This is a genomic window from Ktedonobacter sp. SOSP1-52 (assembly GCF_016587395.1).
On the sequence record NZ_BNJH01000003.1, the window covers coordinates 807402 to 865072 of the forward strand.

Consider the following 57671-nt stretch of genomic DNA (forward strand, 5'->3'; position numbering starts at 1 on the left):
TAGCATGTGAGACGGCAACGACGACTGGCCTGGTGTTGGTGGCGGGTGAGATCTCGACCTCCGCCTGGGTGGATATGCCTGCACTTGTAAGAAAAACAATCGAGCAAATTGGCTACATTAATGCAGACTATGGTTTCGATTATCGCACCTGTGGCGTCGTAACATCAATTGGCAAGCAGTCTCCCGACATTGATATGGGCGTGAGCGCATCGCTAGAGGCGCGCGATGTCCAGTTGCATCTCAGCGATGATGAACTGGAGCGCGTTGGCGCAGGCGACCAGGGCATGATGATTGGTTTCGCCTGTAACGAGACGCCTGAATATATGCCCATGCCAATCAGCCTGGCACATAAGTTGACGCGCCAGCTTTCACAGGTCCGTCGCAAGTCCTGGGGCGGCAATGGCCCGATGACCTATTTACGCCCGGACGGCAAGGCACAGGTCACCATCCAGTATGAGCATGGCAAGCCTGTGCGTGTAGATACCATCGTCGTTTCAACGCAGCATGCCGAGTATGTGGATCGCGAACAGATTCAACAGGATGTGATCGATCATATTATCAAGCCGGTTATTCCTGAGCACCTGCTTGACTCAGAGACCAAGATCTTTGTGAACCCCACGGGGCGTTTTGTGCTGGGTGGACCGATGGGCGACGCTGGTCTGACGGGGCGTAAGATTATCGTGGACACCTATGGTGGCATGGCACGTCATGGTGGCGGTGCCTTCAGTGGTAAAGATCCCACGAAGGTCGACCGTTCGGCAGCCTATGCCACGCGCCACATCGCGAAGAATATTGTGGCCGCTGGCCTGGCTGATCGCCTCGAACTCCAGGTCTCGTACGCCATCGGCGTCGCGCGTCCGCTCTCCCTCTTTGTCGAGACCTTTGGCACTGGCAAGGTATCGGACGAAGAGATCATTCGCCTGATCAATGAGCACTTCGACCTGCGCCCGGCGGGCATCATCCAGGACTTGCGCCTGCGCCGGCCCATCTATCAGCCTACCGCGGCCTTTGGCCACTTTGGGCGAACCGACATCGATGCGCCATGGGAAGAGCTAAACAAAGTTCCCATGCTGCGCAAGGGCGTGGGCGCCAACATCGAGAGCGACAAAGCTTTCTCCTAAGCTTTCTTGCACTTAAAAAGAAGGCGAGAGTGCCTACAGGTAATGGTCCTGTAGGCACTCTCGCCTTCTTTTCTTTTTGGTAAGAGAGAGTGGCCTGGCAAGTGGGCAGACGCCCACTTGCCAGGCCACTCTCTCTTACCTCCGAGCGCTACAGGCGCGAAGTAGGTGGGGTGAAAGCAACAACGCTTTGCTGAAATCGGATATAATATGATCTTGGTAGAGATTGCTACGCTCTACTGAAGGCAGCTATGTTGCAAGAAAGGAAAAACGGTATGGACTTTACACTCAACGACGAGCAGATAGCCATACGTGATACTTGTCGCGAATTCGCAGAGCAGGAGATTAAGCCGCGCGCGGAGGAGATGGACGCCACTGGCCAGTTCCCTTATGAGCTGGTTGGCAAGATGGGGCAATTGGGCCTGCTGGGACTGCCATTTCCTGAGGAATATGGTGGTGCGGGCGCGGATTTTCTCTCGTACTGTCTAGCTATAGAAGAGATCTCGCGTGGTGATGTCTCGGTGGGCATTACCATGGAGGCGCATACCTCGCTGGGCGCGACCCCGTTTTATCTCTTTGGCAGTGAGGAACAGAAGCAGCGCTATCTGCTCCCTCTCGCTACTGGTGAACGGCTCTGGGCCTTTGGCCTCACGGAAGCAGAGGCTGGCTCTGACTCGGGCGGGACGCGTACGCGTGCTGTGCTCAAGGAGGATGGCCAGTGGCATATCAATGGCTCCAAGGTCTTTATTACCAATGCCGGAACCAATATAACGGGTGGTGTGACGATTACGGCAGTGACGGGTCAACGTCCAGATGGGCGCAAAGAAATCACCAACTTGATTGTACCAAAGGGTACGCCTGGCTATGTCATCGGGAATCCATATAAGAAGATGGGATGGAAGGCCTCGGATACCCGCCCGCTTTCTTTTGAGGAGTGCATGGTTCCCGAAGGGAATATTCTGGGGAAGCGTGGTGATGGCTTCAAACAATTTATGCAAATTCTGGACGCGGGGCGCGTCGCGATTGCGGCCCTCTCAGTTGGCCTGGCCCAGGCCTGCCTGGATGAGGCGCTGAGTTACGCCAGAGAGCGCAAGCAGTTTGGCAAGTCAATTAGTTCGTATCAGGCCATTCAGTTTAAGCTCGCCGACATGGATATGGAGATTGAACTGGCACGCTTGATGTACTATAAAGCCGCGTGGCTGCATATGCAAGGGAAGCCCTATCGGCGCGAGGCCTCAATGGCCAAGCTCTTTGCGTCCGAGACGGCCAAGCGTGCGGCAGACCAGGCGGTACAGATCCATGGCGGCTACGGCTTTATGGATGAATATCCTGTGTCGCGCTACTGGCGCAGCGTCAAGATCAACGAGATTGGCGAGGGGACAAGCGAGGTGCAGCGTATGCTGATCGCCAAGGAGCTTGGCTGCTAGCCAGGAGGTGTTATCTACCTGGAAGAGAAAACGCAAGATGGCCTCCCCAGCAATTGCTGGAGAGGCCATCTTGCTACCCCAATTTCATGTCTCTTTAAAGTTTATGAAGTAGGTTATGAAGGGGGAAGATGAAGGGTGGACAAAAAAATGAAAAAGGAGTTTCCTGATGAGCATCACACCCGCTTTAAATGAAAAAGAGGCTCACCACAAGAGCCTGGGACAGTTGAAGTTCCCGCGTTTCGACCATAAGCAGCATGGGCCTGTTGTCAATGTGAATGAGGCAGCCGATCAAAATTTGACTGTTGGACAAAAAGTGGCTGACACTGTTGCGTCCAACATGGGTAGCTGGCGTTTTATTATTATTCAGAGTCTTCTTCTTCTGGCCTGGATCCTCTTCAATAGTGTGCAAGCATATTTCGGCCGCTTTGACCCTTATCCATTCATTCTATTGAACCTGGCGCTCTCATTTCAGGCAGCATTCGCCGCGCCATTTATCATGATCTCGCAAAATCGGCAGGCTGAAAAGGATAGGCTTACTGCCCAGAATGACTACATTACTGATAGCAAAGGCGAGGAGGAGATCAGGAATATTATGGAGCACCTGGATCACCAGGACAGCTTAATCCTCCAGGTTGTGCAGGGCTTGCAGGACCAGAACAAGCGTTTAGAAGCCCAGCATCAGCAAATGCTGAGCTATCTGAGCAAAGTTGATCCCCAGTTGGCGCAGGAAGCCATGAATAATATCACGCCGGACGCGAAAAGTTAAGAGGGCGTAAGGAGCTTAAAGAAGAAAGGCGAGAGGAAATTTCCTCTCGCCTTTCTCGGTGCATTAAGCTGTCTAGTTGTTGGGGGAGACGATCTTCGTGGGCCAGTTAAAGGTCTTAAAGGTGACCGTATTGGCTGGCTGAGTCGCGTTCGCATTGGTATCAGGAGGAATCAGCCACACAGCGGTATCTCCATGGATGGAGAGGAAGAGCGTGTTGGCTGGAATCTGGGTTCCCACTCCCACCTGGTTGTTAGTCAGAACATCGAACATATTAATGCTCTTGTTCTTGTTCTGCCAGAGCAAGAAGCGGTTGCCGCCCTGGAGAGCCATGGACTGGCCTTCATCGCCAAATTGTTGCGGTGCCAGGGTGGTATCACTGAGCTGATAGCCGAAGAGGGTTCCCTGGATCATGGCATCAGCCTGCAATGGATAGGCGTTGGGATCGCTCTTTGCGATCAAGGGCGCCTGGGTTGGTTGCGTGATAGGTGTTTCGCCCTGGCCTGTTGTCACGGAAGGCGTGAGCACAGGGGTGCTTTTCGCCGCGGAAGGCGTAAGCGAGGCCACTGGCGTCTGTGAGTCTGTCGTAATAATGGGTGACGGCTTGTTTGTCTGATTTGAGGCATCCAGGGGGAGCGTGCTCAGCATAAAGAGCGTGTCGCCCACCACATGTGGATGGAAGGAGGCTTCATCGTTTTTAAACAGCGAACGTACTGTCTCGATATGCGGCGCCCAGCGGCCATGCTCTGGCGCGGCCTCCTCTTCCTGGCTTTGCCAGATATTGCCATGCAAGACATTATCGTTCGTGGCCCACTCTTCTCCCCAGTAGATGCTTTTGCCATCGTTGCTTGCGGTAGGAGAAGTCAGAACATGGCCCGCATTGACATGGGCTAGCTCCTCGGACGTTGGCGCCTGCTGCTGACCATCGAGCTGGTAGCGTGTCAGATGGGAGGTACCCTGATTATCAAGCCAGGAAACCAGCAGATCATTCTGATAGGTGCTGGTTCCCTGGAGGGGCGAGTTTACCCATGCCGGAACCGTATTCTGGTCATACAGGCCCTTGAGGAGGGTAATGGGCTGGTTGGCGCTAGCCTCGTTCTTTTCACCTGGGAGGCTCTTGTTGTCAGTTTTAGTATCTCCTGAACCCACGTAGAGGGCGTCGAGGCTCCAGGTGCGTGTGAGCGAGCTATTCTGCGTATCTAGAGGCTTGCCCGTGGTGGTTTTAGGTTTATCCAGTTGGAGCCAGATGAGCCAGTTCTGGACGTTCTCAAGCAGGTACACGTTGCTGGTTGTTGGTTTGTCCAGTAGCGGTACTGGTGTGATAGATGGGTCGTTGTTTGTGTTGAGGTGGACCTGTTCGAGCATCCATTCAGGATCGCTGCCATCTTGATAGGCGCTAAAGTACATGGTATTGCGGTCCGCGAGCGCGCTGACGACATGCGGGTAGGACGTCTGTACCGCAACACTGGCAACGGAGATATTTGTAACTTTGTTTACAATGGCTGGTCCCGAGATAGTCTCACCAGGCTTACCGCTGTTCATTTGCGCCATGAGCACCAGGGACGAAATACCACCCGCCATAATTAGCATCAATACAGCGGCGGCGATCCCCACAATTGTGGTAGGCCCTAACCGTGCTACGCGTGGACTCTTGCGTGTAATTGGAATAACAGGAAGGGGACCGGTTTCTGCTGACGAAAAGGTGGTAAGAGGCTCCAGGTGTTTTTCCTCGGCAACGATATCTTTGAGATAGGGCTTGAGGAAAGCAGGTGTCGGTGTTGAGAGTTCTGAAGACGTTGCACGCTGAATATAGCGCGTATGCTCAGCGGCGAGCGCGCGCATGAGTTTAGCATGTGCCTCCGGCGCTGAGGACAATGTAGGTAGCGAGCGAACACTTGCACCGATAAAGTCGCTCTGTTGCTGAATCTGGCGACAGGCAGAGCAAGCCTCCAGGTGAGCATCTAGCTCTGGGAGGATTGCCGCCCGCTCCTTTTGTATATCTCGATAATTAGCGAGGAGTTCTCGCGCTCTATTGCAGTTCAATCTTCACCGACCTCTTTTTTGTACAATGCGATAAACCGTTCCCGTGCTCGCATCAGGCGCATCTTAACCGCAGATGCACTGATATTGAGCACTTCAGCAATCTCTGCACAAGATAGGCCGTCGTTCTCGTATAGCCAGAGGCAAGAAGAGTATTTAGGAGGCAGTTGATTGAATACTCGCTCCACAAGCTCGCGATCAGCAACGCGATTTTCGAACTTACCGCCATCGTAGCCATTGCGCTCATAGGCAGTACTGACCGCTGTTGCCCGCGCCTCATGTACCTGCTCATCGCCCGCGTAGTTCTCTCCACCCGAGTTCCCGTTGTCTGAGACAACGCCAGCGCCAATGCCGCGATCTTCATTAAAGAGCGACAGTGGAAGCCAGGAAATCAGGCGGCGCCTGCGCAGGGTATCAGTGGTCGTATTTGACGCGATACGGTATAGCCATGCAGAAAGTGCCCCTGGCTGTACTTGTGTGCCTCCTAATAGTGCCCTGTATGCCTTGACGAAAACGTCTTGTGCCAGGTCGTAGGCTTGCTCCCGGTTGCCAATGAGGTGGTAGATATAGTTCGTAATAGGCCCTTGATATCGTTGAAAGATATCCTCGAAGTCCTCTACGCTCACATGCTCGCTTGCTTGTACCTGTGGCTGCTGTTCTTCGTCAGCAGGTTCAGGTTCTGGCGCCTGTGGGCGAACTTCTTGTGTTTCTAGGGCCTGTTGCTCTACCTCATCCTGACTGGCTGATGTGGATCCTCCAGGAGAGCCTCGGCGTTCCTCTTCCATAGAAGAACGCAGACTGCTATTTGTATTGTACAAACGGATAGGGAGATCCATTGGTTACATCGACCTTATCAGTTTTGCAGAAGTTTTAAATCTGATTGTGTTGTGTGTCTGTGAAGTTTTTGCATATATAAAGTAGCATAGCATATGCTGTCTAGAAAACGCTGTGATCTGGTACACAGGAAACCGCGAAGCTGACAAACCGCTACCCTATACACTTATACGCCAGGCCTGGCGGATTGGTTGTAAACGAGGAGTTGGAATCTGTTTGTATCGCCCTGGTCCTTGTTTTGCGTTACCCATGAGATTTAGTATAGCATACAAACTTTCAAAGCCCTCTCCTGTGGTACCCAGGTCACAACTTGAGCAGGTTTAGTATCTGCTTTCGTGCCTGCGGCACTCACGGGTAAGGGGTGTCTGGTGGTGGGCTGGCAAAGCCAGCCCACCACCAGACACCCCTTACCCAGAGGCAAGCGTAGCGAGCGAGCCGAGGCAGGCGCCAGAGACGAATTGGAAGCCCCTACTAGGCGTCAAAATTGCCTTGCGTAGTGGCGTGCTTTTTGGTACCATGGGAGCATGATAACTGAGCAAGGACAGTCGCAACAAGGCTGGAATATTATCGGCCACGAACACAGTATCGATATCTTGCGCCGCATGCTGGCGTCGCAGCAGGTTCGTCATGCCTACCTCTTCTCCGGTCCCCCACGTATTGGTAAGTCGCTCCTGGCGCATCGCTTTGCGCAGACCTTGCTCTGTACGGGTGGTCCAGACCCTCGTGTGTCTCCGCTCAACCCCTGTAATACCTGCCTGGCGTGCCGCAAGGTGCTGCATGGCAATCATCCAGACGTGCACGTTGTGACCAGGGCCCCCGATAAGCAATTTATCGTCATTGAGCAGATTCGTGCTTTGCAGAACGACTCGTCGCGGCGCACACTGGAGGGGCGACGAAACGTCTTCCTCATACCAGATGCCCACCAGATGAATATCCAGGCGGCGAATTGTTTGCTCAAGACGCTGGAGGAGCCAGAGCCTGACGTGATACTTCTCCTGACCGTGCCGGAACCGGGTCTACTATTGCCCACGATTATCTCACGTGTGCAACAGTTGCCCATGCAGCTTCTGACCACAACGAAGATCCGCCAGGCACTTGTGGATGACTGGGAAGCCGATCCTAAGGAGGCCGACCTGGTAGCCGCCCTGGCCGCCGGACGTATGGGTTGGGCCGTGCAGGCCATTGAGGATGAAGAGATGATGGAGGAGCGCAAGGCCCAATTAGAGGGGCTGGCCAAACTTCCTACACTGAACAGGGTGCAGCGCTTTGACTTCGTGCAACGCCTGGCCAGTGATAGCGAACGCGCTCGTGAGGTGCTCGAACTCTTCCTGCTCTGGTGGCGTGACCTGGTGTTGGCAAGCAATAATTGCCTCGATCTGACCGTCAATGTCGATATGCGCGACCTGCTCAAGACGCAGGCCAGCAAAATTCTTCCCAACCAGGCGCAGCAGATGGTGCGCTCGATCCTGAAGACCCTGGAAGCGCTTGAGCAGAATGTGAATACGCGCATGGCCCTTGAAGTTTTAATGCTGGATATGCCTACAATTAAGGGATAGCCAGATTTTACACACCATCAACGATGAGGAGTGGACACATGCGAAGTGATTTCCAGCACCTGGTAACACAAACCTCAGAGTATATTTCAACCATTACGATGAATCGTCCCGCAGTATTGAATGCCTTCAATGAGCGCATGCTCGCTGAGCTAAACGAGGCTGTCGCCGAGGCCGCGCAAGATGAGGATGTTCGCTGTGTGATCCTGAAGGGGGCCGGACGTGGTTTTGGCTCGGGTCAGGACCTGAGCGAGTTCTCTTCGGCCGATAACAGCGAGGAGCCGTTGGAGGTTAGCAAGCATCTGGGCAAGTATCACCAGTTGATTCGCACCTTGCAGGAGATGGCGAAGCCGACCATTGCCTCGGTACATGGGGTTGCCGCCGGTATCTCGTGCAATATTGCCCTGGCCTGTGACCTGCGTATCGCCGCCGATAACGCGCGTTTCATCCAGGCATTTGCCCGCATTGGCCTGGTGCCTGATGGGGGCGGTGGCTACTTTCTGCCACGCCTGGTAGGTATTGGCAAGGCCCTGGAGATGGCAATGCTGGCGGATGAGGTGAGCGGACCAGAGGCCGAGCGCCTAGGCCTGGTGAACAAGTGCGTACCCGCCGCCGAGCTAGAACAGGCAACTTTGCAGGTCGCGCAACGCCTGGCGCATGGCCCCACGTGTGCCTATGGCCTGATCAAGCAGCTTATGTACCAGGGCCTGGATAGCGACCTGGCTTCGTCCCTCAAACTGGAGGGCGAACTGCAAGGTCGCGCGATCACCACGGAAGATCACAGAGAAGCCATTCACGCCTTCTTTGAGAAACGTGCCCCTAAATATCAGGGGAAATAGGCTTTAAAAAATATGCTGGTAGCATAGATTGATGAACGACCTATGCTACCAGCATATTTTTGCCCTGTTCAGTGAGCTTCTGGGCGGGTTATGCTAAATGGCAAGGACGTTACTGAAATAATGAAGGATTGAATCGGATGAAGCTTTTGCTATTAGGGGGGACCGCTTTTCTGGGGCGGCATATTGTTGAGTCTGCCTTGGCACGTGGACACGAGGTTACTATTTTTCACCGAGGCAAGACGCGGCCAGGCCTCTTTTCCCAGGCGGAGGAGATCTTAGGGAACCGCGAGCATGATCTGCACTTGCTTGCAGGTCGCAAGTGGGACGCGGTTATTGATACCTGCGGCTATGTACCACGCATCGTACGCGCCTCCGCGCAGGCGCTGGCTGGCTTGGTTGAGCACTATACTTTTGTCGCCAGTATTAACGTGTATGGCGACTTTAAAGAGAAGGGCATCGATGAGCAGTATCCACTGGCGACCTTAGAAGATCCAGGCATTGAGGAGGTCACTGGTGAGACCTATGGCCCGCTCAAGGCCTTGTGCGAGCAGGAGGTTGAGCAGGCCTTTCCTGGCAAGACCTTGCTGGTGCGCCCCGGCTTGATTGTGGGTCCCTGGGATGCCTCCAATCGCTTTACCTACTGGCCCTATCGCCTGGCTCAGGGGGGTGAGGTCCTGGCACCAGACCACCGGGATATGCCCTTGCAATGGATTGATGTGCGCGACCTGGCGGAGTGGATGGTGCGCATGTCTGAAACCAGGCAGACGGGTGCCTTCAACGCGACTGGCCCACAAGAGCCACAGCCTGTGGGCGAGGTGCTGGAGCGTTGTCGGGTCGCGTTGAATAACGAGGCGCATTTTACCTGGGTCGCGGAAGATTTTCTGGAGAAACAGGAGATCCAGCCCTGGATGCAACTCCCGCTCTGGATACCAGGCGAGGAAGGTGACGCCTTCTGTACTGTGAAGAACGCCAAAGCCGTCGCCGCTGGGATGACCTTCCGCTCCCTGGAGGAGACCGCGCGCGATACTCTGGCCTGGATTCATGGCCAGCAGCGCGAAGGGGCGCTGGGCAAAACGCTCTCCCCAGAGCGCGAGCGAGAGGTACTCTCCGCCTGGCATGAGCATGTGAAGGCCCAGGCGGGTGAATAGGCTTTTTTCTCGTTGCCTGGGATAAGCGGCTAGTATCCGAGGCACACCCCTCTGGGGAGGATGATAGAAGGCGTGTGTTTGCTCTCCACTTGAGATGATGATAGAATTCGACCATCATTTCGAGTGGAGAGGTAGAGGGACAATAGTGCGGATAGAGAGTCTTTCTTATAGCAATGCACAAACGCAAGGCCCTGAACGACGTGAATGGTTGCGTACCCATGCAGCGCAGCATCTAGAGCAATGCGAGGCCATGTATCAGCTCGCGTTGCATCGGCGCTCTGCCAGTACATCTGCCAGCATCGCTGTGTTGGGTGCGGGCGGCTGTACTGAGGTGCCCCTGGTATCATTATGCCGGGGCGCTGATGAACTCGTGCTGGCTGACCTTGATCTGGCGGGGATGCGGCGCGCCTGCGATGAACAACTGAAGAGTCCAGGCCAGCGCCGCAGGATGCGCCTGGTTGAGTGCGATCTGAGCGGACAGGTGAGTGGCCAGTTGCTGCGCCACACACGCCGTAGGCGCTGGGATGAGTTATCTAAGCAGGGGAGTAACGCGATCTTTGACGCTGCGGCCCAGTGCCTGGAGGAGTGCCTCGTGTCTGACCCACCTGTGATTGATGACCTGGGCAGCGCGCAATATGGCCTCGTCGTAAGCTCACTGGTCATGTCGCAGCTATTTAGTTATCCCATTCTTGATCTGTTGGACGCGATTCAAGCCGCAGCCCCCGAGCTACTTGGTGAGCAGGAGCGCCATCGACGTTATCAGGAGGCCGCGCAAGCCTTTCGCCTACGTGTCATCAACGCACACTTGCATCTGCTTCGCTCCCTGCTGGACCAGGATGGCCTGATATTGCTGCTGAGCGATGTGCGTGGCTTTGCCTTTAATGTCTACGGAACTGATCACGATGCCAGCCATCGCAGAGATATTCCTCTTGTCCCGCGTGGCTTCTTTGACCTCGTCCAGGAGCAGTTTACAGTTCTGGAGGAGCGGCATTGGGAATGGATTACCGACCTTCCCGAGAACGAGCGCCTGGGGCGCGGCTACGAGGTCGTAGGCTATCTTCTGACCCCACGTTAAGCACAAAATTTTTGCAAAGCTTGACTTTCTTCAGTGTCGTCCGTATACTTTACATATAACATGGAGTTTGCTGTAATACAGAAATCGTCGCGAGGGACGAAATCAGCGGACAGCCAAAAAGACCAGCGAGATGGGGAGAGTGCAAGCCCGTCGCTTTGGATGGACCTGGTAGGCCCCCCTCAGGCTCTCAAATGAGCCACGATGCGGAACAAACACCCGTGAAAGCGTTCAGCAAGAACGGTTGTAATGGGTAAGTAATTCTAGCCGGTCGCCCTCCGTTACCATGGGGCAAGGCATCGAAGAGCCAGCCTGTGTGCTTGATTCTTGCAAAGGCGGTTTGCTTCCGTGCCTGTAGAGTGGAGAAGCTTTGCCTGGCTTTGTTAGCCTGGCGGAGGTTTTCAATTCAGGTGGTACCACGGGCTTGCTAAAGCTTAGCAATAGATAGAATAGCCCGCCCTGAGCGTTTATGCTTGGGGCGGGCTTTTTGTATGCGCGAAAACATCGTCTCCGAGCTAAAAACGCTTCCATTTGAGAGCAATCGATCCTGTATTCGCGAGCCGTAAACACTAGTACGTAAATACAAAAGGAGATGGATACATCATGACGACAGTGCTTAGTTCTTCTCAGATCATTGAGCGCTATCTGGGTTACTTTCGTGGGCATGGGCATTATGAGTTGCCTTCCACCCCCCTCGCGGTGCCTGGTAACAGTACGTCCTTTATTATCGCGGGTATGCAGCCGCTGCTCCCCTACCTGCGAGCGGAGACCTTGCCTCCCTCGCCGCGTCTTAGCTCAGTGCAGCGCTGTCTGCGGACTGATGATGTCGAGGCAGTAGGCAGTAATGACCGTAAGATGAGCGCGTTTCTGATGCTTGGCAACTGGTCGATAGGAGAGTACTGGAAGCGTGAGGCGATAGAGATGGCGTTGGAGGTCTTGTTACAGCATTTGGAGGTAGAGCGAGAGCGGCTCTGGGTAACCGTCTATGCAGGCGACGAATCTCTGGGATTGCCCGGTGACGATGAGGCGATCAACGAGTGGTTGGGCGTGGGCATGCCCAATGAGCGGATTGTGCCCCTGGGGAGTGAGGGTAATCTCTGGACTATGGGTGATGGCCCCGGTCCCTGTGGTCCCAGCTCGGAGATCTTCGTGGATCGTGGTGTGGAACTGGGGTGTGGGCACGCGACCTGCCGTCCTGGATGTGATTGTGAGCGTTTTATGGAGGTCTGGAACCTGGTCTTTATGCAGTATGAGCGTCACGCGGATGGCTCACTTACCACGCTGCCCCAGAGGAATATCGACACCGGGATGGGCCTGGAACGTATAGCGACGGTCTTGCAGGGATCTGAGTCTGTCTTCTCTACAGATGTGTTTCTGCCCGCGCTAGAGCGCTTACACGAGCTGGCGCCCGAGCAAGAAGGCGAGGTGAGGCGCACGCGACGAATGATTGTTGACCACATGCGCGCGGTGCTCCTGGCGGGCCTGGTGGATGTACGGCCCGGGCGCGATGGGCGTAGCTCTGTGGTGCGCAGGCTGATTCGCCGCGCGGCGCGCCAGGGGCGTGTGCTGGGACTGGAGCAGCCCTTCCTCGGCGAGTTATTGTCGCCCCTGGCGGCGGGGCATGGCTCACTTCTTACGTCGCAGGAGCATTCTCAGGTGCAAGGACTGGTGCAGGTCGTGGCCAACGAAGAGCGCATGTTTTCGCGCGTACTCACTCAGGGATTGAGCTTGCTGGAGCACGTTGAGGCGAACGAGCAAGGCTATGTTGATGGGCGGGTTCTGTTCCAGCTGCACGCGGAGCGCGGCTTCCCGGCGGACCTGGCGGCGGAGATTCTTGTGGAGCGAGGACTCTCCATCGATTGGCAGCGCTACGAGCAGGCGCGCCAGGCGCACAGCCAGGTGAGTCGTGTAAGCGTGAAGACACATTTTCAGCTTTCCTGATTATTGTCTATCGCTTGCTATATATTGCGTCAGACGAATTTGCCAATTGCCTCTACCAGAATGATCTTAAGTTGCATTGTAGTGCGTCAAGGTAATAGAGGAGTGCATGTTACCAAGGGCTGGAGGTGACATGTACCCTCTCTTTTATTGCAGAGAATAATTGGTACCCTGGCGTGTGTTATCTAGACTGTGGATAGATGCTGATGAATGCAATAATATAAAAAGATTCTGTTTCTTGAAGGAGTTTTATTAAAATTATGTCGCGCCTACATCCATCTTCTCAGGCTATGCAGCGTCGTTCGCCTCGGGATGTGCCCTCTCTCGTCGCGCTATCGCTGACACTTGTGCTCTGGGCCTCGGCCTTCGCGGGTATTCGCGCGGGTTTGACGGGGTATAGCGCCGGGGCATTGATCTTATTACGTTTTTTGATCGCTTCAGGGGCTTTGCTTATGTATGCGCTGGTCACGCGCATGCGTATGCCTGATAGGCGTGATATCCCAGCGATGATCCTGCTAGGGTTTATCGGTATTACCGTGTACCAGCTGGGCCTTACTTATGGCGAGACGAGCGTTTCGGCAGGGACCGCGGGCCTCTTAATTGCTACTGTCCCCTGTTTCACGGTTATCCTGGCGACTTTGTTTCTGGGAGAGCGCTTCTCTGTATGGGGGTGGGTTGGTCTATTGATCAGTTTTACAGGCGTGGCCTTGATTTCGTTGAATGGAAATGGTGGGCTACATTTTACCCCTGGTGCCTTGCTTATCCTGCTTGCATCCTTCTCTGAGAGCGTTTATTTTGTGGTTCAGAAGCGCTATCTACGCAAATATAGTGGGTTGGAACTGGCGACGTATAACCTCTGGGGTGGCACACTCTTTATGCTGATCTTCCTTCCCACTCTCTGGCAGGAGTTGCCGCATGCTCCTCTAGGGGCGACGCTGGCTATTGTATTTCTGGGCCTGTTTCCTGCGGCTGTCGCCAATCTCGTGTGGACCTTTGCCCTCTCGCGTACGAGTGCCTCAGCTGCCATAAGTTTCCTCAATATCTCACCCGTGTTTTCGCTCATCATTGCCTGGCTCTGGTTGAGAGAGGTGCCATCTCCTATCGCGCTGGGTGGCGGCCTGGTCGTTATTTTGGGTGTCTTGCTGATTAACCTGAAAGGGAAGGTACGTGTGCGAGCAGAACAGCCTGCCGAACCTCTTGCGAAAGAAGTGCAGCCTCAGGTGCTTCTTCTTGCCTCCGAAGAGGTGTCTACTCCAACCAATTAAATCTCACGCAAGTATTACTGGGTCGCGCTACATTGCGCGCCGGGTCGCTGGCAGTAGGGAGTCACGCCGGAGAAGTGGCTACGATTGCGGGCGACCCAGGCATAGAGGGCATCCGCAAGGCGTGCGAGGGGGGGGAGCTGGTAGAGAGTGCTGAAGAGAGGAAGAATCAGGATGGCATCGAGAATAGAGCTTTCTGTGGCTCTTTCTCCTATTGTAGCGCCAGAAGAGAGGGCCCTGCCAGCGCAGGGCCCTCTCTTCTGGTCTCTTAAAGCGTTTTTACTTTTGAGCCGCGGGAAGCTTGGAGACCTCCTCCAGGGAGCGGTCCAGGATCGCGTGTGCCTCGTTGAGATCGGACTCGGTGAGGATCAACGGGGGGACCATGCGTAGGGTTGAACCGCCCAGGGCGTTGAGCAGCAGACCGTGCTCTAGCGCTCGCTCCGCAATCGCGCCTGCCAAGTCATGTTTGACATTGACGGCGCGCATCAGGCCGATGCCGCGTGGGCTATCGATGATGTGCGGATATTTCGCGCTGAGGTCCTGGAACTTCTTATCCCAATAAGCTCCCATCTTGGTCGCGTTCTCAAGCAGGTTCTGCTCTTTGATGGTCTTGATGGTTGCGACACCTGCGGCACAGGCGATGGGATTGCCGCCGAAGGTTGTCCCGTGATCGCCATAGGCGAAGACGTCGGTGCGGGGGCCGGTAAGCATCCCACCAATCGGAACACCACCTGCCAGGCCCTTGGCCATGGTGACGATATCCGGCTTGATGTCGTAGTGCTCCCAACTGAAGTATTTGCCGGTGCGACCCGCGCCAGCCTGCACTTCATCGCAGATCAGGACGAGGTTCTGCTCGTCGCACCACTGGCGCAGTCCCTGGAGAAACTCCTTGCTGGCGGGCCAGATGCCACCCTCACCTTGAACGGCCTCAACCAGGATCGCGACCGTCTTGGCGCTGGTGGCCGCTTTGACCGCGTCCAGGTCGTTGAAAGGTACCTGCTTAAAACCATCGGGCAGGGGCGCCCAGGAGGCCTGATAGGCCGCCTGGCCGGTCGCGGCGGTGGTAGCCAGCGTGCGACCATGGAAGCTGCGCTCCATGCTGATGATCTCAAAGGCCCCATCGCGGTGGAGGCGACCATACTTACGCGCCAGCTTGATCGCGCCCTCGTTGGCCTCGGCTCCGCTATTAGAGAAGAAGGAGCGCATGCCACCGCTCAGCTCGGCAAGTTGTTCTGCCAGTTCGATCTGGCGTACATTGTAGTAGAGGTTAGAGACGTGAACGAGCTGTGTGACCTGCTCTTGTACGGCTTGAATGATAGCTGGATGGCAGTGTCCCAGGATGTTGACGGCGATACCAGCGACAAAATCAATGTACTCTTTCCCCTCGCTGTCCCAGACACGTGCGCCCTGGCCACGTACAAGCGTGATAGGGAGGCGCTTGAAGGTACCCTGATAATATTTCTGTTCGAGGGCAGCCCAATCTCGTTTCTGCAACTCCGTCGTTGTCATAGCTTTTCTCCTTATGACTTACTTATTATGCGAAAACCAACGCCGCTCACGCGGCTAGCGCTAGCGCGCTCAGGTTTTCGAGAGGCAGTTAGCGTGTGTACAAAGAATTTTCGTCAATATAGCCGTGGGTAAGGTCGCAGCCCCAGGCTGTGGCCTCGCCATTTCCCAGGTGTAGGTCGATGGTAATCAGAACCTCGTCACCGGCCATGGCCGCGTGCGCCTGGTCCTGGTCATAATCTATTGCCATGCCTTTAGCGGCGATCTGGGTTTCGCCAATAAAGATATCAAAGGCATTCTGGTCAAACTCGCAGCCGCTGGAGCCAGCCGCAGCCGCAATACGACCCCAGTTGGGATCGCCACCCGCCAGCGCGCACTGCCAGAGCGGTGACCTGGTCAGGGAGCGTGCCGCCAGGACCGCGTCAGCCTTATCACGTGCGCCGCGTACGTGGATGGTTTGCAGCTTGGTCGCGCCCTCGCCATCACGTGCCATCTCGCGTGCCAGGTAGCGTGTAATGTAGCGTAATGCCTGGCGGAAAGTCTCCGCGTCGGGATGTTGCGCGTTGAGTGGGGTATTGCCGGCCAGGCCATTGGCGAAGATCAAACACGTATCGTTGGTCGACATGTCGCCGTCCACCGAGACCATGTTATAGCTATCGTTGACCGCGTCTCGCAGCTCCTGTTGCAGCCATGCGCGTTCTACCGCCACGTCGGTAGTCAGGTAGCTCAGCATAGTTGCCATATTGGGGCGAATCATGCCTGCTCCCTTGGTGACGCCACCCAGGCGAACGGCCTGGCCCTCGATCTCGAACTCAAGCGCGAGGCGCTTAGGGCGAGTATCGGTGGTCATGATCGCCTCAGCAAAGGCGTCGCCGTATTCGCGGCTCAACTCGATCTGTGGGATGCCTGCTTCAAGCTTCTCCATAGGCAATTGGCGTCCAATGATGCCTGTTGAGGAGCAGAAGATAAGTTCTGGGGCGAGTCCGAGATTGGTCGCGGCAAGTTCAGTCATACGATAGGCATTGTGTAAGCCTTGCTCGCCCGTGGCGCAGTTGGCATTGCCGCTGTTGACGACAACTGCCTGCCCCTGGCCGTCTTGTAAGCGCTCCTGGCAGAGCAAGACGGGCGCTGCGCGCAGGTTGTGGGTCGTAAAGACACCAGCAACAGTGCAGGGAACATCTGAGACAAGGATCGCAAGGTCCTTAATGCCAGCGTCAGACTTGATACCGCAAGCAGTCGTACCTGCGCGGAAGCCCTGGGGAGCAGTAACGCAGTGATCAATTTCATGAAATAGTTCTGCCACGAAAGCATCTCCTTCTACTGAAGAACATTGTTGACCTGAGATGGGTGCTATTTGGGCTCCATGCCAGGCCTGAATTCAAGGCTGTCAGAAAAAAGGGGCATAGTTGTCCCTGGGAGGTGTCGACAGCAAGAAATGCGCGGAGGGCCAGTGTATGAATCCTGGCGTGCAGTCGTGGTCTGGGTAGAATGCGCCTGTGTGTTGTTTCCCACCGTGTGAAACTCCTTCAAATGTGGACTAACTTCCTGGAAGGAACTGAGAGCCAATGGCTTTCCTCTGTTGCCCCTTCCGTAAACAGTTGAAGGGACGAGAGTAAAAGGAAAGGCTCCTTTTCACACCCGTGGTGCCACCCTACTTGTCTTTCGCTTCGAAGCGGCAAAAAGCTACGATGGAGAAGCTTCCTGCCCTACGTCGTTGTAGCGAAGATGAAAGACCACTTTTTCTGGTTCTCTGCTGCGTGGTAACCAGCCACCCAACCTACTTATTCCCTGTACGGAGCCGCATTACCGGCATGATACAGGCAATTTTCTTCGGTCAGCCGCTCGCGAAGGCGTTCGAGAAGTGCATCTCCGTTCCGAACTTCCACTCTATTTCGGATCGCTGTTGGCCGCTACTTCTGTACTTTTTTCGTTCAGCGCGGGACAGGCTTGTTGTCTTTATTGACAACCTACTAATTTATGATATCAGGCTGGGATATGTAATGTCAATGGAAAACGTGTATGTAGGGTGCCGTGTTTTGCAAACGTCAGCTTTCGCGCCTGCGGCGCTCAAGAGTCAATGGTCGTGTCTCACGCCACGACCATTGACTCTTAGAGGGCATAAGCCCCAGCCACCTACTATATGAGAGGTTTGTTAATATATGTCGGGTTTCTCGCCGTTGAGGGGGAGGCGAGGGGTGATGAGCGGCATCTCCACGTGAGTGGAAGGTAGCTCCTCCGGTATGCCTGCGAGAATGGAGGGGGTATCATACTGGCCTTCGTTGATTGGCTGGTTGAAGAGTGACTCGAAGAGTGGTCCCTCCAGAGTCTCCTCCTTGATCAGGCGCTCACTAATCATGATCAGGCGCGTCTTGTTTTGTTGCAAGATGGTTTGAGCTCTGCCAAAGGCCTCGTGGATGATGCGATGAATCTCCTCATCGACCTCGCGTGCCGTTTGTTCGCTATAATTGCGCTGCTCGCCAAAGTCGCGCCCGAGGAAGACAAGCTCGTCTTTATGTCCAAGCGCCATGGGGCCGATGCGATTACTCATGCCATACTCGGTGACCATGGAGCGGGCTATCTTAGTAACGCGCTCAATATCGTTGGAGGCCCCGGTTGTGACCGCGCCAAAGATAAGGAACTCGGCGACATGACCACCCAGAGCATAGGCCAGCATATCTTCAAACTGGGGCTTGCTCCAGAGATAACGGTCCTCGGTGGGGAGGAGCATCGTGAAGCCGCCTGCCTGGCCGCGGGCCACAATCGAGACTTTATGTACCGGGTCGCAGTTGGGTAGCATACGCGCGACAAGGGCATGCCCAACCTCGTGATAGGCGGTGATTGCTTTCTCGCGTTCGCTAATAATACGACTCTTGCGTGCTGGACCCGCCACGACGCGGTCGGTGGCCTCCTCTAGCTCGCTCATGCCAACGCGGTGCTTATTGCGGCGCGCAGCCAGGATCGCGGCCTCATTGAGGACATTGGCCAGGTCGGCGCCAGAGAAGCCGGGTGTCTGACGCGCGAGGGTCTCCAGAGAGATGTCGTTCTCCAGGGGCTTACCTTTGGCGTGAACCTGGAGGATGGCGATACGCCCGCGAATATCGGGGCGATCAAGCACGATCTGGCGGTCGAAGCGTCCAGGGCGCAGGAGCGCGGGATCAAGCACGTCGGGGCGATTGGTCGCGGCAATGACGATCACGTTAGTGTTATTATCAAAGCCGTCCATCTCGACCAGGATCTGGTTGAGCGTCTGCTCGCGCTCATCGTGAGAGCCACCCAGGCCCGCGCCACGCTGGCGACCAACGGCGTCGATCTCATCGACGAAAACAATGCAGGGACTATTGCGCTTGGCCTGCTCAAAGAGGTCACGCACGCGGCTGGCGCCGACACCAACAAACATTTCTACAAATTCTGATCCACTAATACTGAAAAAGGGGACGCCTGCTTCTCCTGCGACGGCGCGAGAGATGAGCGTTTTGCCTGTACCTGGAGGACCAACCAACAAGAGGCCTTTGGGAATGCGTGCGCCAAGGGCGGCGAACTTCTCGGGATATTTGAGGAATTCTACGATTTCTTGAAGCTCTTGCTTGGCCTCCTCCACGCCTGCGACATCGGTAAAGGTGACCGAGGGCTTATTGCCCATAAACATCCTGGCCCGGCTTTTACCAAATGACATGGTCTGGTTATTGCTTCCCTGGGCCTGGCGAATGAGCACAAAAAATAGGACAGCGAGGATCAGGAAAGGGATCAGCCCTACCAGGCTCCCCAGCCAGTTCCAGACCTGGCTCGGCGTTTCATAGCGCAGGAGTAAAAGACGATTGTTGACATAGTCAATGCCATTATCTTTGAGTACGCGAGTGGCATCGAAGCTCTCATTAATACTGGCCGTCTCCCTTGGCGCATCTGGTTGGGTGCCACGAATGAGCGTGAGGGTGTTGCTATCGACGCTCAGCGTATCCGTCTGATTTTTCGCGATGTCTTCTTTGACGTGTTGGAGTATCGTTGAGACATTAACCGTTTTGCTTCCGGTTTGTGGTCGAAGGATGATAAGGCCCAGGAGGAAAATCGCTATAATCGCCAGAAGCCAGAGAATACCCGTTCTGAGCCATCTCCTGTTACTTGGCATTCAGGCGCCTCTCTCTAGTATGTATCGGAAGATAAGCAATCAACGAACTACCTCTCTACTTCTATCGATAAGCAAATGATGTTACCGAATATATAATGATTGTCTCTTGTGTGCTTTATTATAACACACACGGTTATCGATCTCGTGCAGTACATCTTTTATAAAGGCTGTGACTCTGGGTAGTAGTTCTGGCTCGATATACTTTGCCGCCTCTTTTTTGTCTCGGGTGGTCGCCACACGAAAACCGATGCGTCCCGCTAGCGCGTCAATATGGCGCATTTCTCGATCAGGTATTGCCGCTCCTTTCGTCGCAGGTCGTGAACTGTGTACGATAGGGAGCGCCCGGTGTGAGACCTATGTCCGGTGCCAGGCCGAGGCAAGCACCAGTCCAGTGACCGAGTGAGCGCCAGCGGCGAAGAGCGGACGCGCGCATGCATCCAGGGTTGTACCTGTCGTACAAACATCATCAATGATAAGAATTTTACGGTTTGCGACGCCTGGGGTTGCAGCCGTAGAGACATAGAGAAATGCTCCCATCACATTCTGCTGGCGTGACCTGCCTGTAAGGGAGACCTGGGCCTGCGTTGGCCGCTGGCGAATCAGTTCTTCATTTACAGGAACGCCGGTCAATCGGGAGCAGACGCGTGCCAGCAGGAGGGCCTGATTGAAGCCACGCAGACGCTGGCGTGCCGGATGGAGCGGGACAGGAAGCAAGACATCGGCCTCTAGTTGAAAGCGTTGATACGTCTGGGCCAGTAAGGTCCCCAGATGCTCGGCCAGGCGTGTCTCTCCATCATATTTCAGTGTTTTGATGCAGGAGCGCAGTGGATCGGCATAGGGGCCAAAGGCGTAAATGTCATGCATATGTCCCCCGGGTGGATAGAGCAGGCAGGCGTTCGGCCCTCCTCGCTGTGTGCAGAGGGGGCAGGGAGGATGTGTTGGTAAGGCCTGGGCCTGAAGCCGGGCCTGGCAGCGTGGGCAGAGAACGTGTCCAGGCTGCTGGCAGGAGGCGCAACGCGGAGGAAAGAGCAAATCCAGCCCCTCTCGCCCAAGCGTCTTCAACGTCGCAAGCAGGGGGGAAGTACATGAAAAGGGTGCAGGCATCGTATTCCAGCTCCAACATCCAATACCATCATCTTTTTTAATCAAAACGTCTTTTGGGACTCTCTTTTATTACAGTACTATGTATTCGACGAAGAATGAGCTCAGTTTTCGCTGATCGCTATGGTAAAAGAGAAACGCCATCTATGCTCTAAGGAGGAATCACGTGAGATACGCTGTGACGTATCGTCTCACTCATCCAGCTTACTTTCCTACGACCTCGATGGCGCAGATCGAGGCGCATACACATGCCGAATTAGAGCGTAAACTTGCCAAAATCGTTTCCAGGTGGAAAGGGCTGGGATATAAGATTCGTGTGACGGGTGTGCGGCAGGAAGAGCGGACACTTGAGTAGACACGTCGATGGTGTGGTGCAGTAGTAGCCGCGTACGCAAGTAGCGGCTACTGCACCACATCACTTATTTAGGCTTCGACCGTCTGCTCTTCCGCCGTTTTGCGCATGGTGGGGAAGAGAATAACGTCACGAATGGACTCCTGGTCCGCCATGAGCATGGCGAGGCGGTCAACGCCGATGCCGACACCGCCCGTGGGAGGCATGCCGATCTCAAGCGCCTCCAGGAAGTCTTCATCCAGTACCTGGGCCTCCTCGTCGCCCTGGCTCTTCTGCTTCATTTGATCTTCAAAGCGCGCGCGCTGATCCAGGGGATCATTGAGCTCTGTGAAGGAGTTGCCAGTCTCCAGGCCGCCGATGAATGGTTGGAAGCGCTCCACCAGGCCGCTATGGGTGCGGTGGCGTTTGGTGAGCGGCGAGACATCCAGTGGATAGTCAATCAAGAAGATGGCCTGTTTTAGTTCTGGAATGCCCTTACGGAACATCTCGCCTTTCAGATCATCGATGAGGCGACCCCGGCCCAGTTTGGGATCCACGATATAGCCTTTGGCGTGCATCTCGGCGGCCAGGCTCTCGCGGTCGGGGAAGGCATTGACGTCGATGCCTGTGTATTTGTGGATGGCCTCTAGCAAGGGAATACGTGGCCAGGGGGGCGTCAGGTCAATCTCGGTTCCCTGGTAGGTGACGCGGGTTGTGCCTTTTACCTCTTGCGCGATGTAGGCGATCATCTCCTCTACCAGCTTCATCATATCGTTGTAGTCCGCGTAGGCCTGGTAGCACTCCATCATGGTGAATTCGGGGTTATGGCTGCGATCAATACCCTCATTGCGGAAGTTGCGCCCGATCTCATAGACGCGCTCAAAGCCACCTACGATCAGGCGTTTGAGGTAGAGTTCAACCGCAATACGCAGGTAGAGGTCGCGGTCAAGCGTGTTGTGATGCGTGATAAATGGGCGAGCCGTGGCGCCACCATAGAGGGGCTGTAAGATTGGCGTCTCAAACTCCAGGTAGCCCTGGCTCTCCAGGAAGCGGCGCATGGCGCTGATTACCCGGCTACGGGTCTCGAAGACCGTTTTGACCTCCTCGCCATTGGCGATGAGATCGAGATAGCGTTTGCGCTGGCGAAGCTCTTTGTCTTCAAGCCCATGATATTTCTCTGGCAAAGGCTGCAAGCCCTTGCCAATGACGCGCCAGCCTTTCACATGGAGGGTGCGCTCTCCGGTACGCGTCACAAAGAGGAAGCCTCGTGCTTCGATAAAATCGCCCAGGTCGAGCAGTTTAAGAACGCGATAGCTCTCCTCACCCAGGTCGTTAATGCGGAAGTAGACCTGGAGTGCGCCGGTGCCATCCTCAATCTTAGCGAAGGCGGCTTTTCCCATTTCGCGTAGGAGGCGCACGCGACCGACGAGGGCGAAATCTCCCTCGGGTCCAGCGTACTGGTCAAAATGGGTGAGCACATTTTCAATGGTATGGGTACGCTCTACGCTATTGGGATAGGGGTCGATACCCTGCTCTCGCAGGGCGTTGAGGCGTTGGATGCGTATCTCCCTTTCTTCTGGCATGCTTTCTTCTTTCCCTTCAACATCTTCTGATCCGAAAACCCTGAGCGCGCTTGTCCCCGAATGGGGGAAGCGCTAGTCACGCCAGTGACGTTGGGTTTCGGAATAAGATCCATAGTATTCCAGCGTGTATCGGTGGCATGCTTGCTCCACACAGCCATTATAGCGCGCATAGGCGATCATCTGAGGATAAGGTTGATGTGTGAGAGCGAGGCATGGATAGCTCGAGGTGCTGACCTTCTTAGACGAAAACCAACCCCCATTTGGGGGCACGGCGGCGCCACTCACATAGCTAGTGCTTCCCCCATTCGGGGACAAGCGCGCTCAGGTTTTCGAAAGGTAGTAAATCTCGTGTATTGTATCATTGTTTGTTGTTACTGAATAGTCAATACCCCATACATAAATGCAGAGGCTTGCCCACATCCGTTAGGATTGGGCTTCAGGGCTGATTGACAGCAGCCCACTACCCCGAAAGGCAGTATAGCGGTTGCGGATGTTTACCGCCGCATTGACGTCAGCGTGATCAGTGTGACCACAGTGAGGACAGGTAAAGGAGTGACGCTTACGCACACCACGCAAACCACAACGAGAGCAGTTCTTGCTCGTATAGGCAGAGTTGACCTCAGTGACACTCAGCCCACTTTCCTGGGCTTTGTTTTCCACACAGGTGCGAATGAGACGTCGTTGCCAAAGGCTCATTCGACGTCTGAGTGCCTTGCCTCTGAGCTTGCCCTTTTCCGGTTTGGGCAGATGCAGGTCTTCAAAGACAAGCACTGCATTCTTAGGGGCAAAGGTGCGTGTGCGGTTGCGTTGTTTGCGACCAAGCTGCTAAAGCAGATATTCTCTTGCTCTTTCCCATTTTCTGGGAAGGAACACCGTTGCATCTTGATACATCCAACGAAAGGTTTGTCTGGCTTTTTCCCCCCACAGTTGAATGCGGTAGATGTTACAATCGGCTCTTTTATTCACCTTAGCTGTAACAGGGAGGATGCTAAGAACAGATCGAAGAAAAGCTTCTGTACCAAGAAGATTAAAAAATGGGCAGTTGTCCTTTCCTCTACCAATCGAGCCATCACCGTCAAAGTAACCACGGATGAAGTGATGCCTGAGGGTATGTGGAATAGTCAAAGGGAAGGTCAGAGTCGCAGTCTTATTAGGGGTAATGCCACAATCAATGAGTTTTTGGTATATGGTGGCGCTGGAAAATATAAAAGAAGCTTTCCCATGATTTACAGTTACTGGATGCTCTGCATTAAGGAATGAACGCAGTCGCATCAAATGTTCTGCATCCTTTTCAGCAAGTTGTATAGCAACAGTGCTTATTCCTTTTGTTCCTTGCCTCAAACATCCGTCGGCCGCAATAAAACCCATCCAATAGGCAGATTCCTCAGACAGGGCAACAAAAGCAGCGTCGTTAATTGTGTACTTACGATTGAAAACATTTGCGCTTGGGGTGAGGTCCAGAGATTTTCTTTTGCGGCGAACAGAATTTATGGAACGTCCGAGGGTGATAGCAATATCCCTTGTTCTTCCTTGATTTCCAGCGTTTTGCAAGGCTATCAACTCATCTTGCTTCCAATGATTCCCAAGAGAGATCTTATACAACCTTGCTCGATTTTTGACGCCGTCTATTGTTCGATCAAGATGATTAGCTATCTCAGATGTAGGCTTTTTCCCAGCCCACTGCAACAAATAAGCATCATCTTCTGGTGTCCAGTGTTGTCCATGCATAAGCTTATTTTAGCATATACCAGAGAGCACATGCAGGATGCTTCGTGTATCCTTCTTCTCTGCCTTACGGGTCGTATGTTTGCGCTGGAGACGAGCGCGGGTCTTGGCAGTACGACGATTCTTGACTTTGACGTCTTTCCCGCTCACGAAGAGTGTCTGACCATCAGGATCGACAGCAACGAGTGCATTTGTCTCGTTGAGGTCAATGCCGACAGGGAGAATACCTTGAGGTTCTGGAACGTCAAGTGTGAGCGTCACACATCCAATGAGCCTGCCATTGCGCTTGAGAACGGTGAGGCTATCAATCTCAACGGCTTTCTCAAAGATGGTCTTGAAATCTTGAGGGATGGTGTACATGAGATGTTTTCGTCCTGTGACGGTCCAGATAGAGAGGGAACCATCCTTGCGAAAATCAGCATCACGCCCGCGCTTCCCAACCAAGAACAAAGCACGTGCTTTCTTGAAGAGGAAAGGGCGTTGTGCAGGTTTCTTGTTGGCTTTGGCACTGGCATAAGCAGCTGAGACAAGGCGAATAGCGGAGATCGTCATTTGTGCAGAAAGCGAACCTTTGACATCATGATAGCAAGCCCGTTGCAAGGCAAGAGCTCCAAGAGGCTTCCCACCATTGAAACACGGTTCAGAGAGGAAATGTTGTACCTCTCGAAACACATTAATGGTGTGCTCAAGGTCGCTATCAGGCTCTATGACAATGGTGATAGTTCGTTGTATCTGCATACATCCATTTTGCCACTAACCTGTAGTATTGTCAATTCTATATGTGGTATATGTGGCAATTCCTCCCTCCCGCTAAAGCCGAGGGCACCCTTGCCACAGTCATGGTGGAAGCAGAAAAAAATCCCTTGAGGACTCGTATGGGAATGTTGCACGAGCCATCAAGGGATGAGCAATTGTTTTTAGGGGATAACCAGGGGCTGATCTGGGTTTATTAATCGTATGATGGTTGGGGTGGCGCGTGAAGCTTTATTCAATGCGCGAAATCGTGTACTCTTTGACCCCGCCTGGCGTTGAGACGATAACATGATCGCCGGCCTTGTGCCCGAGCAATGCTCTTCCGACGGGCGACTCGTTAGAAATACGCCCGGCACTGGGACTGGCTTCAAAGGCGCCGACGATGGTATAGCAGTAATCGCGTCCTTCACTCGATCTCAGATGGACGATTGAGCCGAGGGAGACTTCATCGGTGCGTGCATTGTTGATGAGCTTGGCCCTGGTGACCAGGTGTTCTAGCTCCAGGATGCGTGATTCCAGCAGCGCCTGCTCTTTTTTGGCATCATCATAAGCCGCGTTGTCGATGACATCGCCAGATTCCTTGGCATCGTGAAGGTACTGTGCAACCTTTGCACGGCCCTCGGTGCGCAAATTTTCCAGCTGACTTAAAGCACGCTGTAGACCATCATTTGTGAGGAATACGTCCTGTGTCTCCATCTTTTTTTCCCCTCATGTCTACGGTTAAGGAACTCCCTTAACCAGGTATCAGCACTCATCTGGAAGCGTATATCCTACATCTCCCCAGCTAATGCTGACCAGTTCACCCGAATGACTGCGAAGCAACAGAGCTCCCCCGTCATCCACGTCCTCAGCAACGCCGCTGAGGGTACGATCTCCCTGGCGTACCGTTATGGTACGTCCCAGGGTTGACAACTGGCTACGCCAGGTCTCGCGTAGCAATTGAGCCATAGACAGTTGAGAGCCCACGGTATCTCTCTCCTCTTGAAGGGGGAGATAGTAGCGCTCAATAGCGTGAAGCATGGCCGCAATGAGCCGTTCTCGGCTCACCGGGTAACCACATGCCTCTTCCAATGTGGTCGCTCGCGCAACTGTTTTGCCGGCTGGCTGCTCGCTCTCCTGAGCGTTTTGAACGGAGCTTGCGCTCTGTTCACGATGGATATCTATCAGGTGTGCAATGGGATCGATGTGACCCTTCACATTGACACCTATTCCGATGATGGCAACCAGGTGACCAGATTGATCATGGCTGGTCTCGATGAGAATGCCAGCAACTTTTTGGTCGCCAATCAGAACATCGTTTGGCCATTTGATGGTAGCTTGTATGTTGCAGGTAGCCTGAATCGCTTCAACCAGCGCCAGGGGGGCCAGCATCATGAGCAAGTAGGGTGGAAAGTGCGGGCGGAGGATGGTAGAGGAGAGAATATTACATCCCTCGACATCTGCCCAGCTACGACCGAGACGACCTCTGCCAGCAGTTTGTTGCTCCGTGAGAACTACTGTGCCTTCTGCTATCCCTTCACGGGCAAATTGCATTGCCCTTGTATTGGTTGAATCAATAACGGGTATATAGATTACGTGATCGCCTTTGCCGAAGTTGTGAGTCTCTAACAGCTCTTGCAGTGCCTCGAGATTGAGGCGATCAAAAACGGCGTGTGCTTGTTGTCTCTCCAAAGTTTCCGCGTCCGCTTCTCTCTATCTACCTATCTACCTTTGTGTTGACATAACCTTGTGGGTTATTCGACAAGCCCGCTTCTATCGACTGAGCTGTTCCATGTCTCTTGAAGAGACGGGCTGGGGTAATAACTATAGGGTGTCATCCTACAATGCGAGGGTCTGAGATCCCCCTACCTTCAAATGAAGGTAAACCAGGCGCGACACGAAGGTGCCTCTGCGCTAGCAGGAGATGAGGCAGGTAGGTAGAAATGTCATTCATTCCTGCCAGTGGTTGCTCACAACCCATTTCTCATATACGCTCGAAAAAAAGAGGAATGCTCATGGGCGATGCCTCTTTCCCTGGGAGGGTGTGTGGACCGTGAACGGTCATATAGCCAGTCGATTTGCTAGTGAATTACACCCACCACCTCTCAATGGAAAGTATTGTACCAGAGGATTTTAAGCGCTGTCAAGATTTTTCTGAAAACTCACTCATAACGAGGATGAGCTTGATTGGCTGAGTCGGCATGAGAAGTACGTTTAGTAGCGGCATCCTGATGTGAATTTTTCGTGAATTCAACCGGGCTTTTCTTTACAAGATTTTAACTTAAGCGGATGAGTATAGTAGGTGCCGTGGTATGCTGAGAAGGAATGGCACCGCGGCATCGAGAAAGGATGAGTTATGACCATCGAGCGTACCACGCATCCATATATTATACGCAATACCGCCATTTATGCCGGCGAGCCAATTATTGAGGGAACACGTACAACCGTTCGCCATGTCATTCTGCTGTTTCAAAGCGGACAGGATCCAGAGGAGATCGCTGATAGTCAGCATTTGAGCCTGGCCCAGGTCTATGACGCCATCAGTTATTTTTATGATCACGAAGAAGAGATTCGGCACTACATTTCACATGGCGAATAGTGGACAGAAGGGCCGTGGCAGCCTGTACCCGTTCACATATTTGCGCGCGTCACTTCTATGTTATACACTATACTCTGTATAGTAGCGTAAAAATGGTAGGGGCCTGTTACAAGGGGAGGGACAACGCTACATCGCTCGATCTTCCACATCGTTTACTTATCCATGTTCATTGTCTGCGTCAGGCACATCTCTCAAAGAGAGTAGCTTATAGCCCCTGGATATCAACAGGGCTGTATGCGTTGTGTGCCTGCATGGGAAGGCAAAGGGGCCTGTCGAAGACGCCGATTGTCTGCTGGTTCAGATCTGTCTGTCTCCGTTTCTTGCGACGTCACGGTGTTAACTAGTAGCACATATCCCCGAACTACAGGTAATGCCTATCCGGAAACCTGAACGCGAAGCGTTAGTCGCGAGAGCGACGTTGGTTTCCGAATAAGAGGGTAGTTAGACGAGTTGCAAAAGGAGGACTTGCGGATGAAACAACAGCAATATGTAGATCTGCTGGTTGATGCCCTCCTGGATGAGGGTTTTACATTGGATGAATCATTAAAGTTGATTCAATTGCAGGAAAAGTACGAAGAGCAGCTACTAATTGAAGAAACAAATTATCACCGTTTTGTGCGCTGGTTAGTGGAACACGGGCGTTTGAGTGATTGGTAACAACTTGCGACGAGTTTTAAGCATGTTGTACAATAAAAAGAGCGGAGCAGATGGGACGGCGTGGCTATGCTACGCCGTCCTTCCTTCATAATTTCTTCTTTAAATTGAATAACGTTACACTTTTTTTGTTGGTCTGTGAAGGCAACCGGGAGAGTTGCCTTTGGCAAGGGAGGCCTCTATGAAAGCGGTTGTAATGGCCGGGGGAGAAGGATCGAGGCTGCGACCATTGACGATTCAACGTCCCAAGCCTATGGTACCGATTGCTGGGAAACCAGTAATGGAGCATATTCTGAATTTGTTGAAGCGTCATGGTATTACCGAGGTCGTTGTTACGGTTCAGTATCTGGCGAGCAATATAGAAGACTACTTTGGAAACGGTTCTCAGTTCGGTATGCGCATCACCTATTCGCGTGAGAATGAGCCGTTGGGAACCGCTGGTAGTGTGAAGAACGCCGAGGACCAGTTAACAGAGCCGTTTCTGGTGATCAGTGGCGATGCCTTGACTGATTACGACTTGACGGAAGTCATTAAGTACCACAACGAGAAAAAGTCTCTGGCAACGCTCCTGCTTGCGCATGTGCACAATCCCCTTGAATACGGTGTCATCATTACCAATGAGGACGGGCACATTACCCAGTTTCTGGAGAAGCCGAGTTGGGGCGAGGTCTTTAGCGATACAATCAATACGGGCATCTATGTCCTCGACCCCAAGATTTTCACCTACTTCGAGAAGAATAAGCAGTTTGACTTTAGCCAGGAACTCTTCCCCATGATGCTCAAGCAGGGCGATCCCATTTATGGATACGTCGCCCCCAAGGGCTACTGGTGCGATGTTGGTAACCTGAGCGAATATATGCGCGCGAACGCGGAAGCCTTGCAGGGCCTGGTCGACATCGATATTCCCGCGAAAAATATTGGCGGCAATATCTGGTGTGAGGAGGGCGTTGAGATCGCTTCCGATGCCCAGCTCTATGGACCAATCTACCTGGCGCATGAGTGTAAGGTGAAGCCAGGGGCTATTATTCATGGCCCAAGCACAATTGGGCATTATTCCATCATTGATGAGCGCGCCCAGGTGGATCGCAGCATCGTCTGGAACAATTCCTACATTGGTGAACGCTCTGAACTGCGTGGCGCCATTGTTGGTTCCTCGACCAGCGTCAAAGGGAAGGCTGTCATGTTTGAGGGGTCGGTCATCGGCGACAACTCAAGCATTCAGGAAGGCGCGATTATTCAGCCAAATGTGAAGATCTGGCCGGATAAAGAGATTGAGGCCGGGGCGGTGATCAATACCAGCATTATCTGGGGATCACAGGGGCGCCGCAGCCTTTTTAGCCGCCATGGTGTGACCGGGTTGGTCAATATCGATATCACGCCTGAGTTCGCGACTCGCCTTGGCGCGGCCTATGGCGCGATCCTGCCTCGCGGTTCAGTTGTTGGCCTCAACCGGGACGATCACCGTACTTCGCGTATGATCAAACGCGGCATCAATGCGGGCCTTCCCTCAGCGGGCGTTGATGTCAATGACATCAACCAGGTTCCTCTGCCAGTGGCGCGCTACTTTATTCGCAACACGGATGCGGTTGGCGGTGTTCACGTTCGGGTCTCACCCTATGATCCACGCGCGGTAGATATCAAGCTTTTCGATCAGAATGGCCTCGATATCAACAAGACGACCGAGCGCAAGATTGAGAATCTCTTCTTCCGCGAGGACTATCGCCGTGTCTACCTGGACGAAATCGGCGCTATTGAGGTTCTCAGCAATGCCGAGGTCACTGGTCGTTACCTTGAGGGCTTTAATAGTATTGTGGATTACGAGGCTGTGCGCAAGCGCAAATTCCAGCTTGTGGTGGATTACGCGCATAGTAGCACTATACAGCTCTTGCCCCAGATTTTCGATAAACTGGGCTGTGAAGTAATCGTGCTCAACACTACCGCCGATGATTTGAGCACCGGTCCCGTGGATGAGGAGGGACGTAGTATGCAGCGCCTGGCTGCTGTGACCTCGGCTCTGAACACGGACATGGGCATTCGTATTGACGCGGGTGGTGAGCGTATCTCGCTCGTTGATGATCGTGGTCGCGTGCTGGATGGGATGAAGATGTTGGCGGTGATGGCCAGTCTCTACCTGCGCGCCCATCGTGGTGGAACGGTTGCCGTACCTGTGACGGCACCCAGCGCCTTGCAGCATATTGCCAAGCGTTATGATGGTTACATTCAGCACACCAAGGTGCTCTCACACGCTTTGATGACGGCGGCCAGCCGTGAGGGTGTAGTGATGGTTGGTGATGGCCGGGGCGGATTTGTCTTCCCTGCGCTTCAGCCTGCCTTTGATGGTATGCTGGCGATTGCCAAGCTGCTCGAATTGCTCTCTACCTTTGATATGCGCCTCTCCGAGGTCGTAGATGATCTGCCGTCGTACTACATGAGCACGACGCACGTCACCTGTCCCTGGGAGCATAAGGGTAAGGTCATGCGCATCTTGAGCGAGCAGTATCGTGAGCGCCGCGCCAAGCCCATTGATGGCATTAAGATCGACCTGGGAAGCGAATGGGTCCTGGTCCTGCCGGACGCGGATAACCCCCTCTTCCATGTTGTTGCCGAGTCGGTCTCATCTGAGCAGGCTCAGGCCCTGGCGGAGAAGTACGCACGGGTCGTCACTGGCCTTCAGCAGTAGCCATGCATGTTTTGGCAGAGGTCATCATGAGGGGCTGTTCTCCCGTTTCAGGGGAGGATGGCCTTCTCTTTTTATGCAAGGAGTTTTGCAGGCAATGGCAAAGGGAGTTCGTACTCAGGCGATGCGTGCCCTGGACGCAAAAAAAGTCGCTTACACTGTACACACCTTCGATGATAGCATTCGAGATGCCCAGCAGGTGGCGCAGACGCTAGGCTTGCCACCTGAGCAAGTGTTTAAGACGCTGGTATTGCTGCGCGAAGACGACTTACAGGGGCGCCCATTCCTGCTCATGGTTCCAGCTAATTGCGAGGTTGACCTACGCCTGGTGGCACGAGAACTAGACATAAAAGGGGTGCGCATGGCTAGCCATATGCAGGCCGAGAAACTGACGGGTCTGAAGGTTGGGGGTATCTCGGCCCTGGCTCTCCTGCAAAAGCCATTTCCGGTCTATCTGGATCGTAGCGCACAGGCGTTTGCGGAAATTCTTGTCAGTGGTGGGCAGCGCGGAGTTGATCTACAATTGCGTGTCGCAGACCTGCTCCAGGTTACAGGTGCACAATGGCTCCATGCCACCCAGTCGCCTGAATGAGGAAGTTGCCCAACGCTGCTCAAGCACGTGCCTACATATAATGGCGTGTCGCACCCGTCTTCATATGTAGGCGCGTGCTTGAGCAGTGCTGTATTACTCTAGTAGGCGCCGGTGTGCGAGCCTGTGGTGCCAGTGTAGGCCAGTGTCTTGCCACGCATAAGTCGTCCAACCGCTTGAATAGTCTTGTCGATATCCTGCTCGGTAATGCCCAGGTGCGTGACGGCGCGTATCAGCATGGAACCCATGGCGCTAAAGCGAATGCCCGCCTCCTGTTTGACCAGTGCCACAAACTGGGTCGCGTCAAGCCCTGTCTCAGTCACATCGAAGAGCACAATATTGGTCTCGACCTCTTCGGGATTTAAGAAGAGCCTGGGTAGTTTCGCCAGGCCACGCGCCAGGCGCTGGGCGTTCTGGTGATCCTCTGCCAGGCGCTCGACATGGTGTTCTAGAGCATAGACGCCCGCGGCCGCGATGATTCCCGCCTGGCGCATCGCTCCCCCAAAGAGCTGCTTATAGCGCCATGCCTCGTTGATGAACTCGCGGGAGCCAGCCAGTACACCGCCTACAGGGGCACCCAGTCCCTTGCTCAGGTCGATCCAGAGACTATCAAATGAGCGTGCGTATTCATGGGCGGGGATGCCAGTAGCTACGACCGCGTTGAGCAGGCGGGCGCCATCCATATGCGTTGCCAACCCATGCTGGTGTGCGCTCTCGCAGACCTCGCGGATGGTTTCGAGCGGCCAGCAACGGCCGCCGCCGAGGTTCGCCGTCTGCTCGACGGAGATGAGGCGGCTGCGTGGATTATAGCGATCTCGTTTGCGCAGCCCCTCCTCCAGTTGTTGCGCGCTAAAGACGCCGCGCTCACCCTCCAGGGGGCGAACAAGAATGCCTTTCAGGGGGGTGGGGCCGCCACCCTCAAAGTGCAGGGGATGGGCGGTCTTATCCATCAGGATCTCGTCGCCAGGCTGGCAGTGAACGGCATAGGCCGCCTGGTTGCACATGGTACCAGAGGGGAGGTAGAGGGCCGCCTCCTTGCCAAGAAGCTGCGCGATCATGTCCTGCAAGCGATGAACCGTGGGATCTTCTCCCAATTGCTCATCGCCTACCTCGGCCTCGCACATATAGCGACGCATCTCAGGCGTGGGTTTAGTCACGGTGTCACTGTAAAGGTCTATAGTAATAGGCGTGTCCATGAGGTTATGTGTGGCTCCTAAATAGCTTATATATCTGTTGTCTGACAGAATTTTTATCGTATCTGTATTTTTTTGCTTTCTATTTTAAATATATATCACACTGGCGATGATTAGGAGTAAAGAAAAGGTGGAGAAATAGCTCGAAGTGGCTAGTAGCCTCAAAAGTGTGGAGCGGAAAAAGGCAGACGGCCCAGTGTTGGGTCTTCTGCCTTTTCCACTTCTCTGCCAGAGAGGATGTCGCCTTAAACATGTGCCAGAGAGGAGCGTCTGCTGACTTGCGCGAATTGAGGTTGCTGGTTTAAGGAGTCCTGGGCCTGCTGCTGCACGCGTAGGAGGTGCGTAATGCCCTCCTGGAGTGAGACTCTGGGCTGCCAGTCAAGGACCTGGCGGGCGCGCGTGTTATCAAGTATGATGGCGGAATCCTCGGCCAGCGCGCCTGAGATGTAGACTGGCTCGATATCACTGCCGAGGGCCTGGGCGGCCAGCAGGTATAGCTGTTTGAGGGTATAGCCCTCACCACGACTGATGTGCAGCGTCTGGTTATTGCCGCGCGTCAGGACTTGCAGATTCGCCTGCATGACGTCATCAATAGCGATGTGGTCGTGCATGCTCTCTCCTGTGCCGCGAATAATGGGGCGCCGTCCCTCACTGAGCATATGCAGGAAATAGTTGAGCGGGTGTGGATTATTGATCTTCCCATTGCCGCCATAGACATCGGCGTAGCGAAGAATGGCGTGAGTTAAGCCGTGCTGCTGGCTGTAGTAACGAACATACCATTCTCCCGCAGCCCGGCTAATATCGGCGGGTTGGCGTGGCTGTAAAGGGGTCTCCTCGCTGAGTGGGAGGTACTCCTCGCCGACTGGTCCATAGAGCGTATTGCCGCCCGAGGCGAAGATAAACTTGCGTACAGAGGCATTCACACAGCTGTCGAGCACATGCAGCAGTCCGCGAATGTGGGTATCTGCGTCCAGAAGCGATTGTGCCAGTGGCACTTCATACAGATGTTGATTGACGTGATGACTGACCACATCGGGGCGCTCGTTTGCTAAAATAGCGCGGAGCTTTTCGTCGCGAATATCTATTTGATAAAAGCGGGCGCGTGGGTCAACCGCGTTTACTGAACCATTGTTAAGATTATCAATGACAATAACGTTATGTCCAGCATCAAGATATGCTGTTGTAAGATGGCTACCTAAAAATCCTGCTCCACCCGTGATTGCAATTTTCATAGAAAAAGATCCCTTCTCCTCCTGAGACATTGAAGTATTGCCTACCACTTGTAGCGTTGGTATGATAACGCTCTCCCTGTATTCAGTGTATCCCTTGTATGTATAGACTAAATTCAATAGGTATTCTTAAAATGGATCTATCGCTGGTCGATTGGTATGGAGAAAAATTACATTGTGGATAGAGAGCGGCGAAAGGCGGGTTGATCTTGTTGAGGTAACGTTGGAGAAAAAAGAAGAACGGAGGCATCAACTATGCCTCCGTTGCGTGTTGTTCGGCATGGGTAAATGTGTGGATTAAATGCGATGACGTACTAACGACATTACTCGATAGGCACTGAGCTGTTAAGTAGTTGATCGAGCGTTGATTTCTTGATGCGGTATGCCTGGCGTTTCCCACGATGGGGCAGGGTGATCGCTTCTAACGCTCCACTCTTGATCCAACGGCGCACTGTTGTGTCGTCTACACGCAGGCGGCGAGCTACTTCGCGAACCGTTAACAGCTCTTCTCTTGCGTCTTCTACCATTATGCCATCTCCTATGTTAATCTGGCGCGCTCCTTCAGCGAGTGCACTACTTTTCTGAAAAACACCTTTGTTTTCCTCAAGCCCTCCTCCAGGAGGCTGATGGTGGGTATTACCATCAAGGGCTGTCAAACATCGCTGCACTGACAGTTGCTGTAAGAGTCCTAGCATGGTACTCTATTGTTTTCAAGTTGTCTGTCTCTCTCCTTGCGTAACTGACGACGCAACGAAACTACATACAACACTGCCTGCCAGCTAACTATACTATACAGATGCGCGCAAACACAGTAAAATACAGCAGTAGCACACTGGCACCATAAGAAGTATGCCGGGCCTGCTACAAAAGTCTCTATCCCCTAGAAGCTGGCTTGTTTGGCTGGTTTGGCGCGAATATATGCCACAAAACAAAAACGGCTCTTTCCAGTTTCGCGCCCGCAAGAAAGAATAGTTAGAGAGGCAACAAACGATGTTGAGAGAGTTGGGGTTCTCAAGATGACACAAGCAAACAAGCGAAAGAAGCTCGTACTGATCGACGGCCATGCCATTATTCACCGTGCCTTTCACGCGGTGCCTGAAGATCTTTCCACGAGTAGCGGCGAGCCAGTCAATGCGACCTTTGGCTTCACCTCGATGCTGATGAAGGCATTATTGGAGGAGCGACCAGACTATATAGCGGTGACCTTTGACCGTCCGACGCCGACGTTTCGGCATGAGCAATACGCGCCGTATAAGGCGCACCGGCCAACGCTTCCCGATAATATGCGCCCTCAATTTTCGCGTATTCGCGAGGTGGTGCAGGCCTTTGGCATTCAGATCTACGAAAAAGATGGCTATGAGGCCGACGATGTGTTGGGAACCCTCTCCGTGCAGGCGAAGGCGCAGGGAGTTGATACCATTATCTATACCGGGGATATGGATACTCTGCAACTGGTCAATGAACAGGTGTTAGTGAAGGTTGCCAAGCGCGGTATTTCTGAAGTCGTAGAGTACGATGAGAAGGAAGTCCAGGCACGCTATGGCTTCGCTCCTCACCAGTTGATCGACTACAAGGGCCTGGTTGGTGACAAGTCAGATAATATTCCAGGTGTGGCGGGGATTGGCGCCAAGACGGCTACTCGCTTGATTGTCGAGTATGGCAATCTGGAAAATATTCTCGCCCATGCCAGTGAGTTGAAGCCAAAGGAGCAGAAACTGTTGCAGGAGGGCGAGGAGCAGGGGCGTCAGAGCAAGTTTCTGGCGACCATCGTGCTCGATGCACCCGTCTCTCTGGACCTTGAAGCGTGCCGCATGACACATGTGGACAGTGAGCGTATCTTAACCCTCTTTCGCCAACTTGAGTTTCGCAACCAGGTTGAGCGCGTCTTTGCGCTCTTCCGCCAGCTGGGTGTCAGTGTGACCTCTGAGGCCGATTTGAGGCTTCAGCCGCTTGAAGAGCCGGATGCGCGCTCCGCCAGTGAAGTTGCTGCTGGAGATGAGCGTGAGCGCCTGCTTTTAGCGCCACCGCTGGGTATTGTTCCCATCTTGCCTTTGCCGCAACCACCGGGGCGTGAGGAGGTCGCTCCCGAGTATGTAGTTACAGCGCCTGCCTCTACGGTGGAAGCCAGGGTTGCGACAGAGCCAAGAGCACTTCCTGAGACTCAGGAGCAGGAGCAGGATGGCCCCATGCAGTTAAGCCTCTTCGATACGCCAGAGCCGCGTGCGGAGGTTGCGCGCAAGTTGCGCCTACCAGGACCTGCATTGGTCGAGACCTCGCTCTTCTTTGAAGAAAGCAATGTGCAGCCGCCGACGAGCACCATGATCATTAACTCTGAGGAAGGGTTAGATGTACTGGTGAAGAGTTTGCGTGGCGCGGGCCACTTTGCCTTTGATACTGAGACGACCTCTGAGGATCAGCGCAAGGCCGACCTGGTTGGCCTGTCGTTTGCGATGGCCCCTGGCGAGGCGTACTATATTCCCGTCGGGCATATCACCACCGTCGATGGGCAGGAACCAGGGACCCAGTTACCGTTGCCGCGTGTTCTAGAGCAGCTCAAGCCCATCTTTGAAGATGCAAGCATTGGCAAGTACATGCATAACGCAAAGTATGATATAGCCGTCATGCTGCGTTACGGCATCCAGGTGGAGGGACTCAGCTTTGATAGCATGCTCGCCGCCTACCTGATTGAGCCTGGACGCCGTGGTCTGGGCCTGAAAGAGCAAGCCTTTCAACGCCTGAGCATCCTCATGACACCCATCACGGAGCTGATCGGCAGCGGCAGTAAGATGATTAGTATGGCGCAGGTTCCCATCCGCCGTGCCGCTGACTACGCGGGTAGCGATGCCGATATGACGTTGCGCCTGGTTGCTCCCTTGCATAAAGATCTGCAAAAGCATAACCTGCTTGATCTGTTCTATCGCCTTGAGATGCCTTTGATCAAGGTGCTGATGCAGATGGAACTCTATGGTGTCGCGCTTGATGCCGAGTTTTTGCATGAGTTTGGCGAACAGCTCGATGAGCAACTACGGAAGGCGGAGCAGACCATCTATGACGCAGTGGGGCATCACTTTAACGTCAACTCGCCTAAGCAACTGGGCGAAGTGCTCTTTGTCGAATTGAAGCTGCCCGCTGGAAAGAAGACCAAGACAGGCTATTCTGTGAGCGCGGACGTGATCGAGAACTTGCGTGGTATGCACCCTGCTATTGATTCATTGCTGGAGTACCGCCAGCTCAGCAAGCTCAAGTCGACCTACATTGATGGCTTGCAGACCCTGATGGATCGCCAGACGGGGCGTGTCTATACCTCGTTCAACCAGACGATTGCCTCCAGTGGGCGTCTCTCCTCCAGTAACCCAAACCTGCAAAATATTCCCGTGCGTACTGAGCTTGGCCGCCAGATTCGGCGCGCCTTTATTGCGGATCCCAGCTATGTCCTGCTGACGGCTGATTATTCGCAGATCGAGCTGCGCATTCTGGCCAATATTACGAATGAGCCACGGCTGGTGGAGGCCTTTAACCAGGGCGAGGACATTCATACCATTACCGCAGCTTCCCTCTTTAGCGTTCCGGTGGAGGAGGTGACCCGAGATCAGCGGCGTCTGGCGAAAACGGTGGTATATGCCGTGCTCTATGGACAGTCGGCCTATGGCCTCTCCCAGGTAACGGGGATGCGTCCCGGCGAGGCGGCTGACTTTATTAAGCGCTATCATGAGACCTTCCCCAATATCAAGGTCTACGTGGAGAGTACGCTGGAGCAGGCGCGCCGGCAGGGGTATGTCAATACCTACTTTGGGCGCAAGCGTTTTATCCCGGATATGCGTGTGCTCTCGCATGTCGAGCGCCAGGCACTGGAGCGTGAGGCAGTCAACATGCCTATTCAGGGGTCGAACGCCGACCTGATTAAGGTTGCCATGTTGCGCTTGCAGCATGCCTTCCTGCAAAATGGCATGAAGACACGTATGATCTTGCAGGTGCATGACGAGCTTGTCTTTGAGGTGCCCGTCGAGGAGTTGGAGCGCGCGAAGCGGATGGTGAAGGCGGTTATGGAAGGGATTGGAACGTTATTGGTGCCCCAGAAGGTGCCGATAAAAGTAGATATGAAGTCTGGGAAGAACTGGTTTGCCGCCGAACCTGTGGTATAACAAGAGAAAAGATCCATTCCAGACGAGGAGTACATTTTGGTCCAGCTATCTCACCTTATTGAAAACTTGCCGCCGTTTCACTTTGCTGACGCAAAGCGGCGTATCGCGGAGAAGACCGCGCAGGGCGTGGATGTCGTCAATCTCTCGGTAGGTGATCCCGACCTCCCAGCCCCTCCCCAGGTCGTCGAGCGCCTTTGTGCTGAAATGCGTGTGGCGGAGAACCATCGCTATCCCGAGTATCGGGGTATGCAGGAGCTACACGAGGCCATCGCCAGCTGGTTCCAGCGTCGCTTTGGCGTGGAACTAGCACCCCAGCGGGAGATTATGCCTTTGATCGGCTCGAAAGAGGGCCTGGTCTATGCCGCCTCCTGTGTGCTTAACGCTGGTGATATCGCGCTCGCTCCTGATCCCTACTATCCCGTGTATATCTCGGCGAGCGCGAGTGTCGGCGCGCAGACGTATCTGCTGCCTCTGCGGGAGGAAAATGGCTTTCTCCCAGATTTGCAAAGTATCCCGGGGGATGTCCTGGCGAAGGCCAGGCTGCTCTGGCTGAACTATCCCAATAATCCAACCGCAGCCAGTGCCCCACGTTCATTCTTTGAGCAAGCAGTAGCCCTCGCGCGCCAGCATAACCTGGCGCTTGTGCATGATATGGCCTATGCCGAGGTCTATTATGACAACCATGAGCGTCCGCTCAGCCTGCTTGAAATTCCGGGTGCCAAAGAGGTCACGGTCGAGCTGCACTCTCTCAGCAAGACCTATAACATGGCTGGTTTTCGCATAGGCATGATGGTCGGTAACCCGACGCTAGTAGATGCGGTGGCGCGCTTGAAAAGCAACGTGGATAGCGGCATTTTCCGTCCCGTCCAGTACGCTGCGATTGAAGCGTTAAACCTGCCCGAAGACTGGATTCTGAAGCGTAACGTCATTTATAAGCGGCGCCGCGATGCGCTGGTGCAGGGGTGGAATGCGCTTGGTTTGCGCGCCCCACTCAATCAAGCGGGCCTGTATGTCTGGGCGAGTGTGCCTCAGAGCTTTACCTCGAAACAATTTGCGGACTGGCTCTTTGAGAAGGCAGGTGTATTTCTGACGCCTGGGACGAACTTTGGCCCCTCGGGCGAAGGCTATGTACGTATCTCGCTGACCGCTCCTGAGGAGCGTATCCAACTGGCCCTGGAGCGTATCCAGCGGGCTTTTTCCTCATAGTGCAAGCGTTTTTAGGTTTGGAGTGTGCGTAGCCCTGGCAGCCTGTGGCTGCCAGGGCTACGCACACTCCCGATACTTTACGGATGTCAGGGGACGCGCTCTACCAGCCTGTTTTTCATGAAGAGCCGCCTTACCCCTATTCGAAAGATAGGGGTAAGGCGGCTCCAACATGGACTTCACAAGGATGAGAAGATGTGTTCTGCTAATGGATAAAGAGACATAACACACCTCACATTTCAAACAAAAAAGATCTTCTCCGAATTATCCTCGTACAGGAAAGTCAACATTATCAAGTGTAAGCGGCCTATTGTACACTTCGGAGAACACACGCAAGAGCTTATTGGCTGTGCTTCTCAGCGCAACAGATTCCCCATTTCGTATTCGTGCAATCGTGACTTCATTCACCCCACTTCTCCGAGCTAATTCAGCCAAAGAGATGGGAAGGTGATTGAATAAATCCCGGAGAGTATATCTGCTTTTTTCTTCCATTCAAGTTCACTCCAGAGGGTGCGTTGATGCTCTTATCATATCATAACTTAGCAAGCATTTAGTTAAGGCTTCATGTACCATATCTTGCTTTATTATATTGACTTATGGCTGCAAGTTATGTATATTATTTGCAGGAGATATAAACCACTGGCTTGTGTTTCCTCACAAGCCAGCAGAAAGCGTCTTGCGTGTAGTTCACAGTCGTTAGACTCTCCACGTCGCATGATAGCGACAGGGGAGCCATCTATCAAGCAAAAGGGGCGTTTGCCACATGATACCACACCGGATTCTGTGGGGAACCATTGCCCTGTCCTTCGATCATGAAACGTGTCGAACAGCTTTTACTCAAGGAAGAAGTATGTACTTTGATGACAGCGAGTATGATCTTCCTCATGTCGCTCATCAGATGAACACGCTCGATGCCGTAGGGGCGGTTCTCGACGACGATGGCAAAGGCGGTTACCGCTTTGATTGCATGGCATTTCAAGACTCGTTTGACATCCAGGGCTTCTTCTTGGGGCACATGAGTGGCCCAATCATTGCTGAAAGCCCACAAGAGCTTTGTAACGTGTGACCATGGAAGAGAAGAGGGACGGGAAGCTCTCTCGTTCCTCTCGAAAGCAAATAGCACATGCAGCAGATCATCACCGCCAAACTCAAACTCATGCCAACCCCAGAGCAGTTTCAGGCATTACGCCAAGTGCAACTGGCCTATCGAGATGCTCTCAACGCCGTGAGTTGCTATGCCTTTGAGCAGGGCAAAACCAGTAGTATGACCCGACTGCACAAAGGCATGTATTCCGACCTGCGCGCTCGCTATCATCTTCCTTCACAACTGGCCTGTAGCGCAATGCGACAGGTCGCTGCCACCTACAAAGGACTCTGGACCAAGCTCTTGAAGAATGCTGAGCATCGCCGCAAGAAGCTCACCAAAAAAACGCTTTAAGGGTCTGAACCAGCCACCGCACTACAGTTCTCCAACGGTTCAGTATACCTATGAGCGTGACTACACCTTTCAGTGCGATAGTCGGGTGAGTATCGGAACGCTGGACGGACGGATCAGCGTCCCCTATCAGGGCTACGAGAAACATCTGGCCCTCATTCGGCATGGGGCAAGCATCGGGGATGCCAAGCTCTGGTATGATACCCCAAAGAAGTGTTTCTATTTGCTCGTTTCCTTGAAGGTCGACGTGCCGGAATCAGGCTGTGAAGACCTAGGCGAGGTGGTCGGTGTCGATGTAGGCATTCGCTATCTGGCCGTCGTCTCCACTTCGACAGGCAAGGCGAGCTTTTATTCAGGGAGTCAGGTCCGACACCGAGCCAACCATTACGCACGACTGCGTAAACGCTTACAGCAAAAAGGCACTCGCGGCGCGAAACGTCGGGCGAGACGGATCGAGCAGCGAGAGAGACGGTTGAAATTGCAAGCCAATCATACTATCGCCAAACAGATCATCACTCAGCACCCACATGCCCTCATTGGGTTAGAGCAACTGACCGACATTCGAGAGCGGACGAAGCGCCGGAAACGCAAGCGCAAGAAAAACGGGAAAGGCTATGAACGGGTTTCGCCAAAGGCGCGCAAAGCGAATCGGGTGTACTCTCAATGGTCCTTTGCCCAATTGCACGCGCTCATCAGCTACAAGGCGGCCCTCGTAGGCTCTCAGGCCATCAAAGTCGATGCAGACTATACCTCAAAAGCGTGCCCCAGATGCGGACATACCGCTAATGGGAACCGCCCAAATAAAGGGTTGCTCTTCGTCTGTCAGCAGTGTCCTTACATCCTGCATGCGGATCTGGTTGGGGCGAGGAATATCACTATGCGAACGCTCGTGCTTCGACAGGATTGGAGCACGACGGGGTCCTTGTCAATGACCCCTGATACATCGGACAACGAAGCCAAAGCTGCACGTCTGAGAAGATATGCAGAGTTGCGGTGGAGTCCAGATGCAAGCCTCCGCTCTGAGAGCGGAGGTGATTGACGAAGGCCGCATAATATTGGTATATGTTGCTGGACGTTGTGGTTTGGAGCGTGCTAAACTTCCATAGGATGTAAAAATCTTCACTTTACTCGAGCAACTTGTATTACTTGCCATATATTTCTATATGCTTTTTTGTTCTTTTGCGTTATACATCAATACCATAGGGAGATGAATATCTGAGGGATTACCGCAAAGCCTTAGAGAAAGAGCTCAAGGATGAAAACCGCGCACAAAATACGGATCAACCCGACGCCTGAACAGGTGGAGTATCTCAAACGTGCCTGTGGTACGAGAAGGTTCATTTACAACTGGGGGAGAGAACAGTGGGAGAAACAGTATCAAGCGTACAAAGTGGAACAGGAAACGGTCCCCGAGGCCGAGCGCACGTTCACGTCCCCCAACGCGATGTCCCTGAAAAAGCAGTTCAACAAGATCCGGGAGCAGGAGTATCCGTGGACCTACGACGTGACGAAATGTGTGGTGGAAGGAGCTTTTGATGACCTGAAGAAAGCCTACGACAACTTCTTCGCAGGCCGAGCCGAGTATCCCAGGTACAAGAAAAAAGGGAAATCGCACGAATCCTTTTACCTTTCCAATGACAAATTCACCCTCGGCAGTCATTGGATGTCAATCCCAGGACTTGGCCGCTTCCTTCTGGATCAGCGCAAGATCGAGAAAGGGCGAGGGAAACTGCTTCGCAAACTTGGGACCGTCAATCTTGCCGAAAAGCTGCGCTTTGTGGAGGAGGGAAAAGCGCCACAGCCGACGAAGAAGCGCAACCAGCGCAAGCAGGTCATCTGTGAGTCGGTCAAAATGCTGGGGGCAACGGTCTCCTGTGAAGCAGGTCATTGGTATGTGAGTATTCAGGTCGAGATCAAGAAACAGCGCCCTCCCACTCCCACGGCTGTCGTGGGGGTGGATGTGGGCATCAAGCAGGCTGCTGTGGTTTCCGATGGGCGACGACTTGAGAACCAAAAGCCGCTCGAACACCATCTGGGGAAGCTCGGCAAGCTGCAACGAACCCTTGCACGGAAGCAGAAAACGAAAGACCCGGAGACGGGCCGAACCGTTTTCGGCAAAAATTATGAGAAACAACGGGTGAAGGTGGCCCGCGAGCACCAGAAGATCGCCAATATTCGCCGGGATGTCCAGCACAAGTTTACCACCGAACTGGCACGGACCGCTGGAGTGATCGGCATCGAAGACCTCCATCTGTTGGGGATGATGGCCAATCACAAACTGGCGAGAGCTGTGGCTGATGCGGCGATGGGACAACTCTTGCAGTTCCTCAAGACCAAGGTCGCCACCGCAGGAGGAGACGTGTTCATTGCTTCACGCTGGTTTCCTTCCACCAAACGGTGTTCGTGTTGTGGGCATGTCAAAAAGCGCATGCCACTCAAACATCGTACCTATCAATGCCTGGTTTGTAAACGCATCCTGGACCGCGACCTGAATGCCGCGTTGAATCTCGCGTGGTTCGCCACCGACATGCTTCGCCAGCTTCACGCCTAAAGCTGGCCGTCCTGGGTAGTGGCTACGACCGATGACGTAAAAGCGCCTGTGGAGTCAATGTGAGACCGAAACGGGAGGGCTGATCCAAAGGTTCCCGTGCGCTGGCAACTGACGATGAAGCAGGAACAACTGACCGCTTAAGGGTGGGTTCGCTCACCTTTGAGTATGAGAACGGTAGCAGAATACACATACACGCTTGTAGGTAAGTAAGGAGCGTTGACTAATGATTCTGGATCATACGTCTGTTGAGGCTTCTCAACAGCAGGGACCAGATGCATGGCATCTGCGTGTTGGGCACGATATTTGTGGTGATGTGCAGCAGGCGCTTAATCATGAGTGGTTGGTGACGAATGGCCTGGGAGGGTACGCAGCTGGTTCGATTTGTGGCGCAACAACCCGCAGCTATCATGGTCTGCTGGTGGCTGCGCTTCAGCCACCCGTGGCGCGCACTGTTTTTGTAAGTAAGGTCGATGAAGAGATTACCTTGCCAGGCGGCGAGGTGCTCAAGCTAGGAGTTAACGAGTATCACGACAAGGTGGTGGATCCTCAAGGGTATCAGTATTTGCAAGAAGTGGTGCTGGATGGAGATGTTCCTTGTTTCCGCTATCGTCTCACGGATCAGTTGGAGCTGGTCAAGCGTGTCTGGATGGAGTATGGACAGAATACAACCTACATTCAGTATACCCTTGAAGGGGTGGGCAGTGAGATAGCCGATGAGAACCTGACGCTGACACTGGTGCCTTTCTGCCTCTCGCGCGACTATCACGCTTCGACGCAAGGGTCCGACGATTGGCATTTTATTGTAGATAGCCAGCATAATCGCTGCCGTATTCGTGCCTATAATGAGGCGCCAGTCTATCACCTGATCGCGGGTCCCTCGGCGTTTTTCTCCCCCACGGGCCTCTGGTACTGGCGTGTGCTGCATCGGCGGGAGAGCGAACGTGGTCTGCTGGATCAGGAAGATGTGTATCAGCCAGGAATTTTTCGCATGCCCATTACGACGGGTATGCGTGTCACCTTTGTCTTAAGTGCTGAACAGAATCTCCCCTCGGACCTGGGTGGACCACGGCATGAAGAACTGGTCACGGCGGCGCTGGTTCGCCATCAGCGCCGTGTGCGTCAACTGCTCTCCGTAGCTGAGCGTACTATGGATAATCTAGAAGAGCGTGATCCAGTGCTGGCACGCCTGGTTGTGGCCGCCGATCAGTTTATTGTTGCGCGCCCTAACTACGCGCAGGCAAAGGCCTCTCGCCAACCATTGCGCCTTGCTCCAGATCGCAAGACGATCATCGCGGGCTACCCCTGGTTTACGGATTGGGGGCGCGATAGCATGATTTCATTGCCGGGCTTGTTGCTGGCAACGGGTCGCTATAGTGAGGCCCGTGGACTGCTCAAGGCCTTTGCCTCCTACACACATGAGGGCCTGATCCCCAATCGCTTCCCCGATCAAGGCGAGCACCCCGAGTACAATACCATAGATGCCACTCTCTGGATGTTTCACGCGCTTGGGTTGTACCTACAAGCCACCGATGACTGGTCACTCCTCAAGGAGCTTTTCCCAGTACTGCAAGAGATTATTGTCCGCCATGAGCAGGGAACGCTCTTCAATATTGGGATGGATGCGACAGATGGTCTCCTGCATGGAGGAACGGACGGGGTCCAACTCACCTGGATGGACGCGAAGGTTGACGGTTGGGTCGTCACGCCGCGACGAGGCAAGCCAGTAGAGATAAACGCGCTCTGGTATGCCGCCTTAACGAAGATGGAGGCCTGGGCCGTGCGCCTCTCGACGGATGCCTCACACTATAGTCAATTGCGTACCCTGGTGCGACAGCATTTTGCCAGGCGTTTCTGGTATGCAGAGGGCGGCTATCTCTATGACGTGGTCGATGTTGATGGGAACGCGGGCCAGATGGATGCCTCGCTTCGCCCCAATCAGTTGTTCGCGGTCTCCCTCTGCCGGGACCTGCTTTCGGGGGGCAATGTGCCAGCATTTTGCAGCAAGTTGAGCAGCATTTGCTTACCCCTTTGGGGCTACGCTCGCTCAGTCCAACCGATCCCGCGTATCATCAGCACTTTAGCGGAAATCGTTGGCAGCGTGATAGCGCATACCACCAGGGAACCGTCTGGCAGTGGTTGCTTGGCCCCTTTATCGATGTGCATTTGCGTGTGCACAAGGATCGTGATCAGTTACGTACCTTGCTCTTGACCGCTCTGGACCAACTCTGGCAGAATTGTCTCGGGACCATTAGTGAGGTGGCTGAACCAGAACCACCCTATGTCGTGGGCGGGTGTGTGGCCCAGGCCTGGAGCGTGGCGGAGTTCTTGCGTTGCTGGCTGCTCTTGCAAGAAAAGTAGCTCGCCCCTTCCCGGACAGGGGGATTTCTGGCAGGAGGCCCCTGGTTTTTCATGTTGTTCTAATGTCTCCAGTTTATAGTGTAGACATCGTGTTGGCTACCTATGCCGCAGGAGTCGTGGTGGAGGTAACCAACATGATGCGGCTTTCAATGTACGAGGTACGGTGTTATGCGTATCCTGATTATAGAGGATGATCCCCGTCTGGGTCCGAGTTTGAAGAAGGGCCTCGAAGGTAGCCATCATGCGGTCGATTTGTTAGCCGATGGCGAAGATGCGGTGTATATGGCTACCTCCATTCCCTATGACCTGGTCATACTCGATATCCTGCTTCCCGGTTTAAGTGGCTTTGAAGTCTGCCGTCAGTTGCGTGAACAGGGCAAGACGATGCCTATTTTGTTGCTAACCGCGCTGGGTGAGGTGGAGCATCGCGTCAAAGGATTAGACCTGGGGGCAGATGATTATCTCACCAAGCCCTTTGCATTTAGCGAGCTTGAGGCGCGTGTACGAGCCCTTCTGCGCCGGGGGGGACCAGTCTTATCTGCAACATTACAATTTATGGATATTACGCTTGATACCAGGACGCATGAGGTTAAACGCGCGGAGCGCCTGATTCCCCTGGGAAACAAAGAGTATGCTCTCCTTGAGTTTTTTATGCGCCATCCGCACCAGGTGCTGAGTAGATCGATGATTGTCGAGCATGTCTGGGATGGCGACACCGAACACCTCTCCAATGTTATTGATGTCTATATTCGCTATCTCCGGCGCAAGCTCTGCAATGAGAATGAACCAAATGTCATTCAGACGATACGTGGCTCTGGTTATCAGCTCAAGGAACCCTTGTAATATGCGAACGCGTCGGCCACAGCTCTTTCCCCCCGGACTGCGTGTACAATTGACCCTCTGGTATATTGCCGTCTCCGCTACGCTAGTGATTTTGTGTGCTACGGCCTTCTATATGATAGTCAAAATTCAATTGGAGACGAATTTTGATACCGCCTTGCGCCTGCGAACACAACAAATTGCTCAGGCCTTGATCGTCTCACAAGGACGGATGGATACCTCGGATATTGCGGGGCAGATGTCGCAGTTAGGCGCAACCGCTGCCTATATCGATACGCATCCTGGCCAGAGTAAGCGTACTTTTCAACAGGAGAAAGACGTTTCGCCAGGCGATTTCTTTGTGCGCGTACTAGATGAGCATGCACAAACACTCTATGCGACCACAGATATGCGTCAACTGGCGTTAAATGCGACAAGTGTCCATGATCCGCTTCACGGAATCCCCTGGCGTGGAACTGTCTATGATGCTGATGGCCGCCAGGTGCGGGTATACTGTACGATGCTTGTCTGGCAGAACCAGATCATTGGCGTTATTCAGGTTGGACAGTCGTTAGAGAGCCTGAATGAGCAACTGCAAACAGTTCTGTATATCCTCATTGGGATCTGCTCAGTCTTATTACTTGTGTGTGGCCTCTGTAGCTACTGGTTCTCAGCGCGAGCATTTAGGCCGATTCATCATCTTGCGCGGACCGCGCGTATGATCAATGCCCAGGATCTACAGAAACGTGTGCCTCTACCCCGGGCCAGAGATGAGGTCTATGACCTGGCATTACTCTTTAACCAGATGATAGGACGCCTTGAACGCGCCTTTGAGCATCAACGTCGCTTTGTTGCCGATGCCTCGCATGAACTGCGCACACCGGTGGCCGTGATTCGTAATATGACAGAGGTCGCGCTCTCTCGTTCCGAGAAGACGGAAGAGTATATTATGGCCCTGGAGGGTATCAACGAAGAGACCGAGCGCCTGGGAAGGCTTATTAATGATCTCCTGGCCCTGGCGCGTGCCGATGAACAGAAGATGCAACTCGATTATGAGCCTGTGCGCCTGGATTTTCTGGCGGCTGATGCGATTGAGAGCATGGAACCCCTGGCCCAGGAACGCCAGGTAAGCCTGGCGAGCGGCCTTCTACAGGCGGCAACGGTCATGGGCGATGCCGCGCGCCTGATTCAGATTATTCTGAGCTTGCTTGACAATGCCCTCAAATATACAAATAGTGGTGGAAAGGTGACGGTATCGGTTGAGATATGTGAGGACCTGGCACAGTTGCGTGTTCAGGACACAGGCATAGGTATATCACCTGAAGAGAGGCAACATATCTTCGAGCGCTTTTATCGCGCCGATCCCGCACGTTCAAAGGCGCTTGGTGGTTATGGCCTGGGCCTCTCTATTGTGGAACTGCTGGTGCGTTTGCAGCATGGCACTGTCTCGGTCGAGAGTGAGCCTGGCAAGGGAGCACTGTTTATTATCACCTTCCCGCTGGCCTTAGAGGCTGCCGGGACAGGCTTATAGAGGCTTCTCTCTGCGCGGGCAGGCTCTCAGTTAGAGCACGTGCACGACAATCGCGCTTGCGTTCCCTTCGCCCCCGGCATTATTGGCTTCTTGTACCAGCAGGCGCGCTATCTCTTCGGTACGAGGATGTTGACGTAAAATGTCTTCAATTCGTTTCTCAGGCAGCATATGCCAGACCCCATCGGTACACAGAATGAGCAGGTCGCCAGGTTCCAGGGCGCGCTGAGAACAGTCAACTGTCACCATGGCATTTTGGCCCAGTGTACGGTAATGTTGATGGCGTTTGGCGCTGGCGCGCACTTCATCTGCCTGGAGCAATCCGGCATCAACAAGATTGGCGGCGATGGTATGGTCGTGGGTCGCACATTGTAATCCCTGTCGCTGGCTAAAATGGTAAACACGGCTATCGCCCACGTTGGCAACATAGAGTCGCTCTCTATAGAGCAGGGCTACCGCCAGGGTTGTGGCCATCGTCGCGTCATAGTCTGCGTTACAATGGTAGACGACGCGGTTGGCCTGCCGCACTGCGTCGGCGAGCCACTGCTCTAGAATTTTCTCGCTCATGGGTAAGGCCTGGCGCTGACCTGAGAAGGTGACACCTGTGTCTCCTGGTGTGCGTGGAGCATGAATGGGTGTGCCGTGAGAGTGTGAGCGTGTGGTATCTGCCAGTAAGGGAACAAGCGTATCGGCGACGGTCTCAACGGCCAGCCGGCTGGCTTCATGCCCTAATGCAGGCTTCCCCTGTGGCCCGAGAAGACCATCCGCAATAGCAAAGATGGCGAAGGGATGTGGTGATGGTTGTACATTCACGCAGAGTCCTTGGAGGAGCAGGAGCATGTCCTCGTTCTCCTGGGCCTTGCGTCCCTTATCGCTTTCATAACTGGCCTCGCACTGTGCCCCAAGCGTGGGCATCGTTTCGTCCAGTCCATGCCCACAGTGACGACAGAAGCGAGAGCTGCTGCGGTTCTCCCTCCCGCACTGTGGGCAGGGATTTTCGGGCATAACGGTTCGCGTGATCACATTCGAGCTATGCGAGACGAGTGTGAGATCGGCGATGGTTGGCTCTGAGGAGATCGTGTTTGTCGCCAGAGCTGCCCGCACAGCCGCTGCGAAGTCGCCAGCGCTTTGATAGCGCTTGCGTGGATCGAGATCCATGGCGCGCAAAATGCATGCATCGACCTCTGGTGGCAGTGCTTGATTGAGTTTGCTGGGCGCGGGAATTTCGGTGGCGTGTGTCTTGATTACCGCCTGCACAGGCAAAAGGCCCGTAAATATCTGGTAGGCGACCACACCCATCGAATAAATATCGCTGGTGGGTTCCGCGTTGCCCTGATCCTGCTCGGGCGCGATATAGTGTTCTGTGCCTAAAGAGAGGCCGCGCTGTGTTAGTGGTTTCTCCTGTTGCATCGCGCGGGCGATGCCAAAGTCGGCCAGGATGAGATGCCCATCATCCTGTGAAATAAGTAAATTGGAGGGCTTAATATCGCGGTGTATGATCTGCTGTGGATGCGCATGAATTGTATCGATGGCAGCAGCCATGTCGTCCATGTAACCCAGGGCCTGCTGTGTTGGCAGGGGAAGCTCGGGTTTGAGCAAGGCCTTGAGCGTTCCACCTGTAATAAGCGGCATTTCCAGGTAGAGAAGAGGCCCATCCTGCCCAAAGTTATGAACCGACACAATATTTTTGTGCTTGAGCTGATGGGCATAGCGCGCCTCGCGTCGAAAGCGCTCAATCGCGGTTTGCGGATCCATGATACTATTTTTGAGCGAGAGGACTTTGAGCGCGACCTGACTCATTTCGAAGGTGTCGCTGGCACGGTAGACCACACCCATCCCGCCCATGCCTATGAGCGTCTCAATGCGGTAACGACCCGCTACCAGGGCTTCAGGCAGCAGGCATTGGCAGAATGGATTGGTGCATTGTAGCGTGCCAGGTGGATAATCAATCTGGCAACGTGGATTTAGACAACGTGGCATCTTTCAAATCGGCATGTGGCGACCCCTTGCTTCAGATATAGGGCGGAGCACACCGTTCCTTTCTTGCAAAATCTATGCATATATGCTATACTTGCGTCTGTGGATAGAACGATACGAGTACGACTAAAGCCAACACACGAGCAGAAATACTTGCTTGACGAGACTGCGCAACAATTCACACAGATCTTCAATGCTGTGTGTGCTTATGGCTGGCAACATTGCGAAAAAAAATGGTGTCCGGCTTCACCACGCAACGTACTATGACTTGCGTGAGGTATATCCGCGTTTGAACGCCAATGTGCTCATTCAGGCACGTCTCAAAGCCACTGAAGCTTTAAAGTCGGCCTTTGATCGAAAAGCCAAAGGGCGCAAGGCGGGACAACCTCACTCCAATCAGTGCCCGATTCGCTATAATGAGCGTACTTATGTCCTCAGGTGGGAAACACAGGAAGTTAGTCTCTCCACTGTGGAAGGGCGCATTCTTGTGCCTTTCCACATCCCTCCCTACAGTAGCAGGTACGCAGGGTATCAGGTCACGACTGCTGAACTGTGCATTCGCAAGGGGCGCTATTGGCTGCATGTGGTTGTCTCGGTGCCTGAGCCAGATGTCCCTCAGAACCATGAGGTCATTGGCGTGGATTTGGGACTTAACCGTCCTGCTGTCACGTCCAATCGCCATTTTCTTGGCTCCCACCACTGGAAAGAGATTGAGCGCCGCCGTTTCCGTCTCCGCCGCAAGCTGCAGTCCAAAGGAACCAAAAGCGCTAAACGACATCTCAAGAAGTTGTCTGGTCGCTCTTTGCGATTTCACCGGGACTGCGATCATGTCCTTTCCAAGCGTCTTGTGCAGAATGCCACCCCTGGCTCGACCATTGTGATTGAGAACCTGACCCACATTCGTAGTACCAGCAAGATCAGGAAGAAAGGAGAAACCAAGCGGAGACTGCATAGCTGGTCTTTTGCGCAGTTTCATATGTTTCTGATCTATAAAGCACAGGAATGTGGTATACAGGTGGTCAAGGTTGACCCTCGCCATACCTCGCAAACCTGTTCTCAGTGTGGGCATCAACATCGCTCCAATCGGAAGACTCAATCACTTTTTTTGTGCAAGCAGTGCGGATATTGTTTGAATGCCGATCTCAATGCAGCGTATAACATTCGCAATAAGCACCTTGCCAGCCTCGGTATATCTTTGGCTGGTGGGTCGCTGTCAGACGGCCTTTCGTTCCAAGCGATCTAGCTTAGGGACAAGCCCCTGGCTTTAGCCAGAGGGTATCTGACACAAACTCTCTTCTTCTAGGAATGGCGTTTCTTCCCAAGTGTATGAGAGATTCTCTCCTGCTGTGACACTCCACACGGGCTTAAGCCACGGTGGCTTCTGACACTCCTACGTACGCGGTTTCCTGAGAAATGAGGCGTGGCCTCTACTCAAGTGGAAGCCGTAATTGGTGAGGAATATCGCGAACAGGTCCAACCATCCTTGAACCGTGCTCCTGAGCGGTGCCATGCTCGTTGCCATCCCCATGCCTTCCCTTGGAAATAGATGGTTTCTTCTGGTTTTTGGCATCTTGGGGGACAGCAACACCTGAACCTTTCGGTCCCCTCTTTGCAAGCAAAGGAGTTGGAGGCTCTTCCTGAATTTTCTGGTAGCGCATGATAAGTCTTTGACCGATCACAAGACTTGCATTCCTGTCGGCATGACCGCGAATTTCACAGCCAGCACAATACGCGAGAGAAGCTCCCATTGTGTATCCTTCTGCTGGCTGTCCCTCTGCATAGCGTGCGATCATGCCATGACAACGGGCGCATTCTCTACTAGTATTTCTTGGATTGACTCTGCCAGTAAGAATACCCGCATTATAGGCTTTGTACTTGGCATAGTAGAAGATATGCCCTTTCATCCAAAATGCGCGTTTCGTGTTTCCCCTGTGGCTGTATTTGCCCTTAGCTGGTTTCAGGTTGCCAAGGTGCTCAAACACCAGCACGGTAGCTTCATACTGCTTAGCAAATTGGACAATGCGAGCACTCACCAGATGGGCCACATACTCATCAACGTCGCGGATCTTGTTCCAGAGATGCACGTTGTCTTGTTCATTCTCTGCGATCATGCCAGTCTTGGATCGGTTGCGTGCAATACGGCCTAACTGTTTCTTCCTAAAGCCATTTACCCATTGTCCACCATGAATAAATGTGGTGGCAAGGATCGAACCTTCAACAGTTTGTACTGTACACACAGCAATGTTTTCACCTAAGTTAAGGTCTACTGCACAGATCTTGGTTTGTGCATTTTCGGTAACCTGTTTCTCGATGTTGCCAGGACTCTTGAACTTCCTTTCAACAGGAGTATGCAAGTACCACTGGTTCCCCTTTCTAATTAATTGAGGACTGCCTACATCCGCATTGGGAGGCAGCTCTCTTCCAGTAATACGAACCTTGATCCAACTCCAACACAAGCCTGTCCACACCTTCACAACAATGGATGAGTCGGCCCGTTCCCGCCACATGCCAGCATAGAGCGTTGCGGATTTGTTCCAGGTACGCGGAGGAACTGGTGGCCTTTCATGAAACTTCTTTCTCTTTGCCTCTGCCTTTTCCTTACGCTTTCTCCATGTGGCTACATGCGCGTAAAAGGAACGAGCTGACCCAAGAGCAGCATTGATAGCCGCACGCCTGAACATGGCAGGAATATCCTCTTGGATGTCTGAAAGTGGCATGATTGGAGTAGGATTGTTCTCTGTGGTGTGGGTAAGCTTTTCAAGAGCCGTAAGGGCCTCTTTGTTGGAGAGATCGAGGATTTTCTCATGAGCTTGGATGGCCTCAAAATAGAACGCAGCGACCCGATTGAAGAGCGTCTGATTGGCAGCAAACCACGCACCATGATCTTGCTCATAGTTCAAGACCTGTTTGATGGTGATGGTTGCTTTTGCCATTTTTCTACTTTAATCCTTTCTAAGCATCAATATATTTCTGAATAGTTTCTGGACTGGTATTGCCAGCCGTACTGGCAAAATAGCTTCTTATCCACTCAGATAAATATGATGCTCATCTCTCTGATATGCAAGTGTTTATTTCATGGTTCTTCGTTACCACAATAGAAACCACTTTGTAAGGGCTAAAGTCACGAACGCCTAACCGCCTGGGTTAAAACCACAGCGCTTGCGGCGGGCTAAAGCCCTTTGCTGTCAATATCGACAAGTATGTATGAAATATGTAGTGTTTGGCAGCGTTCCCTTGATTGTGTTTCTCCCCTGGCAAAGGAAGGTACTGAGACAAGAAGTAGCCAGGCGTTATTGTGTTTTTGCCTGGCTACTCTTTAAATGCTTGAAAATCTAATAAATATACGTTACAAGTGCGCGAAAGTTGTAGGTCCTGGTAAATAGTGCTCCTTTGTGAAGGCACTTATAGTGGTTGAGCTAAGCGTACGCCTCTGGCTCGGAGACGGCGTGCGGTTCCCACAATCTGTGGCCACCATTGGAGTCCTTGCCCAAACTGTTGGAACAATTGTTGTAAAGTAGCCGTATTGCAGTTTGGGGCATAAAGTTGTTCTAGTGGAAGCAATGCCTCTTCGCGTATCTGAGCAATGTAGTCTCTTACATTCTGTACCCAGAAGTCGGGAAGTGGCGTTTGATTTGTGCAGAGTCCCTCCTCAAGTTGGGAAATAAGGGAGCTTATAGTGCGATATATCTGCTCGTGAAGCAAAGATTCAAAGGATTTTGTCGGCAATCGCCCAAAATCCTCCAAGTGTTGCCCCATTTTGCGTAGCCGCTCAACTGGCGTAAGAGCGAATCCTGCGCTGTATTCACTCATACCAAATCTTACCCAGTATTCAAAGTCAATTTGAAGTTTGTGTTGTTTTTGATGATGAGTGCGCTTTTCTAGAGGAGCATGCAGAATTGTCCAAGGTAGATGAGCTGCGAACACATTGGGGAAACATGCTGAGAGAATGTTCCCAAATGCAACATCTTCACCTCGTCCTAGTGGAAGGAAGGGAGGGAGTAGCTCACGATTATCGAGTCCTATACTCATACCATACGGAAGTACTGGCGTTCCTGTAACGGTTAAGCTCTTTGCGACATAGGCTATCTCCCTACTATGGTGCAATGAGCGGAAGGCTGATTCTGACTCGATGAGTTGCTTAAGCGTCTCTCCTTCATAACCAAGATACATATCGGGATCATCAAAGCTACAATCACCCACGAAACCATGAACCGTAAGTGCTATATTGCCCTCCCCTGTCGCGAGTCGTCGAAGCAACACGGGCATTACTTGTTCATAATCTAGCGCGTTCTTTTGCTTAACAAGCGCCTGACAGGACATGGGCTTTTGCCCTAGCCACTGTTCGTGGAGGGCGAGTAGGTCTTGTTCGCTTACAGGTGTTGCCTGTAATGCTCTTTCCCGATCAGGGTAAAAATATATTGGTGCTGGCAAGCCTTGAGAAGTCAGGGTCAGCCCTTTTTTATATTGAGGAGAAGGGCTGATGCGACAACGCATATCATCATCAGAACTAAAGATAAGGTCACCAATAGTGTGTAGTAAGAGCACATTGCGGTTTGCCCCTATGGTTGTCTCGCGATACTGCTTGTTGCTGAGGCAGAGGAAGGAAACAATCTCAGCTGGAATATTGCCTTCTCTGCTCAATGCGTCCGCATATGCAGTTTTCTCCTCCAGTCCAGCATACGCTATAGGCACCTTATATTTTGTCTTCAAGCCCTTCAACATGTGTCTGTAGGCTTCACGGGTCTGGAGGGATGCCGAATCGTCAGCGACGATGTATTCAGGATTTCGCTCAAAGCGCTGGCAATGCTCAATATAACTAACGATGCACTGCTCTAATGAGGCAACACGATCGCAGGTTGGGAAACAGAGTGAGGCAATCGTGCCCTGTGATTCGTTGTTTTCCTGAAAGAAGCCAGAGACTCTTGCCTGTGAGAGGAGGAAGCCACCTTGTGTGAGGTGCTGGAGTTGTCGGCGTAAGACTTCAATGGTGCGTGAACTGAGTTCTCGTCCCTGGCAATTGATAGCAATGTGTTCATCAAGGGTGCGAAACTCCTGACATTGCATCAAAAAGTTAGCAATCTCTGAACGCAAAAGTGTGGTGTTTTGTGTGTCTTGGCAATGGACCAGGACAAGTTTATCCCCGGCAGGAAGCACTTGAATGTCGGCCACGCGGTAGCGGTTTGTCGTTGGCGCAGCTGGATGTATAGGTACCGTTTGTGTCATGATAAACACTCCTTTATTGTGTCAAAGACCAATATGATTTTGGCTTATATATTGGTCTGGTACATCTTATGCTTAAGAAAATTATATTTTCTGTATTTGTATCTGCCTTTCGCTAGAAAGAATGTAGAGTTCGTTATTTGCACTGAAATTATATTTTCAGTGAACTCCTTTTGACTGTCAATACTTAAAATTTGTGTATTGTGAGAATCCATTTATTGATTTTAGTTTTTAACTCTACTGAAGAGTTAGGGATAGGACAAATTGTGTAGGGAGAAATATATAGGGCTCAGTGAGGTCTGGTAGCAGAGAGATGTAATTTGGTTGGAGTAGGGATTGTGAGTTTGCCACAATCTATGAAGAACGGTATAATCTGTCAAGATGTTGATATGGAAAGGGTGTATGTCTCCCCCATGTCCTGTTAGAGCTTAAAGGATAACACGATTCTATGCTGCAAACACTCCCACTCGTCCTATACATAATCATGATCGAATTGACGATTGGCTCCGTGAGTGTGCTGGTCTTTCTCGATTGGCGCAACGAGGTCAAACGTGGTTTTCTGGTCTCCTACGCTTTTATCTATCTCGCCCTTGCTGGACTGACGTATTTGTTTCAGCAAAACTTCGCCACCGGTGAATTGCTCAATACTTATCGCTCCCTGGATCATAGCTGGACAGGCTGGCAGACTCTGCCGTTGCTCCTCTTCTTTGTGTTGCTGATCCCTTACACGCTCTTCCTCTTACTGGATAAGAAAGCCGGTGTGGATGGGAAAGTAGAGCATGAGAAGGCTGAAGACGAGGCCCAGAAAGAGGGGAAACCCGCTCCGCGCCGTTCGATACTGCGTGGATTACGCCTCTTAAGCGGTGTAGCTACGGTCATTGCGGGCCTGGTGACACTCCTGGTACTGGGGATGATCTTCCGTCCGCTGGCCGGGAGCATCGCAGGTGGTGCCTTTACCGTCGCGGGTTTCTACGCAGCAGCCTTTGCCCTGGGTGGTGTGATGACTGCCATGTGGCTGGGTCACTGGTACCTGGTCACGCCCGCGCTCTCAGAGCGACCACTGCTGTTCTCTACCAGCGTTGTCTTACTGGCTATTATCGCGCAGATTATCTTCTTGCCTCTATCCGGTCCAACCACGTCGCACGCGAATCAGGCCTCTTCCAACCAGCCTGCCGTGGTTGCCTCGACACCCACGCCTGCGCCAACTCAGGCCTCCTCTAGTCAGGTGAAGCCTGCTGGCCAGCCGGTCATTACTCCTCTGGATACAGGTGCGATTAACTGGCTGCGTATCCTGGTGAGCTTTGTGCTTCCTCTTGTTCTGGGTGGCCTCTCCTGGAAGCTCGTCCGTGATCGCTCGTTCCAGTCGGCGACGGGTATGCTCTACCTGGTGGTGGTGCTCACCCTGGCGGGTGAGATCATGGCTCGCGGCCTGTTCTTGATGGGCCTCTAATCCCCGCTAGTAGTAACTTCACTTCTTGGTTGGGAGTGTGTGCATGGGCAGCCGTAGGTTGCCCATGCACACACTCCTAAACCAATTATTCTTGTGTGAGCTTGAGCGCCTTTTCGCGCTCTTTCAGTTCGCGGCGCAGAATTTTGCCTGACGCGGTTTTCGGCAAGGCATCAATCTGCTCGATGAAGTGGAAACGCTTGTAGCCAGCCAGCTTGCCGTTGGCAAAGGTCATGATCTCATCAGGTGTGGCGCTATGTCCCGGGCGTAAGACGACAAAACCCTTGATTAGTTCGCCTGCCTCATCGTCTGGTATGCCAATGACCGCAGAGTCCATGACCGCGGGATGCTCCATTAGCAGGGATTCCAGTTCCGCGGGCGCGACGCCAAAGCCTTTGTACTTAATCATCTCCTTCTTGCGATCCACAATGTAGGTATAGCCCTCAGCATCCAGGTAGCCTATATCGCCTGTATATAGCCAGCCATCGCGTAGCACCCGTGCAGTCTCCTCTGGCGCCTTCCAGTAACCCTTCATGACCTGGGGGCCGCGAATGACGATTTCGCCTGTCTCGCCCAGGGGTAGCTCTCGCTCGCCCGTCTCAATGTCCATGATCCTGATATCTGTATTATGGACAGGCAGTCCAACGCTTTCTGTACGCACCAGGGCTGGATCCTTGGGCTGGGAGTGCGTCAGGGGAGAGGTCTCGGTGAGGCCATAGCCCTGGACAATATTGATTCCGGTCTTCTCTTTCAGGCGGCGTGTGGGGTCCATGGGTAGCGGGGCCGCCCCTGAGAAGATATACTTGACGCTCTTCATCTTGCCCAGGTCGATGGGCGCGTTCGCCAGTGCCAGCACGATAGGTGGTACCGCGAAGTAGTAGGTGACGTTGTGCCTCTCACAGAGCTCCAGCGACTGAATCAGGTCGAAGCGTTCCATTAGCACCTGCGTCGCGCC

General features: G+C 53.4%; 43 protein-coding genes and 2 pseudogenes (2 of these 45 cut by a window edge). 25 read left to right on the forward strand and 20 right to left on the reverse strand.

Annotation, left to right across the window (positions count from 1 at the left end):
* From metK to JMJ16_RS29070, 3 genes are all read left to right on the forward strand, one after another.
* On the forward strand, positions 1-1121 hold the 3' portion of the coding sequence (gene metK, locus JMJ16_RS29060) for a methionine adenosyltransferase (protein ID WP_201389177.1). It extends 124 nt beyond the left edge of the window; the window shows 1121 of its 1245 coding nt (coding positions 125-1245); its start codon lies off the left edge, out of view; the stop codon is at positions 1119-1121.
* Positions 1122-1393: 272 nt separating this feature from the next.
* Positions 1394-2545: an acyl-CoA dehydrogenase family protein gene (locus tag JMJ16_RS29065; protein WP_201387298.1), complete on the forward strand. Its 1152-nt coding sequence runs from the start codon at positions 1394-1396 to the stop codon at positions 2543-2545.
* A gap of 166 nt (positions 2546-2711) precedes the next feature.
* Positions 2712-3311: a DUF1003 domain-containing protein gene (locus JMJ16_RS29070; RefSeq protein ID WP_201387299.1), complete on the forward strand. Its 600-nt coding sequence runs from the start codon at positions 2712-2714 to the stop codon at positions 3309-3311.
* A gap of 72 nt (positions 3312-3383) precedes the next feature.
* Here the strand turns inward: JMJ16_RS29070 and JMJ16_RS29075 are convergent, their stop codons facing one another.
* Positions 3384-5351, reverse strand: a complete 1968-nt coding sequence (locus JMJ16_RS29075) for a hypothetical protein (protein WP_201387300.1) — start codon at positions 5349-5351, stop codon at positions 3384-3386.
* Positions 5348-6133: an RNA polymerase sigma factor gene (locus JMJ16_RS29080; RefSeq protein ID WP_201387301.1), complete on the reverse strand. Its 786-nt coding sequence runs from the start codon at positions 6131-6133 to the stop codon at positions 5348-5350. The genes JMJ16_RS29075 and JMJ16_RS29080 overlap by 4 nt, the downstream gene beginning before the upstream one ends.
* Positions 6134-6706: 573 nt before the next feature.
* Here JMJ16_RS29080 and holB point away from each other — a divergent pair.
* The 6 genes from holB to JMJ16_RS29110 all read left to right on the forward strand — a co-directional run bounded on the left by holB (position 6707) and on the right by JMJ16_RS29110 (position 13997).
* Positions 6707-7738 (forward strand): DNA polymerase III subunit delta', encoded by a 1032-nt coding sequence (gene holB / locus JMJ16_RS29085; RefSeq protein WP_201387302.1) that lies wholly within the window; start codon positions 6707-6709, stop codon positions 7736-7738.
* 38 nt (positions 7739-7776) lie between these two features.
* Positions 7777-8574 (forward strand): enoyl-CoA hydratase/isomerase family protein, encoded by a 798-nt coding sequence (locus JMJ16_RS29090; RefSeq protein ID WP_201387303.1) that lies wholly within the window; start codon positions 7777-7779, stop codon positions 8572-8574.
* Between the two features lie 137 nt (positions 8575-8711).
* Positions 8712-9722 carry an NAD-dependent epimerase/dehydratase family protein gene (locus JMJ16_RS29095; RefSeq protein ID WP_201387304.1) on the forward strand — a complete coding sequence of 337 codons (1011 nt, stop codon included), beginning with the start codon at positions 8712-8714 and terminating at the stop codon, positions 9720-9722.
* 145 nt (positions 9723-9867) lie between these two features.
* A complete protein-coding gene (locus JMJ16_RS29100) occupies positions 9868-10797 on the forward strand; it encodes a hypothetical protein (RefSeq protein WP_201387305.1) in 930 nt (309 codons plus the stop codon).
* A 600-nt stretch (positions 10798-11397) separates the two neighbouring features.
* Positions 11398-12735 carry an alanine--tRNA ligase-related protein gene (locus JMJ16_RS29105; protein ID WP_201387307.1) on the forward strand — a complete coding sequence of 446 codons (1338 nt, stop codon included), beginning with the start codon at positions 11398-11400 and terminating at the stop codon, positions 12733-12735.
* 257 nt (positions 12736-12992) lie between these two features.
* Positions 12993-13997 (forward strand): DMT family transporter, encoded by a 1005-nt coding sequence (locus JMJ16_RS29110; protein ID WP_236601732.1) that lies wholly within the window; start codon positions 12993-12995, stop codon positions 13995-13997.
* A 276-nt stretch (positions 13998-14273) separates the two neighbouring features.
* On the opposite strand, the gene JMJ16_RS29115 is transcribed toward JMJ16_RS29110, so the two are convergent.
* The 4 genes from JMJ16_RS29115 to JMJ16_RS29130 all read right to left on the reverse strand — a co-directional run bounded on the left by JMJ16_RS29115 (position 14274) and on the right by JMJ16_RS29130 (position 20727).
* On the reverse strand, positions 14274-15503 hold the full coding sequence (locus JMJ16_RS29115) for an aspartate aminotransferase family protein (RefSeq protein ID WP_201387310.1): 1230 nt from the start codon (positions 15501-15503) through the stop codon (positions 14274-14276).
* 88 nt (positions 15504-15591) lie between these two features.
* Entirely contained in the window at positions 15592-16803 is a 1212-nt protein-coding gene (gene argJ, locus JMJ16_RS29120; RefSeq protein WP_201387312.1) for a bifunctional glutamate N-acetyltransferase/amino-acid acetyltransferase ArgJ, read from the reverse strand.
* 849 nt (positions 16804-17652) lie between these two features.
* Positions 17653-19623: an ATP-dependent zinc metalloprotease FtsH gene (ftsH, locus tag JMJ16_RS29125; RefSeq protein ID WP_201387314.1), complete on the reverse strand. Its 1971-nt coding sequence runs from the start codon at positions 19621-19623 to the stop codon at positions 17653-17655.
* A gap of 354 nt (positions 19624-19977) precedes the next feature.
* Positions 19978-20727 (reverse strand): ComF family protein, encoded by a 750-nt coding sequence (locus JMJ16_RS29130; protein ID WP_201387316.1) that lies wholly within the window; start codon positions 20725-20727, stop codon positions 19978-19980.
* 163 nt (positions 20728-20890) lie between these two features.
* Between JMJ16_RS29130 and JMJ16_RS29135 the strand changes: the two genes are divergently transcribed.
* Positions 20891-21079, forward strand: coding sequence for a hypothetical protein (locus JMJ16_RS29135; RefSeq protein ID WP_201387318.1), 189 nt, complete (start codon positions 20891-20893; stop codon positions 21077-21079).
* 68 nt (positions 21080-21147) lie between these two features.
* Here the strand turns inward: JMJ16_RS29135 and lysS are convergent, their stop codons facing one another.
* The 6 genes from lysS to JMJ16_RS29165 all read right to left on the reverse strand — a co-directional run bounded on the left by lysS (position 21148) and on the right by JMJ16_RS29165 (position 26787).
* Positions 21148-22638 carry a lysine--tRNA ligase gene (gene lysS / locus JMJ16_RS29140; protein ID WP_201387320.1) on the reverse strand — a complete coding sequence of 497 codons (1491 nt, stop codon included), beginning with the start codon at positions 22636-22638 and terminating at the stop codon, positions 21148-21150.
* A gap of 423 nt (positions 22639-23061) precedes the next feature.
* Positions 23062-23409, reverse strand: coding sequence for a zinc ribbon domain-containing protein (locus JMJ16_RS29145; protein ID WP_236601733.1), 348 nt, complete (start codon positions 23407-23409; stop codon positions 23062-23064).
* A 54-nt stretch (positions 23410-23463) separates the two neighbouring features.
* A complete protein-coding gene (locus JMJ16_RS29150) occupies positions 23464-24366 on the reverse strand; it encodes a hypothetical protein (RefSeq protein ID WP_201387324.1) in 903 nt (300 codons plus the stop codon).
* 9 nt (positions 24367-24375) lie between these two features.
* Positions 24376-25101 (reverse strand): hypothetical protein, encoded by a 726-nt coding sequence (locus JMJ16_RS29155; protein WP_201387326.1) that lies wholly within the window; start codon positions 25099-25101, stop codon positions 24376-24378.
* A 246-nt stretch (positions 25102-25347) separates the two neighbouring features.
* Positions 25348-25812 carry a transcription elongation factor GreA gene (locus JMJ16_RS29160; protein ID WP_201371496.1) on the reverse strand — a complete coding sequence of 155 codons (465 nt, stop codon included), beginning with the start codon at positions 25810-25812 and terminating at the stop codon, positions 25348-25350.
* A 48-nt stretch (positions 25813-25860) separates the two neighbouring features.
* Complete coding sequence (locus JMJ16_RS29165) at positions 25861-26787, reverse strand: biotin--[acetyl-CoA-carboxylase] ligase (RefSeq protein WP_201379589.1); 927 nt, start codon at positions 26785-26787, stop codon at positions 25861-25863.
* A gap of 664 nt (positions 26788-27451) precedes the next feature.
* On the opposite strand from JMJ16_RS29165, the gene JMJ16_RS29170 reads away from it, so the two are divergent.
* From JMJ16_RS29170 to JMJ16_RS29185, 4 genes are all read left to right on the forward strand, one after another.
* Positions 27452-27694, forward strand: a complete 243-nt coding sequence (locus JMJ16_RS29170) for a DUF433 domain-containing protein (RefSeq protein ID WP_007906169.1) — start codon at positions 27452-27454, stop codon at positions 27692-27694.
* 471 nt (positions 27695-28165) lie between these two features.
* Positions 28166-28351 carry a hypothetical protein gene (locus JMJ16_RS29175; protein ID WP_201387328.1) on the forward strand — a complete coding sequence of 62 codons (186 nt, stop codon included), beginning with the start codon at positions 28166-28168 and terminating at the stop codon, positions 28349-28351.
* Between the two features lie 178 nt (positions 28352-28529).
* Entirely contained in the window at positions 28530-31028 is a 2499-nt protein-coding gene (locus tag JMJ16_RS29180) for a mannose-1-phosphate guanyltransferase (RefSeq protein ID WP_201371499.1), read from the forward strand.
* Positions 31029-31122: 94 nt separating this feature from the next.
* The gene (locus tag JMJ16_RS29185; RefSeq protein WP_201387331.1) at positions 31123-31617 is read left to right on the forward strand and encodes an aminoacyl-tRNA deacylase; all 495 of its coding nucleotides are present in this window, start codon (positions 31123-31125) and stop codon (positions 31615-31617) included.
* A gap of 98 nt (positions 31618-31715) precedes the next feature.
* On the opposite strand, the gene JMJ16_RS29190 is transcribed toward JMJ16_RS29185, so the two are convergent.
* The 3 genes from JMJ16_RS29190 to JMJ16_RS29200 form a co-directional block, all read right to left on the reverse strand.
* On the reverse strand, positions 31716-32810 hold the full coding sequence (locus JMJ16_RS29190) for a low specificity L-threonine aldolase (protein ID WP_201387333.1): 1095 nt from the start codon (positions 32808-32810) through the stop codon (positions 31716-31718).
* A gap of 242 nt (positions 32811-33052) precedes the next feature.
* Positions 33053-34039 (reverse strand): NAD-dependent epimerase/dehydratase family protein, encoded by a 987-nt coding sequence (locus JMJ16_RS29195; RefSeq protein WP_201387335.1) that lies wholly within the window; start codon positions 34037-34039, stop codon positions 33053-33055.
* Positions 34040-34359: 320 nt separating this feature from the next.
* Positions 34360-34563: a helix-turn-helix domain-containing protein gene (locus tag JMJ16_RS29200; protein WP_007906152.1), complete on the reverse strand. Its 204-nt coding sequence runs from the start codon at positions 34561-34563 to the stop codon at positions 34360-34362.
* Between the two features lie 489 nt (positions 34564-35052).
* On the opposite strand from JMJ16_RS29200, the gene polA reads away from it, so the two are divergent.
* On the forward strand, positions 35053-38178 hold the full coding sequence (gene polA, locus JMJ16_RS29205; protein ID WP_201387337.1) for a DNA polymerase I: 3126 nt from the start codon (positions 35053-35055) through the stop codon (positions 38176-38178).
* Positions 38179-38214: 36 nt separating this feature from the next.
* Positions 38215-39384, forward strand: a complete 1170-nt coding sequence (locus JMJ16_RS29210; protein WP_201387339.1) for an LL-diaminopimelate aminotransferase — start codon at positions 38215-38217, stop codon at positions 39382-39384.
* A 261-nt stretch (positions 39385-39645) separates the two neighbouring features.
* On the opposite strand, the gene JMJ16_RS57310 is transcribed toward JMJ16_RS29210, so the two are convergent.
* Complete coding sequence (locus tag JMJ16_RS57310) at positions 39646-39873, reverse strand: helix-turn-helix domain-containing protein (RefSeq protein ID WP_374229102.1); 228 nt, start codon at positions 39871-39873, stop codon at positions 39646-39648.
* Positions 39874-40231: 358 nt separating this feature from the next.
* On the opposite strand from JMJ16_RS57310, the gene JMJ16_RS29215 reads away from it, so the two are divergent.
* The 7 genes and pseudogenes from JMJ16_RS29215 to JMJ16_RS29245 all read left to right on the forward strand — a co-directional run bounded on the left by JMJ16_RS29215 (position 40232) and on the right by JMJ16_RS29245 (position 48075).
* Positions 40232-40447 carry a hypothetical protein gene (locus tag JMJ16_RS29215; RefSeq protein ID WP_201387341.1) on the forward strand — a complete coding sequence of 72 codons (216 nt, stop codon included), beginning with the start codon at positions 40232-40234 and terminating at the stop codon, positions 40445-40447.
* 57 nt (positions 40448-40504) lie between these two features.
* A pseudogene (locus JMJ16_RS29220) lies at positions 40505-41855 on the forward strand (RNA-guided endonuclease InsQ/TnpB family protein).
* 216 nt (positions 41856-42071) lie between these two features.
* A complete protein-coding gene (locus JMJ16_RS29225; protein WP_201387343.1) occupies positions 42072-43367 on the forward strand; it encodes an RNA-guided endonuclease TnpB family protein in 1296 nt (431 codons plus the stop codon).
* Between the two features lie 223 nt (positions 43368-43590).
* Positions 43591-45333: pseudogene (locus JMJ16_RS29230) on the forward strand (amylo-alpha-1,6-glucosidase); the annotation flags it as partial.
* A gap of 62 nt (positions 45334-45395) precedes the next feature.
* Positions 45396-45725, forward strand: a complete 330-nt coding sequence (locus JMJ16_RS57315; protein ID WP_374229103.1) for an amylo-alpha-1,6-glucosidase — start codon at positions 45396-45398, stop codon at positions 45723-45725.
* 168 nt (positions 45726-45893) lie between these two features.
* Positions 45894-46568, forward strand: a complete 675-nt coding sequence (locus JMJ16_RS29240; protein WP_201379572.1) for a response regulator transcription factor — start codon at positions 45894-45896, stop codon at positions 46566-46568.
* 1 nt (position 46569) lies between these two features.
* The gene (locus tag JMJ16_RS29245; protein WP_201387347.1) at positions 46570-48075 is read left to right on the forward strand and encodes an ATP-binding protein; all 1506 of its coding nucleotides are present in this window, start codon (positions 46570-46572) and stop codon (positions 48073-48075) included.
* A 30-nt stretch (positions 48076-48105) separates the two neighbouring features.
* Here JMJ16_RS29245 and JMJ16_RS29250 read toward each other — a convergent pair whose 3' ends face one another.
* Positions 48106-50052: a protein kinase gene (locus JMJ16_RS29250; RefSeq protein ID WP_201387349.1), complete on the reverse strand. Its 1947-nt coding sequence runs from the start codon at positions 50050-50052 to the stop codon at positions 48106-48108.
* Positions 50053-50257: 205 nt separating this feature from the next.
* On the opposite strand from JMJ16_RS29250, the gene JMJ16_RS29255 reads away from it, so the two are divergent.
* Positions 50258-51292, forward strand: coding sequence for an RNA-guided endonuclease TnpB family protein (locus tag JMJ16_RS29255; RefSeq protein ID WP_201387351.1), 1035 nt, complete (start codon positions 50258-50260; stop codon positions 51290-51292).
* Positions 51293-51476: 184 nt separating this feature from the next.
* Here JMJ16_RS29255 and JMJ16_RS29260 read toward each other — a convergent pair whose 3' ends face one another.
* Both JMJ16_RS29260 and JMJ16_RS29265 read right to left on the reverse strand, forming a co-directional pair.
* On the reverse strand, positions 51477-52982 hold the full coding sequence (locus tag JMJ16_RS29260) for a zinc ribbon domain-containing protein (RefSeq protein WP_201387353.1): 1506 nt from the start codon (positions 52980-52982) through the stop codon (positions 51477-51479).
* A gap of 469 nt (positions 52983-53451) precedes the next feature.
* Entirely contained in the window at positions 53452-55272 is a 1821-nt protein-coding gene (locus JMJ16_RS29265) for a hypothetical protein (RefSeq protein ID WP_201387355.1), read from the reverse strand.
* A gap of 445 nt (positions 55273-55717) precedes the next feature.
* Here JMJ16_RS29265 and JMJ16_RS29270 point away from each other — a divergent pair, with 445 nt between their 5' ends.
* Positions 55718-56719 (forward strand): hypothetical protein, encoded by a 1002-nt coding sequence (locus JMJ16_RS29270; protein ID WP_201387357.1) that lies wholly within the window; start codon positions 55718-55720, stop codon positions 56717-56719.
* A gap of 85 nt (positions 56720-56804) precedes the next feature.
* On the opposite strand, the gene JMJ16_RS29275 is transcribed toward JMJ16_RS29270, so the two are convergent.
* A protein-coding gene (locus JMJ16_RS29275; protein WP_201387359.1) for a class I adenylate-forming enzyme family protein crosses the window boundary here: on the reverse strand, positions 56805-57671 show its 3' portion. 744 nt of this gene lie beyond the right edge of the window; only the last 867 of its 1611 coding nucleotides appear in the window; its start codon lies beyond the right edge, outside the window; it ends in the stop codon at positions 56805-56807.

Excerpts from the sequence above, each read along its gene's own strand:
- JMJ16_RS29245 (WP_201387347.1), top strand. The coding sequence starts at position 46,570 with ATGCGAACGCGTCGGCCACAGCTCTTTCCCCCCGGACTGCGTGTACAA.
- JMJ16_RS29150 (WP_201387324.1), bottom strand. The coding sequence starts at position 24,366 with ATGCATGGACAACACTGGACACCAGAAGATGATGCTTATTTGTTGCAG.
- JMJ16_RS29160 (WP_201371496.1), bottom strand. The coding sequence starts at position 25,812 with ATGGAGACACAGGACGTATTCCTCACAAATGATGGTCTACAGCGTGCT.
- JMJ16_RS29240 (WP_201379572.1), top strand. The coding sequence starts at position 45,894 with ATGCGTATCCTGATTATAGAGGATGATCCCCGTCTGGGTCCGAGTTTG.
- JMJ16_RS29090 (WP_201387303.1), top strand. The coding sequence starts at position 7,777 with ATGCGAAGTGATTTCCAGCACCTGGTAACACAAACCTCAGAGTATATT.
- holB (WP_201387302.1), top strand. The coding sequence starts at position 6,707 with ATGATAACTGAGCAAGGACAGTCGCAACAAGGCTGGAATATTATCGGC.
- JMJ16_RS29215 (WP_201387341.1), top strand. The coding sequence starts at position 40,232 with ATGTACTTTGATGACAGCGAGTATGATCTTCCTCATGTCGCTCATCAG.
- JMJ16_RS29225 (WP_201387343.1), top strand. The coding sequence starts at position 42,072 with ATGAAAACCGCGCACAAAATACGGATCAACCCGACGCCTGAACAGGTG.
- JMJ16_RS29270 (WP_201387357.1), top strand. The coding sequence starts at position 55,718 with ATGCTGCAAACACTCCCACTCGTCCTATACATAATCATGATCGAATTG.
- JMJ16_RS29065 (WP_201387298.1), top strand. The coding sequence starts at position 1,394 with ATGGACTTTACACTCAACGACGAGCAGATAGCCATACGTGATACTTGT.
- polA (WP_201387337.1), top strand. The coding sequence starts at position 35,053 with ATGACACAAGCAAACAAGCGAAAGAAGCTCGTACTGATCGACGGCCAT.
- JMJ16_RS29155 (WP_201387326.1), bottom strand. The coding sequence starts at position 25,101 with ATGCAGATACAACGAACTATCACCATTGTCATAGAGCCTGATAGCGAC.
- JMJ16_RS29185 (WP_201387331.1), top strand. The coding sequence starts at position 31,123 with ATGGCAAAGGGAGTTCGTACTCAGGCGATGCGTGCCCTGGACGCAAAA.
- JMJ16_RS29175 (WP_201387328.1), top strand. The coding sequence starts at position 28,166 with ATGAAACAACAGCAATATGTAGATCTGCTGGTTGATGCCCTCCTGGAT.
- JMJ16_RS29105 (WP_201387307.1), top strand. The coding sequence starts at position 11,398 with ATGACGACAGTGCTTAGTTCTTCTCAGATCATTGAGCGCTATCTGGGT.
- JMJ16_RS29265 (WP_201387355.1), bottom strand. The coding sequence starts at position 55,272 with ATGACACAAACGGTACCTATACATCCAGCTGCGCCAACGACAAACCGC.
- JMJ16_RS29170 (WP_007906169.1), top strand. The coding sequence starts at position 27,452 with ATGACCATCGAGCGTACCACGCATCCATATATTATACGCAATACCGCC.
- JMJ16_RS29200 (WP_007906152.1), bottom strand. The coding sequence starts at position 34,563 with ATGGTAGAAGACGCAAGAGAAGAGCTGTTAACGGTTCGCGAAGTAGCT.
- ftsH (WP_201387314.1), bottom strand. The coding sequence starts at position 19,623 with ATGCCAAGTAACAGGAGATGGCTCAGAACGGGTATTCTCTGGCTTCTG.
- JMJ16_RS29130 (WP_201387316.1), bottom strand. The coding sequence starts at position 20,727 with ATGCCTGCACCCTTTTCATGTACTTCCCCCCTGCTTGCGACGTTGAAG.
- JMJ16_RS57310 (WP_374229102.1), bottom strand. The coding sequence starts at position 39,873 with ATGGAAGAAAAAAGCAGATATACTCTCCGGGATTTATTCAATCACCTT.
- JMJ16_RS29115 (WP_201387310.1), bottom strand. The coding sequence starts at position 15,503 with ATGACAACGACGGAGTTGCAGAAACGAGATTGGGCTGCCCTCGAACAG.
- JMJ16_RS29255 (WP_201387351.1), top strand. The coding sequence starts at position 50,258 with ATGGCTGGCAACATTGCGAAAAAAAATGGTGTCCGGCTTCACCACGCA.
- JMJ16_RS29180 (WP_201371499.1), top strand. The coding sequence starts at position 28,530 with ATGAAAGCGGTTGTAATGGCCGGGGGAGAAGGATCGAGGCTGCGACCA.
- JMJ16_RS29080 (WP_201387301.1), bottom strand. The coding sequence starts at position 6,133 with ATGGAAGAGGAACGCCGAGGCTCTCCTGGAGGATCCACATCAGCCAGT.
- JMJ16_RS29070 (WP_201387299.1), top strand. The coding sequence starts at position 2,712 with ATGAGCATCACACCCGCTTTAAATGAAAAAGAGGCTCACCACAAGAGC.
- JMJ16_RS29110 (WP_236601732.1), top strand. The coding sequence starts at position 12,993 with ATGTCGCGCCTACATCCATCTTCTCAGGCTATGCAGCGTCGTTCGCCT.
- JMJ16_RS29195 (WP_201387335.1), bottom strand. The coding sequence starts at position 34,039 with ATGAAAATTGCAATCACGGGTGGAGCAGGATTTTTAGGTAGCCATCTT.
- JMJ16_RS29190 (WP_201387333.1), bottom strand. The coding sequence starts at position 32,810 with ATGGACACGCCTATTACTATAGACCTTTACAGTGACACCGTGACTAAA.
- JMJ16_RS29260 (WP_201387353.1), bottom strand. The coding sequence starts at position 52,982 with ATGGCAAAAGCAACCATCACCATCAAACAGGTCTTGAACTATGAGCAA.
- JMJ16_RS29250 (WP_201387349.1), bottom strand. The coding sequence starts at position 50,052 with ATGCCACGTTGTCTAAATCCACGTTGCCAGATTGATTATCCACCTGGC.
- lysS (WP_201387320.1), bottom strand. The coding sequence starts at position 22,638 with ATGCCAGAAGAAAGGGAGATACGCATCCAACGCCTCAACGCCCTGCGA.
- JMJ16_RS29095 (WP_201387304.1), top strand. The coding sequence starts at position 8,712 with ATGAAGCTTTTGCTATTAGGGGGGACCGCTTTTCTGGGGCGGCATATT.